We start from the raw sequence: 57,017 nt of genomic DNA on the forward strand, positions 1-57,017 counted from the left end.
GCGTGTCGACTTTTCCGGTTCGAGCGAGTGCGACCGCGCCCGCACCGAGTGCGCCCATCGCCATGCCGAGCGTAGTGTTCAACGCGACGCGACCGACGATCTCCCAGCCAGCCCCGAGGACGACCTCGCCGCCCTCGACGGCGAAGACGTTCACCGAGGTGCCGACGTTGAATCCGTACCAGCCGAAACACAGGATGAGCGTCCCGAGGACGGCGAAGGTCATCGAATGACCGGGGATGACGTTCACGGAGCCGTCGTCGTTGAAGCGTCCGATGCGAGATCCGAGCATGTAGGCGGCCGTCAGTCCGGCGATTCCGCCGACGCCATGGACGATCATGCCGCCCGCGAAGTCGTAGAAGCCGAGCGAGTCGACGAAGCCGCCGCCCCACGTCAGTCCCGCGACGACGGGGTAGATGACCGCGGCGACAAGGAACGTGTAGGTCACGTACGCGCGAAGTTTCGCGCGGCCGGCGACGGCCCCCGAGACGATCGTCGCCATCGTCATGGCGAAGACGGCACCGTAGAGCCAGTCGACCCAGCCGAAGTTACTGGCACCGAACTGACTCAGCGATCCGGAGGAACCACCGACGAGCCCGGAGACGCCGGCACCGATGAGAAAGAACACGACGACGCCGACCGACCACGTCAGCATGTTCTTCGTCAGCTGGTTGGCGACGTTCTTCGAGCGCACTTGCCCGGCCTCCAACATCGCGAAGCCTGCGTGCATGAAGAAGATGAGGAAGGTCACCACGAGGATCCACAGCCAGTTGACTCCCTCGGCGATCGCCTCGGCACCGGTCTGGACCGGAACCGCTTCGATCATCGGTTCACCTCCGAAGTTCGGTGAGGGATATTTCCATATACGTCCATGCTTTTCCAAATTTTCGCTACGTTTGTGCTCTGCATTACGTGATAGCCTCATGAAAGAGACCTATATAAATGTTGGAGTTTACATTACACTGTATTACACCATATATGTGGACACACGTCAGATATGGGTGATAATAATAGTAATATAAGGTCGTATCACGTCAGAAATTCGACGGAGATATGCGCCGATTTGTGGACGTTCGTCAACTCCAAAAGGCGTCGAATTGGCGTTTTTCACCCCGAATCTGCTCGCGCGCGCACCCGGGTCCGGGGGGCACCCTACAGCCGTTCTGCCAGATCCTCGGCGAAGTACGTAACTATCAGATCCGCGCCGGCCCGCTTGATCGACACCAGCGACTCGTGGGCGACCTCTTCGAGGGAAAGCCAGCCCCGGTCCGCCGCGGCGTGCAACATCGCGTACTCGCCCGAAACGTTGTACGCGGCGACGGGGTGATCGTACTCCCGGCGGAGCTCCGAGAGGATATCCAGATACGCTAGCGCGGGTTTGACCATCAGCACGTCCGCGCCCTCCTCGACGTCGAGAGCGACCTCGCGTCGCGCCTCGCGCGCGTTCGCGGGATCCATCTGGTAGTGGCGGCGATCGCCGAACGCCGGCGCGCCGTCGGCGGCGTCCCGGAACGGCCCGTAAAATGCGGATTCGTACTTCGCGGCGTAGGACATGATCGGCAGGTTCTCGAAGCCCTCCCGGTCGAGCGCCGCCCGGATCGCCCCGATCATCCCGTCTATCATCCCGGAGGGGGCGATCATGTCCGCACCCGCTTCGGCGTGTGAGACGGCAGCCCGATCGAGCAGTTCGAGGGTGGCGTCGTTGTCGACGGTTAAGTGGGGATCCGTTTCGGCCTCGGCCTCGAGAACGCCGCAGTGGCCGTGATCCGTGTACTCACAGAGACAGAGATCGGTGATGACGTAGGCGTCCGTCTCGGCTGCGATGTCGCGGACGGCGCGCTGGACGACGCCGTCTTTCGCCCACGCGCGCGTGCCCATCTCGTCTTTCGACTCCGGGATACCGAACACCATGACCGCCCCGACGCCCGTCTCCATGACCTCCAAGACCCGATCCACGCTCTCGTCGACCGGGACGCGCTCGTGACCGGGCATCGAATCGATACTGATCCGTTCGTCGGTCGTCGCGTCGACGAAGATCGGCGTGACGAGGTCCGTCGGTGAAAGGGTGGTCTCGCTGAGAAGCGGCCGGATGCCGTCGGTCCGGAGCCGCCGGGGGCGGTCGCGTGGTTCCATACCCGCGGTTACGTCCCGACTCTCATATGGGTTGTCGTCGCCGGGTGAATCGTCTCGGGGGCAAGCCCCGGCGGCATTCGCCCCGACTGCGTATAAACGGTCCTGTATCTTCAAAACACCCGCGCGCGAAGTGGGGGTATGAACGCACAGTGGGATGCAGGGATCTACGCGCGGCAGTCGCCGTATCTGGAACGGTACGTCCAGATCGGCGTCGCGAGCGGTCGAGTGCTCTCGGTGTCGTTCCCGGAGACGCCGGAGGAAGACGCCGAGGACGACCACCCGCTGTTGGATCGGATCGAAGCGTATCTCGAGGGCGAGACGGACGACTTCGACGACCTCGACGTCGCGATGACGATGGCGACCGACCACCGGAAGGTACTGGAGGCGGTCCGGACGATCCCCTACGCCGAGAGCGTGACCGTTCGCGCGCTCGCGGGGATGGTTCCCGACTTCGATCCCGACTCGGAGGACGACGGCATCCTCATCCGGACGGCGCTCGACGAAAATCCGACGCCGCTCGTCGTTCCCGACCATCGGGTCTCGGACGGGCCGAGCGCCGCGCCGCCGCCGGTCGAACAGCGACTCCGATCGCTCGAAGGACTCTGAACCGGACGTACAAACGGAGCCGACGGGGAGTTGAACCATCTCAAACTCGGGGCGAACCTCCGTGGGACGCTGGTGAATCGGCGGCGACGATCCGTCGGCCACGTATATATAAGCGGACCCGTGATATAATATATTTATACACATACGGCAGCGAGCGCGGCTGGGCCGCGAGGTAGTAGTTAACTGACGCCTGACGGGGGAGCCCGGAGCCGGTCGACGGGTTAGCCCTGCTGCCGTTCCAGCGGCCACTCGAGTGCCGTCTCCAGGTCGTGCGGGATGTGGCCGCCGTACTCCGCGGCGCGCTCGCGGTAGGCGTCGAGGTCCGGCCGGAACGAGGGATCCGCGACCTCGACGATCGCGTCGGCGCGCTCTCGTGCACCGAGTCCGCGGAGGTCGGCGACGCCGTGTTCGGTCACCACGATGTCGATGTCCTGTTCGGTGTGATCGACGTGTGGGGTCATCGGGACGATCCGGGAGATGTCGCCGCCCGCGGCGGTCGAGGGCAGCGCGACCACGGTCACGAGGCCGGCGCGGTTGAAGTCGCCGCTGCCGCCGACGCCGTTTATCACCCGCGTGCCATTGACGTGCGTCGAGTTCGCGTGGCCGTAGATGTCGACTTCGAGCGCGCTGTTGACCGCGACGACGCCGAACCGGCCGATCAGTTCCGGCGCGTTCGAGACACAGACCGGCCGGAGCACGACGCTGTCGGCGTACGAATCCATCGAGGAGAACAGCTGGTCCTGTCCGTCGCGGGTCAGCGCGAGCGTCGTCGCGGAGGCGGTTCGAAGCGTCCCCTCGTCGATCAGATCGAGGAGGCCGTCCTGGATCACCTCGCCGAAGTAGACCAACTCGCGGTCGACGTCGAGGTCGCCGAGCGCGCCCATCAGCGCGTTGCCCATCGCGCCGACGCCGAACTGCAGGCGAATCGACTCGGTCATCGTCGGATTGGTCTCGGCCTCGGCAGCGAGCCACGCGCCGAAGTTCTCGCCGATCGCGAGGTCGACGTCCGTCGGCGTCCGGAAGTCGTAGGTCGAATCGCGACGGTCGGTTTCGACGACGGCGACGAGGGCGTCGGGATCGAACCGGACCCTGGAATCGCCGATCCGTCCACCGGGCTCGGTCAGCGGGATCGGTTCGCGGTCCGGCGGCGCGCCGGGGAGGTAGATATCGTGGAGCGCTTCGAGATCGAGCGGCTGTTTCCAGTTCACCTCGACGATGAGTTTGTCCGCAGCCGCGACGTAGGAGACGGTCGCGCCGATCGACGGCGAGGGGATGAACCAGTCCTCGCCGACCGCGACGGCCTCGACGATCGCGACGTCGACACCGTCGACCGCGCCCCCAAAGCGCACCTCGTCACCGAGTTGGGAGACGTGGCGGTCGTGGTATGCGACCCGCCCGTCGTTGGCTGCCTCCCGAATCGTCGGCGTTCCGAGGTACGGAAACCGTCGGACGAGATCGCCGGATTCGACGAGGGCTGTGTCGATCTCCTCGCCGACGCTGCCGCCGGTCAGAACGGTCAAGTCGCGCTTTTCGCCCGCCTCGGCGATCGCCTCGGGGACGGCCTTCGGGTAACCGACGCTCCCGAAGCCGCTCGTGGCGACGACCGCGCCCTCGGGGACGAGTTCCGCCGCCTCCTTTGCGGTTCGGATCGGGACGCCGCCGTGGAAGCGCTCCTCGGTCGTCACGCGTGTGTTCCCCCGGTTCGTTCCTCGGTCGTCGGCCGTGTCCCCGCCGGTGATTCGGCATCCATGCGCGGATCGACGGGGGAGAAGGACAAAAATCCCTACGGCTGGCGTCGGTCCGCGGTGGCTTCGAGCAAGCGCTCGTAGACGGCCCACGAGGAGTCACCGTCGGGCCGCCCGGCGGGCCCGCCGTCGAGTTCGACGCCCTCGCCCGCTTCGACCGTTCCGACGGCGGAAACCGTCGTCCCTCGCTCGCGGAGGGCCGAGAGGACCGGCTCGGTGTCGACCGGATCGACCGCGATGACGAGCGTTCCGGAGGTCGTCGCCCGCCACGGGTCCATCCCGAGCGCCTCGCAGGCGGCGTCGATGCCCTCCAACCGCGGCACCGCCTCGGCGGCGATCGAGAGGCGAACCCCCGCCCCGTCGGCGATCTCGTGAAACGCGCCGAGCAGTCCGCCCTCCGTCGCGTCGTGCATCGCGGTCACGTTGCCGGCCGCGGCGGCGGTGAGCGCGTCCCGCACCGCGCCGACATCGTCGAGTCGGGATTGGGCCGTTTCGAGTGCGGCGGGTTGCAGGTCGATCGCCTCGGGAAACAGCGTCGTCAACAGCCCGACCGCCTCGACGGCAGGCCCCTTCGTCACGAGAACGTCGTCGCCGGGTCGGGCACCGTCCGGGCGCACGATCCCGTCGGGATCGCCGACGGCCATCCCGGTCGCCGCGCCGACCCACGGGAACGAGCAGCCGGCGTATCGGGCGGTGTGTCCCGTCACGACTGAGATTCCGAGGTCGCGACACTCCGCGTCGATTGCTCCCCAGACGCGGTCGAACTCGTCGTCGGTGGTCTCCGGCGGCAGCGAAAACGAGATCGTCAGATGCGTCGGCGGCAGTCCGGAGACGGCCACGTCGGAGAGGACGATTCCGATGGCGAACTCGCCGGCTCGTTCGAAGCCCAACTGGGGGAGGATCGAGACCGGATCGGTCGCCGTCACGAGCGCGTGCTCTCCGATCTCGACGATCCCGAAGTCGACACCGTGTTTCGGGGCGAGTGATACGTCGTCGCGCTCGGCGCCGAGTCGGGGCGCGATTCGGGCTTCGAAGAACTCCCGAGAGATCTTGCCGGTCGTCATTGGTCGACGGTTCGGGCGCGTCCCCGTCAATCTGCCGACGGCGGTGGAGGGACGACGTACCGAAAACGACCGGCACAGGGCAAAACACTAATCGGCATCGAACACCCCAGTTCGGGTATGAGCCACCCGAATGCGGCCCGGTCGGTCGAGCAAGCTAGCCTCGATTCCGAGGTGTCTCGCCCATGGTAGGGGAGTTCGAACGCCCGCCACAGGGCGAGTTCGAGCGCGAAATCCGGTCGTTTCCGGAGTTCTTCGATCGACTCGAGATACAGGGCGCGCTCGACATCTGGGACGCGGTCAACTCCGAGACGGAGATCGAGGGGCTCGTCTACCACCACCGCGGGCTCCAGATCCCGAGCTACGAGGGGCGGTTCGTCCACGAACCCTCCGGTGACGACCGCGAGACGCAAGCGTTCAGCGTCGAGTTCGGGACCGTCGGTTCCCGGAGCGTGTGGGCGGTGTTCGACGGGAGCCTCTCGTGGGACGTCTATCTCCTCCTCTTCGAGGAAGGGGCCGTCGTCGCGTGGATGAGCGACGCCGAGTTCGAGGCCGAGGAAGCCGGTCGGTTCCGCTCGAAGGCGGCCGCGGTCGAGGCCGGGCAGTTCTCCTTCGGGACGTTCTTCCGGTTCGGCCCGGACTGGGTCGAGCGCGAGGAGTGGGGGCTGCGCTCGAACGCGCCGGCGATGATACAGCTCGGTGACGGGCGACTCCTGACCCCGGAGACCGAATCGGAGTTCTACGAGAACGCCCACGCGATCCCCGACGAGTTCCGCCCCGCCGTCGAGACGGGTGCACCGCCGTTCTACGGGCTGCTCGACGCCGGGCTGTCGGTCGATCCGGAGTAGGGTCGGTCACTCCGCGCCGAACGGATCGTAGCCGAGTCCCTCCACGACGACGAACTCGATGGCGTTGACGGCGTAGTGTGCGACGACCGAGGCGAGCAGACTCCCCGTTACCACGAAGACCGCCGCGAGGAGGAATCCGAAGACGCCGGTCGCGGCGACCCCGACTCGTCCCTGTGCGCCGTGGCCGGCGGCGAAGGCGACCGATGAGACGACCGCCAGAAGCCACGGCGAGAGGTCGAACCCCGTCGAGAAGGCACCGATCAGAACCGCCCGGAACAGGAGTTCCTCGAAGCCGGCGATGATCGGGAGGACGACGGCGACGAGGACGAACCAGCCACCTGCCGAGTCGGGCGCGAGCAGTCCCCGGAGGGCCGCGCTCGGGTCGGCGTCGATCACCGCACCGAGTGCGAGGTTCATTCCAGCGAGCGCGAGACCGACCGTGAGACCGACGACGGCGGCCGTGAGCCCCGATATCTCGCCGTCGATCCCGAGCGATGAAACCGGCACGTCCGTCAGCCAGATTCCGGCGATCAGGACGGCCGCAAAGAGCGCGTGGGAGCCGGCGACGTTCGCGAGCAGTGCGGTAGAGGAGAAGTGTTCGCCGGACGGTGCCGAGGACTCGTCGGTGAGGTCTGCGACGACGCGCGTCGAAGCGCGGGCGGAAAACAGAACGACGGTCAGTACGACGACGGTGAGCGCCGCGAAGGCGACCCACCGTGTCACGCGTTATTGGGGACTCGGGCTGCCCGGACTGACGTCGGGCTTTTGCTTTTCGAGCGCGGAGCCGGTGATGCTCTTGAGACGGTCAATGAGCGAGTCCTTATCGGGTTCGCCCGCGAGCGCCACGTCGAGCACCTCGGAGATGTGCGAGACCGGGATGATCTCGATCTGCTCTTTGTACTCGTCCTCGATCATCACGTCCTGCTCGTTGGCCTTCGGAATGATGACGGTCTTGAGACCAGCCTTGGCGGCGGCCTCGATCTTGTGGGTGACGCCGCCGACGGGCAACACGTCACCGCGGACCGAAATCGAGCCGGTCATCGCGAGGTCCTGTCTGACCGGCACGTTCTCGAGTGCCGAGATGACGGCCGTCGCGACGGTGATCGACGCCGAGTCGCCGTCGACGCCGCCCTCGCCGACCTGGACGAACTGGATGTGAACGTCCTGCTGAGAGATGTCCTCGTCGGAGAACTTCTTGATGATCGCCGAGACGTTCTGGACGGCCTCCATCGCCATCTCCTTCAGCTGGCCGGTGGCGATAACCTCGCCGGGGCCCTGACTCGGGGTGACCTCGGCCATGACGGGGAGGACGATACCGGAGTCCTCGCCCATGACGGCGAGCCCGTTGACGCGGCCAACAACGTCGCCCTCGTTGACAGTGAGCTCGTAGTCCTTGCGGCGCTCGATGTAGTCGTCCGCGAGCTGCTGTTCGATCGAGCGCGAGCGCGCCTTCGCCCGCAACACGTCGTCGCGAGTGGTGAAATCGCGGTCCTCCGCGCGGGCGATATCACCCGAGACGCGGACGAGGCCACCGAGGTTGCGGAACTTCAACGTTAGATGTCCCTTCCGGCCCGCGCGGCGGCGGGCTTCGAGGATGATCTCCTCGATCGCCTCGTCGGTGAACGACGGCAGTCGGCCGTCGTTTTGGACTTCCTGAGCGACGAAGCGGGCGTACTTGCGGCGCATCTCGGGGGCGTCCTCGATGGTGTCGTCCATGTACACCTCGTAGCCGTACCCTTTGATCCGCGAGCGGAGCGCGGGGTGCATGTTCTCCATCGCGTCGAGGTTCCCCGCCGCGACCATGATGAAGTCGGTCGGGACCGGTTCGGTCTGGACCATCGCGCCCGAGGAGCGCTCGCTTTGGCCGGTGATGGCGAACTCGCCCTCTTGGATCGCGGTCATCAGCTTCTGCTGAGATCGGATGTCGAGCGTGTTGATCTCGTCGACGAACAACACGCCCTTGTTGGCCTTGTGGATCGCGCCGGCCTCAACGCGGTCGTGGGAGGGCGTCTCCATGCCGCCCGATTGGAAGGGGTCGTGTCGAACGTCGCCGAGGAGCGCTCCGGCGTGTGCGCCGGTCGCGTCCTCGAAGGGTGCGACCTGCTGGTCGGCGTTGTTGACGAGCAGGTTCGGCACCATCGCGTCCGAGCCGCGGCTCATGTACTTGAACGCGAGGTAGATGACGCCCGCGGCGATGATCCCGAGGAGCAGCGCCTGCACGATGAGGATCGCGTAGCCGAAGACGACGGCGATGATGATCCACATCAGGAAGCTCCGCATCTGGTTTCGCTTTCTGGCCTCTTCTTTGTGAGCCTCGACGATCTGTTCGCCCTTGCCCGCCGGTACCGTCCTGACCTTCGGCTCGTTGCCGTCGTCGGGGTTATGATAGACGAGCACGTCCTGCAGCTCCTCTTTGGGGAGGAGTTGACTCATCGCCTTCGCGAGCATCGACTTGCCCGTCCCGGGCGAGCCGATCATCATCACGTGACGGCGCTGTTTGGCCGCCTTCAGGATGATGTCGCGGGCGTGATCCTGCCCGATGACCTGATCGACGAGTCGGTCCGGGACCTGAATATCTGCGCTGGAGTCGATCTGAAGCCCGCCGAGGAGGCCGTCCTCCTCGTCCTCGTCGATCTCGATCTCGCTAGCGACGTGGACTTCGCTCCCGAGATCGGAGCCGTCAAGCAGCTCCTCGTCCTCGTCGAGGCGCTCGCTGGCGCCGCGCTGGCCGGATGGCTCCGGATCCTCCGGGGACGGATCGTCGGGGGCTTCGGGGTCGACGTGGGTCCCCTCGCCACTGTGATCGCGCCCGAGTTCGCCGTCTCTGTCGGGGGCGGATCCATCGGGTGTGTCCGCTGGCTCCTCCTGTGGCACCCGACGCTCGTCGGCCTCGGATACCTCATCTGCATCCTTTTCGTTGCTCATAGAAACGTTTCTGCTACCTATATGGAAGGGTTATCGACTGATATACTTTCTCCCCGCGTCAGGCTCTACCGTCCGAAGAAATCGCAACACGGGAGCGTCATGGTGGTGGTGGCGAGCGATTCAAACGGACCCGTCGGCTTTATCAGACACCCCCCCGCACCCCACACCATGACGCGGGGCTTTTACATCGGACGGTTCCAGCCGTACCACGAAGGCCACCACGCGATGGTCGATCGGATCCGCGAGGACGTGGACGAACTGGTCGTCGGCATCGGCAGCGCGGATCAATCGCACACGGTTCGGAACCCCTTCACTGCGGGCGAACGGATCATGATGATCACGAAGGCGCTCGCGGAGTTCGAGATGACGACCTACGCGGTCCCTATCGAGGACCTCAACCGGAACTCCGTGTGGGTCAGCCACGTCCAGTCGATGAGTCCCCGCTTCGAGGTCGCCTACTCGAACAACCCGCTCGTCGTCCGGCTGTTCGAGGAAGCAGACATCGAGGTCAGACAGTCGCCGATGTTCCACCGCGACGAGTTCGAGGGAAGGGAGGTCCGCGAACGGATGGCGAAGGGCGACGACTGGGAGTCGCTCGTCCCCCGGACGGTCGCCGAAGTAATAGACGAGATCGAGGGGAGCGAACGGATTCAGCGGATCACCGACACGGACGCGAACGCCGCCCGTGGGGACGGCGAAAGCCCGAGCGAATAATTCAATGATCACGCTCGCCTCCGACTTCGGGTCACCGTACCCCGCCGCGATGAAGGGAGCGATCCTCAAACGCTGCGACGCCCGACTGGTCGACGTCGGACACGAGTTCCCCCGTCAGAACGTCCGAGCGGCCGCCTTCTGGCTGTCGGAGATCCTCCCGGAGTTCCCGCCCGCCGTCCATCTCGTCGTCGTCGATCCCGGCGTCGGCACCGATCGCGCGGCGCTCGTCGTCCGCGCGGGCGATCACGTCCTCGTCGGCCCCGACAACGGCGTCTTGCTCCCGCCCGCTCGCGCGCTGGCCGGGGACGAGTACCGCGCCGACATCGAGGCCTACGAACTGGCCATCGACGCCCCGCGAAGCGCGACGTTTCACGGCAGGGACGTGTTCGCCCCCGGTGCTGCCGAGGTCCACGAGACGAGGATCGATCGCCTGCCCGAACTCGACGCCCTCTCGCCTGCCGAGGACGTGGTAGACATCGAACTGCCCGAACCGGAGCTCACGGACGACGGGGTCGCAGGCGAGGTCATCGCGGTCGACGACTTCGGGAACGTCATCACCAACGTGCCGGGCGAGGTGCTCGGGAACCGCACCGTGGTTCGCGTGAACGACGAACCGACGCCGATCGTCCGGTCGTACGCCCACGCCGACTCCGGACGAGCCATCGTGACGGTCGGCAGCCACGGGAACGTCGAACTGGCGGTCAACCGAGGACGGGGCGACGAGGCGTTCGGCCTCGGCGCGACGGATGCGGTTCGGCTCGAGTTTTCGTAGCTGGGGAATGTTTACCCCGGTCGGCGGAGTTGTCGACGTATGCGAGCCGACTACGAGTTTCTCAAGGAAGCCGAGGACGCATCGCTGGAGATCCCCCACGACGTGACCGAAGCCGTTCGCGACATCGTCGATACGGTTCGAGACGGGGGCGACGAGGGGGTCCGAGAGCTGACGCGGAGGTTCGACGGCGTCGAGCGGGAGGCGCTTCGCGTCTCCGAGGCGGAGATCGACGCGGCGGCCGACGCGCTCACCGAGGCCGAGCGCCGGACGATCGACAGCACGATCGAGAACGTCCGCGAGTTCCACGAGGAGCAGTTCGCACACCTCGACGGCTTCGAGAAGGAGTTCGAACCGGGGATCACGCTCGGCACCCGCCTGCTTCCGGTCGAGACGGCCGGCGTCTACGTCCCCGGCGGCCGCCATCCGCTCGTCGCCGCGCCCGCGATGACCATCGTCCCCGCGAAAGTCGTCGGCGTCGAGAACGTCGTCGCGTGCGCGCCGCCGCAGTCGGACGGGTCGGTACAGCCGGCGCAGCTCTACGCGATGGATCGGGCCGGGGCGGACGAGGTGCACGTCGCCGGCGGCGCACAGGCGATCGCGGCGATGGCGTACGGCACCGAGACGATCCCGAGCGTCGACAAGATCACCGGACCGGGCAACATCTTCGTCATCGAGGCAAAACGACAGGTGTACGGCCGGGTCGGCATCGACTTCCTCGCGGGGCCGACCGAGGTGCTCGTCATCGCCGACGAGACGGCCGACCCCGAGATGGTCGCGACCGACCTTCTCGCGCAGGCCGAACACGATCCCCGATCGCGGCCGATCCTCGTCGTGACCGACGAGGGGATCGCGGAGGCTATCGTCGAGGAGGTACAGACGCAGTTACCGGCGCTTCGGACCGAGGAAACCGCCCGCGAGTGCTGGGAGGACAACGGCGAGATCGTCCTCGCTGCCGGCCTTGCGGAGGCCGCCGACGTCGCAAACGACTACGCGATCGAACACCTACAGGTGATGATCGACGAGCCCCGCCGGCTGATCGACGACCTCCACGAGTACGGCTCGCTGTTCCTCGGTCACGACGCGCCCGTCGTTTTCGGCGACAAGGCGGTCGGGACGAACCACACGCTGCCGACGCTCGAAGTCGCGAAATACAGCGGCGGTGTCAACGTGACGACGTATCTCCGCGTGCTTACCCATCAAGAGCTCACGCCCGAGGGGGCCGACTCGATCGCGCCGTGGGCGGCGAGCATCTGCAAACTCGAAGGCACGCACGCCCACCAGGTCTCGGCCGAAAAGCGGATCATCAGCGACGGGTCCCGTGAACTCGCCGACGAGTTGGGTCTGGACGTGGAGTAACGTCGCGGAGGGTCGGAAAGCCGCTACTCGCAGTAGGCGTTCTCCGCGTCGACGAGGTTCTTCAGGCGGTCGCGGGCCGTCGGCTCGAACTGTCGTTGGGTGCGAGCCGACGGCGAATCGATCGGCGTTTCGCCGGGGGCGGCCCACGGGTCGGTGCCGCGGCGAGCGGCGATTTCCGTCGTTGGTTCGGGCGTCTGCGTGGTCTGGTGCGGTTCGGTCGTCGTCTGGGGGTTCGTGCTCATTTTGCGTCGGGTTCGGAGTGGTCGGTGTCGGTGCGGACGGACAGAAATTAGGCTACGTGTACCCCGAGAGCGAGCGACGATCCGCGGCGGCGAGTGGTGTCTCGCATGTACCCAGACGTATTTCATGATTGTTCATAAAAGTATCGACATCGATCGTGAGTGAGAAACGGTAGAGCGTAGCACGAACCGCGAATCAGGGTTTCCAGACGACGATCGTCGCGTCGAGACGGCCGTACGGGATGTCGTATCGGTCCGTCGGTTCGAGCGGGAGGAGTTCGGGCTTCGTAGTCAAGGCGACGAGGCGGCCCACGTCACCCTCGCGGAGTCGGTCGACGAACGCACCGTAGAGCTCCCGGAGATCGGTCCCCGTCCGGATGCCGAACGGGAGGTTCGAGACGACGCAGTCGGCGTCGATCGACGCCTCGCGCGCGTCCGCGCTCACGACGTCGAACCCGTTCTCGACACCGGCCGCCCCGCGGTTGACCCGCGCGCAGTTCCGCCACCGCTTTCGTTTTTCACGCGCCTCAATGTCGAGCGTCGGTGATCGTTCCGTGTGCTCCTCGCGACATCCCCGAAACCGGTCGCCGTCGTACCCCGGAAGCACCTCGAACGCCGGGTCGAGGTCCGGCCGCGGAATCGCCCTCCTCGCTGCCAGTGCGGCCTCGATCGGAATCGTCGCCGACCCGGCCATCGGATCGACGAGGCGATCGTCGGGCGTCCACTCGGCGATCCGAAGCATCGAACACGCGAGCGTCGCTCGAACCGGCGCGTCGTGCTCACAGATCCGGTGGGGCCGTTTGTGCAGCGAGTCGCCGGTCAGATCGACCGCGAGCGTGAACCGGTCGTCGTACAGGTACGCCTCCAGTCGGACGGTGGGATCGTCGAGGTCGACCGGCAGCCGCGTCCCGGTGGCATCCCGATACGCATCGATGGTGGCCTGTCCGACGCGCTCGGCCACGTCGACGCTCGTGAAGTCGTGAGAGCCGTGACGGGTGCCGACGACGCCGAAGTCGGTCTCCGGGAGTCGTTCGGCGATCGGCGACCGCGCCGTCAGTGCGTACACGTCTTCGAGTTCGGTGACGGTGCCCTCGGCCACCACCGCCATGAGCCGATGCAGGGTTCGGCTCCGGTAGTGGAGCGCGTACACGTCCTCGACGTCGGCGTCGAACTCGACGACGCCCCGGTGGTGGACCGAGGCTTCACATCCGACGAGGTCGCGCACCTCGGCGGCGGCGATCGCTTCCAGCCCGCCGTTCGTCGTCGCGAGAAGCTTCACGCACTCCGTAGCGAGCCTTCGGTCAAAAGCGCCGCGCTGCAGTTGCGGGGCGAAACGTTCGGTCGAGCGAAAAATTTATTTCGAACCGTGAGCAATCGATAATTGGATTCGAGGTGAACAGCAATGGCACTGCCCACGAGTCCAACGACCTCCTGGATGCAGAGCCTCGATTTTCCGAGCCAACTGTTCGGAACCGGACGCAACGATTACGAACTGTACGAGGAAGACGACGAGTTCGTGTTGAGCGTCGAGATGCCGGGATTCGATGCCGACGGCATAACCGTTTCGTGGGACGATGGCGTTCTCAACATCGCCGCCGAACACGACGACGAACGGCGCGGTCAGCGTAAGACGTACCATCGACGGTTCCGCTTCCCGAAGGACGTCGACGACGATGCGATTACGGCCGAGTACACCAACGGCGTCCTCGGGGTCCGGCTACCGGTGATGACGGGAGCTCCCGTCAGTGGCACCGAAATCGAAATCGAAACGTAGTTCAGCCCGATTCGCCGCGGTTGCGGGAGAGCAGCCGACCAACCGTTTTTCATACGACGAAGGTGAGAGCGATGGGACTCCCGGTCAAGCCGTTTAAAACACAGATTCAGGAAGCGGTAGGGCTGTCATCGATCGAAACGTTCTCCGAGAGCTCGGGGGCAAAAGCGGTGATTCCGCCGCTATCGAAGGCCGTGACGGTGGCCGCACCGTCGTCTCGGGCGGTACCGAGCGATACCCATCCTCATCCGCCTTTATCCGTCTTCGTCGGATCGATCGAACCGCGAGCGGCTTCCCGTAACCACGAACACGAGCGGGTTCACGCCCCTTCATCGGCGTTCGCCTTCTCGTCGTCGTCCACACTCGCCGCTTCGGGGTCGATGTCCTCTATTTCGGCCCGGAGTCGTTCGTCGACGGTTTCCTCGATCCGCTCCTCGATCCGTCCGTGAACGCGCTCTTCGAGTTCTTCGGGCACCTGTTGTTCGAGTTCTTCGGGCACCTGTCGTTCGAGTTCTTCGGCGACCTGTCGTTCGGCTTCATCGGGCACCCGTTCGTCGAGCTCCTCTGCGACGGCGTCCTCGGCTTCGGCGGCGACTTCTTCCTCGAGTATTCGCTCGTAGACGCTCATTTTCTCCCAGACGCGAAGGAAATATCCGAGGACCAATCCACCCTGAAACGCGGCTATCCGAGTATCCATCCCGACGAACAACAGATATCCGAACCCCACAGTAAACACGATTCCATACGCAACGTCGATGTAAAATCGCGTCTGTCGGCCTCTAAAGCGCATCGGTTACGGCACCGCTTCGATCCGGACACACAAAGCCTCATCTGTGTCGTGCGACCGGTCACAGCGGTCCGACCGAAGCGAACACGAGGTACGAGCCGACGGTGGCGAGGATGGGGACGACGTTTTGCATCACGATGATCCGAACGGTGGTTCCGGGATCGAAGAGATCGGATCGCGATGGATGGTTGGATCGATCGGGGCCGACGTCGTTCCCAGAGCCGTTCACGGCCGGTTCGCTGACCGTCGACGCGCCCTCGGCCGAGAGCGCCCCGACGGAAACCCGAGCGGAGGCGTTCCCGCGAACGGCGTCGGTGATGGCCATCCCTTGGGTCGATCGACCCCACCCCAACCCGACGATACACACCGTCGCGATGATGACGAAACTCGCCGGGATGCCGACAGCCGACAGCAGGATCGTGATCGTCGAACTCAATATCGCGACGATGATCGCCGCGGTCAGTGGGAGGTCGGTGATGTCGTTGCCGAGCGTCTCCATCGTCCGACGTGCGATCGTCACCGCGCCGACGGTCACGGCGATCGAGCCGACCACGATCCCGACGTTCATTCCGACCGCACCGCTCCCGACGAGGGGAGCGACCGCGTTCGCGATATTGCTCGTTCCGGAGCTGAACGCCATGACACAGCCGATCGCGATCACCGTCGCGGTTCCGAACACCTCCCGTCTGGTCGTGTTCGGTCCGCGTTCGGGTCGGGGAACGAGATCCGTTCGATCGATCGTCACCAGCGGTCCCTCGCTCCGTTCGAGCGCGACGATCCGATCCAGCCGTTCGTAGTAGTACCGGCCGATCATGACGGCGATCCAGAAGCCGATCACGGGCGAGAGAATCCACCAAGCGAGGATCTCGGCAACGACCGCCGAATCGAGTTCGCCGGCAGCCAGTCCCAGCCCGGCGATCGCGCCGACGGCCGTCATCGACGTCGACGACGGCGCACCGGAGACGTTCCCGACCAACAGCGCACCGCCGATGAAAAACAACACCACGATGCTGGCCGGAAGCGTGAACACCGCCGGGTCACGGACGAGGTCAGTGCCGATCGTCTCGACCACCCGACGGCCGATCGTGAACGCGCCGAGAAAGAAGAACACGGACATCAACGCGCCGGCGACCGTCTTACCAATCACACCCGCTCCGACCGCGGGACCGAACGCCGGGCCGGTGGTGGCCCCGCCGATGTTGTACGCGACGAAACAAGCGATGAGGACTCCGCCGACGAGAAGTGGGTCCAACACGGGTTCCGTCGACAGTAACGGATCTGACGTATAATGTATATCGAATCGAGACCGACCGGCAGCCGCGTCGCCGTCGTCTCGCGATACGCGTCTATCGCGTTCCCCGGCGCGCTCGGTAACGTCCACGGTCGTCGTGGATGTCGCGACGGCCCAAGTCGCGATCCGGTCGGCCCGGCATCGAGGATCGGCGTGTCCTCGACGGCCGCGATCAGCACGTCGTAGAACGGGTCGGAGTTGCGCACGCACTCGCCGTTCGGCGCGGCTCGACAAGCGTCGTTCGGGTGATCAGATTGCGAGCAGGACGATCAACGCGACCGCGATCCACGCCACCTTGAGCGCCGTGTTCACGATGACTACCTTCGTGCCGAATTCAGCGCCCCAGATGCCGTACTGGAAGGGGATGGACCGTTTGAACGTCGAGACGGTAAAGGAGACGATTCCGCCGATGAGCATCGTCGCGACCGCGGTTTGGGCGGTGAACGTGCCGTCCTCGAGGAAAGGTACGAGCGTCAGCGCACCGCTCGTCGTGTCGAACGCGTAGACGACGATGACGGGGACGGCGGCGCTCGGCAGGCCGGTGAGTGCCGCGAGCGGGTCCGCGGCTCCCCCGGTCAGCGCTTCCAGATCGTAGTACGTCGTCGCGAGAACGACGATCGTGTAGACGACTGCGAGTCGCGGGAGGATCTCCCACGTCTTTTCGAGCCCGCCGCGGCCGGCATCGAGCAGTTTTTCTCGGCTCGTCCGACCGTCGCCGCCGTCGGTTCGAGCCGCCGCGTCGGCCTCGCTCATCGCGTCGGGGTTCACGTTTCGATCGGAGAGCAAGAACGCCCCGGCGACGACGCCCGTGATCGTGATCGCGAGCGAGACGCCCGCGCGCGTGCCGACGTACAGCAGGCCGACCTTGAGCCCGAGGATCGGGATCAACACGGGCGCGTAAAAAGTGAAGATGTGCTGAACGAAGCCGAAGAACGTATTGATCGTGACGGCGACGAGCGTCGCCCGATCGTCGAGCAGCCCCGAGTCGCGATACTCGGCGAGCATCCCGTAACCCGCGGTGGTCGACGCGGCGGTCGTCAATATCGCGCCCCCGACCTCGTCGGGGAGGTTCGCGGGGCCGGTCAGTGGCTTCGACAGCGATGCGATGTACCGGATCGCGCCGAAGGCGACGAGGACGTTCGCGAAGGCGACGCCGCCGGCGATCGCGATCGCGATGGTCGCGACCCGCGGTAGCACCTCACCGACGAGCACGGAGCCGATCGACGGGTCCATTCGATCCGGTGTAGGGGAGAGCGGACCGAAACGGTTGCGCTTTCGACGCTACTGGTCGTCGGTTTTCAGCTCCGCCGACAGCCCCTGCGCGAGCTCGATGTCCGGCGAGTTGTTCAGCGTCCACGCCGTTCGTTCGGTGACGGCTTCGATGATCTCGCGAGCCGACGGGTAGCCGTTGCCGGATTTCTTCACGCCGCCGAAGGGCAACTGCACCTCCGCGCCGATACACGGCAGGTTGCCGTAGGCGAGCCCCAACTCGGCGTGGTCGCGGTAGTAGTTGAGCTGCCGATAGTCCTCGGAAATGATGGATCCGGCGAGTCCGTAGGGCGTCGAGTTCTGGAGTTCGACCGCGCGCTCGACGCCGCCCTCGTAGGGGATCAACGCGACGTGGGGACCGAACACCTCCTCGTGGATGCAGCGCAGGTCGGGATCGTATGCGGTCTCGTAGACGAACGGGCCGGTCCAGTGGCCGCCCTCGTGACCCTCGGGAATCTCGTCGTCGTCCAACTCGCCACGGTCGACGAGCACCTCGACGCCCTCCTCGCGCGCGAGGTCATTGTGTCCGAGCACCCGCTCGCGCTGATCGGCCTCGATGAGCGGGCCCATGAACGTGTCCCCGTCGAGGGGATCGCCGATCGCGACGATCGCGGCCGCCTCGACGAACCGGCGTTTGAACTCGTCGTACACGTCCGCGTGAACGATGACCCGTTCGGCCGAGACGCAGCGTTGGCCCGTCGTCTTGAACGCCGAGAGAACGGCCGCAGGCACGGCGAGATCGAGATCGGCATGTTCGGTGACCACGACGGCGTTCTTGCCGCCCATCTCGCAGGCGGCGAGTTTGCCAGGCGTGCCGCCGACCTTGCTCGCGATCCCCTGGCCGACCTCGGCGCTCCCGGTGAACAGGACGGTGTCGACGGTCTCGTGATCGACGAGAGCCGCCCCTGTGTCGCCGTATCCTTGGACCATGTTGAACACGCCGTCGGGGATTCCGGCGTCGATCATGAGTTCCGCGATGGCGTGAGCGCACTTCGGCGTCTGCTCTGCGGGCTTCCAGACGACGGTGTTGCCCTCGACCAACGCGACGGCCATGTGCCAAAACGGGATCGCGATCGGGAAGTTCCACGGCGTGATGCAACCGACGACGCCGCGAGGTTTTCGGCGCATGTACGAGTCCTTCGCGGCGATCTCGCTCGGTACCACGTCGCCGTGTGGATGGCGGGCGTTGCCGGCGGGCCACTCGACCATGTGGGCGGCCTCGACGATGTCGGCTCTGCCCTCGTTGATCTCCTTGCCACATTCTCTCGTGACGAGTTCGCCGAGTTCGTCCGTCCGGTTTTTAAGCTCCGTGTACACGTCCCAGAGGTGCTCGGCGCGATCGATGTAGGAGAGCTTTCGCCACCCCTCGAAGGCCGATCCGGCCGCCTCGACCGCCGCGGCCACGTCGGTTTCGGTGCCGCGAGGGAACGTCCCCAACGGCTCGCCCGTCGCGGGATTGTGGCTCTCGAACGTCTCCGCACCCTCGATCCACTCGCCGCCGATGTAGTGTCCGGTCGCGCTCATGCCCATGCGTGGTATTAGTTCTCAAACGTCAAAACGTCGTCCCCGGCTCCGACGACGCGAGAACTACCGCCCGAGAATCGCTCGCAGCGCGAACAGCGCGTTCGATTTTCGCTCCCGGACGCGTCGGTAGAAATACGAGAACCACTTATCACCGTAGGGGACGTACTGGTAGGTTCGGACGCCCTCGGCGGCGAGGTGCCGCTGAGACTCTTCACGGACCCCCATCAGCATCTGGATTTCGTAGTCGGTGCCGTACTCGGCGTGGAGGTCGGCGGCCAGCGAGACCATTTCGGGATCGTGGCTGCCGACGGCGACGCCGCCGTCGAACTCCCGGAAGGCGTATCCGAGCAGGTCCCGGTAGGCGTCGTCGACCGCGGCTTTCTCCCGGTAGGCGATCGATTCGGGTTCGTCGTACGCGCCCTTGACGAGTCGGACCTTTCCGGGGAGGATCGCGAGCCGTTCGAGGTCGTCGGCCGTCCGCTTCAGATTGGCCTGGACACAGACGCCGACGCCGCCGTCGGTCGCACGTGCGTATTTCTCGAAGGCGTCGAGCGTCACGTCGGTCGTCGTGTGATCCTCCATGTCGATCCAGACGAACCGGTCGTGTGTCCGAGCGGCCTCGACGATCGAATCGAGGTTCCCCTCGAAGGCGTCCGCTCCGACGTCGAGACCGATCTGGGAGGGTTTCACCGAGATACAGCCGTCGACGCCGGCGTCGTCCATCCGGCGGATCAACTCCCGATAGGCGCGTGTGTCCGCGTCGGCGGGTGCGCGGTGGTCGTAGTGCTCGCCGAGCAGATTGAGAATGCCGCCGACGCCGTCGGCGTTGCAAGATCGAATGTGCTCGATAGCTGCGTCGGCGTCCTCGCCCGCGACGAAGTCGCTCGCTATCGGCGGTAGCATCCGTTCTCTCCATCCCCTCGCGCCCCCACGGTCGGCCGATCCATGGTATATAAAAGGATGCGGCGAAATAAAAACGCAGCGCCGAGTTCGGTCCCGACCGGCGAACGCCGACGGTACGCGGACGGCGAAAACCGTAGTTGGTATAGCTTTCGATCCACTCGGTACGGCTAACATGACACGAGTGAGCGTAATCGGCTGCGGCAACATGGGCGGTGCCTTTTTAAAAGGCCTCGCTCGGAGCGGCGCGCATCACCTGACGGCGATCGATCTCGATCCCGAGGCGCTCGAGGCGGTCGCCGAGCACGCGACCGAAACGACCGACGACACGGCGGCGGCGAAAGAATCGGACGTCGTCGTCCTCGCGGTGAAGCCGAGCGTCGCGGGCGCGGTACTCGACGACCTCGACCTCTCGGCGGACCAGACGCTTATCACGCTGGCGGCCGGCGTCCCCCGCGACTTCGTCGCCGGGCAGACCGACGCAGCGGTCGTCCGGATCATGCCCAACCTCGCCGCCGAGACCGGGAACATGGCGGCAGCGGCGACGAACGAGGGGCTGACCGACGAGGTTCGGGCGCTGCTCGACGAGGTCGGCGAGTTCGTCGAAGTCGACGAGGAGTTGATGGACGTCTCGACCGCGGTCAACGGCAGCGGCCCGGCTTTTGCGTTCTACCTCATCGACGCGATGAAGCAGGGCGGCGTCGACGGTGGGTTGGACCCAGAGCAGGCCGAGACGCTCGCCGCCCAGACGTTCAAGGGGGCGGCCGAGACCGTCCTCCGCGACGACAGAAGCGTCGACGAACTCATCGACGCGGTCTGCTCGCCGAACGGAACGACGATCGAAGGCATGGAAGTGCTGTGGGACAGCGACGCCGACGAGGCGGTCGTCGAGGCCGTCTCGGCGGCCGAGCGACGATCGAAGGAGCTGGCAGAGGCGTTCGAAGATGAGTGAGACGGCAACCGTCGACGCGGTCGACGCCGAAACCGTCGCGCGAGCGCGAGAACTGGCGGCCGAGGCCCACCTCGTCGTCGTCAAGGCGGGCACCAACTCGCTGACGGACGAGGATTCGCGGCTGAATCGGGTGAAACTCGACAAGCTCGTCGCGGACATCATGGACCTCCGCAAGCGGGGCAAGAACGTCATCCTGATCTCCTCGGGCGCGGTCGGGGCGGGACTGGGGCGACTCGATCAAGAGACCGAGGTCATAGAGGAGAGCCAGGCGCTGTCGACCGTCGGGCAGAGCCACCTCATGCGCCACTACACGCAGAGTTTCGATCGGTACGACCAGAAAGTCGCCCAGATACTTCTGACGGGGAAGGATCTGGACACCCCCGAGCGATTTACCAACTTCGGAAACACCGTCGAGACGCTCCTGGAGTGGGGTGTCGTCCCCATAATCAACGAGAACGACGCGGTCGCCACCGAGGAGCTCCGGATCGGCGACAACGACATGCTGTCGGCGTCGGTCGCCATCGGCCTCGACGTCGACCTGTTGGTGACGCTGACCGACGTCGACGGGGTCTATACGGGCAACCCGAAGGAGAACGGCGACGCCGAACTGATCGACGCCGTGGGCGCGAACTACGATGCGGTACAGCGACTCGTCCAGGGGAGCACGACAGCCGAGTTCGGCGGCATCCGGACGAAAGTCGAGGGCGCGCGAGACGTCAGCGAGTACGGTATCCCGGCGATCATCGCGGGGTCGGCCGAGCCGGACGTGTTGGAGCGTATCGCCACCGAACGGTCGGTCGGAACGATATTCGTCCCGATAAACGGTGATGACGATGAGTGAGTGCGACACCGATCGACAGGTTACAGAGGCCCAACGCGCTGCGTTGAAACTCGCGAACGTCGACGAGAGCGACCGGAACGCGGCGCTGCGATCGATCGCCGACGCCGTCCGCGAACACGACGAGGAGATCCTCGCGGCCAACGCCGAGGACGTGACGGAGGCCGAAGCGATGCTCGAACGCGGCGAGTACACCCGGGCGCTCGTCGATCGGCTGAAGCTCGACGGTGCAAAGCTCGAGAGCATCGCCGAGATGGTCGACTCGGTCGCCGGGCAGGACGACCCCCTCGGGGAGACGCTCTCGGCGCGCGAACTCGACGAGGGGCTCGAACTCTATCGGGTCGCGGTCCCGATCGGCGTGATCGCGACGGTGTTCGAATCCCGGCCCGATGCGTTGGTTCAGATCGCCGCCCTCGCGATGAAATCCGGGAACGCGGTGATCCTCAAAGGCGGCAGCGAGGCCAAAGAATCGAACCGGACGCTGTATCGGATCATCCGGGAGGCGACCGACGAGCACTTCGAGACGCTCCCGGATGGCTGGGCGCAGTTGATCGAGGCCCACGAGGAGGTCGACCGCCTCTTGCAGTTGGACGAGAAGGTCGATCTCGTGATGCCGCGTGGCTCCTCTGAGTTCGTCTCCTACATCCAAGACAACACCCAGATCCCCGTATTAGGTCACACGGAAGGCGTCTGCCACGTCTACGTCGACGAGGAAGCGGACCTCTCGATGGCCGAGGACATCGCCTTCGACGCGAAGGTACAGTATCCGGCGGTCTGCAACGCCGTCGAGACGCTTTTGGTGAACGGGTCGGTCGCGAGCGACTTCCTCCCTGGGCTCGTCGAACGGTACGAGGACGCGGGCGTCGAACTCCGCGGGGACGCCGCGGCGCGCGAAATCGTCGGCGTCGGCGAGGCGACCGCGGACGACTGGCGGACCGAGTACGGCGATCTGGAGCTGTCGATCAAGGTCGTCGGAGACGTCTACGAGGCGGTCGAGCACATCAACGCGAACGGCTCGAAACACACCGAGTCGATCGTCACCGAAAACGCCGAGACAGCCGAGACGTTCATGACCGGAATCGACGCCGCGAGCGTCTTCCACAACGCCTCGACGCGCTTTGCGGACGGCTATCGGTACGGGCTCGGCGCGGAGGTCGGCATCTCGACCGGCAAGATCCACGCCCGCGGTCCGGTCGGACTGGAGGGGCTGACCACGTACAAGTACTATCTGGAGGGCGACGGCCACCTCGTCGCGACGTACGCCGGCGAGGACGCGCTGCCGTTCTCCCACCGCGACCTCGACGCCGCGTGGACGCCCGGGCGGCGCTCGACGGAGTGAGCGACGGGAACCCGTCGGGTCTGATTTATAAATCGATCGGGACTAGCTATTAAGCGCCTCGAAATGAAATAGCATACCATGCTTCACGCGAAAGGGCCACTGCTTACCGTCGACGTCGGAGAGCGGACATCGACGCGAACCGACATCGATCACATCCTCGAACGGTTCGTCGGCGGCAGGGCGGTCGCGACCGCACTCGCCCACGATCGTATCCCGTTCGACGCCGACCCGTTCGGCCCGGAGAACCGGGCGTACCTCTCGACGGGGCCGCTCCAACAGAGCCGGATGTCCTTCACCGGGCGGATGAACATGACCGGCCTTTCGCCGCTCACCGACGGGTTGGTCTCGACGAACGCCGGCGGCTACCTCTCGCGGGAGTTCACCGGGACCGGCATCTCGACGCTCGAACTCGTCGGCGAGAGCGACGAGCTGCTGCTCGTCCACGTCACCGACGGGGGAGTGGAGTTCGAGGAGGTACCCGAACTGTCGGGCGCGCTCGTCCCGGAGGTATCGGAGCACGTCGCTGAAACGCGCGATTTGGGTCGCGAACACTGCATCACGATCGGACCCGCCGGCGAGAACCTCGTCCGGTTCGCCTCGGTGATGACCTTCGATTCGCGAGCGTTCGGACGGGGCGGTCTGGGCGCGGTGCTCGGCGCGAAGAATCTCAAGGGCGTCACCTTCTCTGGGGACGCCGAGTTGCCGGTCGAGATACCGGACCCGCCGGCGATGGATATCCACCGCGAGGCGGCGACCAGCGACGACATCCGAAAGCGCCAGGGGACGACGGCGGGGACGGAACTAAAAAGCGAGATATTCTCCCTGCCGACCCGGTACTTCAGCGAGACCAGTTTCGAGGCGGTCGAATCGATCGGGGGCGAGGCCATCGAGGCGAAAAAATACAAAAACGGGGCGTGTTCCGCCTGCGCGTTCGCCTGCAAGCTCCCGCTCCGCGACGAGGAGACCGGGATCGAGACCGAGGGGCCGGAGTTCGAGACGCTCTACTCGTTCGGCTCCAATCAGGGCGTCGGCGATCTCGTCGAGATCATGAAAGCCAACGAGCTCTGTGACACCCTCGGAATGGACACGGTCTCGGCCGGCGTGACGGTCGCCGCCTACCTCGCGAGCGAAGACGAGTTCGGCAACGCCGACCTCGCCCAGGAGATCACCGAGAAGATCGCCTACCGAGAGGGAATCGGGGATACCCTCGCGGAGGGGGTCGACCGCTGTCACGACGAACTCGGCGTCGAGAACTGGACCGTCAAGGGGCTCGAGTTCCCGGCACACGACGGGCGCGTCCTCCACGGTCAGGGACTCTCCTATGCCGTCGCCAACCGCGGTGCCGATCACATGTACTCGGTGATTCTCCGATTGGAGTACAACGGGGATATCGATCGAGAGGGAACGCTCGGCAAGGCCGAAACGCTGGTCGAATGGGAGAACCACGCCGCCTTCCGGGATACGGGCGTCGTCTGTGCGTTCGGGGACGGCTACATCACCGACGATCACCTTGAGGAACTCTTCGATACCGACTACGAGGAGTTACTGTCTGTCGGTGCCGAGGCCGTCGTCCGTGAACGGCACTTCAACAACCAGCGAGCCTTCGACAGCGCGGACGACGGACTCCCCTACGAACTGCCCGACCTCGACGCCGCGATCGGGGAGTATTACGACGCTCGCGGCTGGAACGAGGACGGGACGGTCCCCGACGGAGCCGTCGAAGCGGTGGCAGCCGCGATCGAGTGATCGGCGGCGTCGCCCGGCAAAAGCGGGGGAGCGAGGCCGTTATCGAGCGGCGTCGAGACCCGTCGCACCGGCGGAAATCGCGTCTTCGGCCGCGTCGACGCGCCCGAGGAAGCTGACGAAGCCGTGAATCATCGACTCGTAGTGGCGATGCTCGACCGCGACATCGTCCGATTCGAGCGCTTCCGCGTAGGCGATTCCCTCGTCGCGCAGGGGATCGAAGCCGGCCGTCACGACCGTCGCGTCGGGGAGTCCGGAGAGATCGTCGACGAGCAGCGGCGCGAGGTACCCGTTTCTCGCGTGCGTCGGTGACTGGACGTACTGCTCGTCGAACCACGCGATCGTCGACCGCTCGAGGAAATAGCTCTCGGCGTTCTCCTCGCGGCTCGCGTAGGATTCGAAGGGCGAGCCACAGGCCGGATAGTACAGTAGTTGGTGGGCGATGTCGGGCGCGTCGTCGCCGATCGAAGCGGCGTCGCGAGCCAACAGCGTGGCGCCGGCCGAGAGGTTCGCCCCGGCGCTGTCGCCGCCGACCGCGACCGTGCCGTCGCCGTCGAACGACGCGGGGTCGGCGGTGATCGATTCGACCGCCGCGTAGGCGTCTTCGAGCGGCGTCGGGAACGGGTGCTCGGGGGCCAACCGGTAATCGACGGAGACTACGGTCCAGCCGCTTTCGACCGCCAGCCGTTGACAGACGTTGTCGTGCGTGTCGAGTCCGCCGACGACGAAGCCGCCGCCGTGGAAGTATATGAGAATCGGGCGGTTACCCTCTCCGGGACGGTACACCCGCGCGTCGAGATCGCCGTCCACACCGGCGACCGTCGTGTCGTACTGCTCGTGCACCTCGAACGCGGGCGAAAACGACGCCAGCGCCTCGAACGCCTCGCGTGCCTCCTCGACCCCGACCTCCTCGAAGTTCGGCGCGTCGGCGACTAACTCCAAAATCCGTGTCAGCTGTGGGTGCGGTTCGTCGGCCATGAATTGGTCTCGTCCCCTGGCCACTTCAGCGGTCGGGAACCCGCTAGTCGATCCGTTCTGCGAACCCGAACCGCGGCTTTACGTCCGTCACCTCGACCTCGACGGTGTCGCCGGGGTCGGTGTCGGCGACGAACAGCGTGTATCCCTCGATCTTTCCGACACCGTCGCCCTCGCTGCCGACGGCTTCGATATCGACCTCGACGCGATCGCCCTCGCGAACGGGCGCGGTCAGACGTCCCTTCGCGACCATGTACAGCTCCGAGGAGGAGTCCCGCGAGGCCTTTGGATGGATCGTTCGCACGTACTCGAACTCCCGGTCGATGTCGGCTCTGAGTTCGTTCGTGTCGGGGCCCTCGAACACCTTGGCGACGAAATCACCGCCGGGCGCGAGCAGATCGAGCGACGTCTCGAACGCCGTTCGGGCGAGGTACACCGATCGGGCGTGATCCAGCGAGTACTCGCCGGTCATGTTCGGCGCCATATCGGAGACGACCACGTCGACGCCGCCGTCGCCCTCGGCGGCCGTCTCGCCGCCGCCGACGCGGTCGAGGACCTTCTCGCGCGTCGCCTCCTCGGTCATGTCGCCGCGGATCGTCTCGACGCCGTCGATCGGCTCGATCCGCTGGAGGTCGACGCCTATGACGGTCCCGCCCTCGCCGGCGAGTTCCGTCGCGACCTGCAGCCAGCCGCCCGGCGCGGCCCCGAGGTCGACGACGGCGTCGCCGTCGCTGATCAGCCCGGCGTCCTCGTCGAGCTGTTTGAGTTTGTAGGCCGCCCGGGATCGGTAGCCCTGCTGTTTGGCCCGGTTGTAGTAGTCGTCCTTTCGCGTCATGGATACATCGCCACGCGTCGTACGTGCGGTGGGAGATCGACCGGCGAGTCCGCGTTCATACCCGTTCGAAAGCGGTCGATCCGGAAAGGCTCGTCGGATGTAGCGTCGAATCGCCCGGCCGGCCGAGGGGTTTTAGTGCAGAACGGCGAACGTACGATGATGACCCGAGAGCAACTAGATCAGGCGGCTGAATCGCTCGAAAGGGCGGGCGAGGCGGCACGGAACGACGAGGCGAGAGAGCGACTCGAAAAGCAGGCGGCTGCGTTCGAAACCCTGGCGACCGCCGACCGAGGGCCGGACCACGGGAAGATCGCGCGCCACGAACACATCCTCACGGAGATCGCCGCGGACGAGGAGGCTGCCGCCGAACACATCGAAGCGGCGCTCGAATCGATCCGCGCGTACCGATCGACCGTCGAGGGCGTTTAGAGGTTCCTCACGCCTCGTGGCGGATCCCGACGGAGTACCCGTCCCGATCGGTGAGTTCGATGTCCTCGTCGTCGGGGTCGAGTTCGGAGAGTCCGACGGCCTCGCGATAGGGCCTGTCGAATCCGTCAATGAGAACGGTTCACAGCGCGACCACGGACGATCGATTTTATCAGCGATCACGCTGAAATCCGACGCATGCCTTCTGAGACGGGCCGCGAACAGTGGTCGACGCGGGTCGGATTCATTCTCGCCGCGGTCGGAAGCGCCGTCGGGCTCGGGAACATCTGGCGATTTCCGTTCGTGACCGGCGAAGCCGGTGGCGCCGGGTTTTTGTTCATCTATCTGCTGTTCGTCGCCGCGATCGGACTGCCCGCGATCTTGATCGAATTCGTCGTCGGCCGTCGAACGAGACGGAATCCGGTCGGAGCCATGCACGAGATCGGACGGGGAATCTGGCGGCATCTCGGCTGGATATTCGTCGTGACGACGTTCGTCATCATGTCGTACTACAGCGTGGTGGCGGGATGGACGATCCGATACACTCTCCTCGGATTGCAGAACGGCTACTCTGATACCCCGGCGGCGGCCAGCGAGCAGTTCGCCACCCTGGCGCAGGGCGTCGACGCCGCGGCCTTCCACGCGCTGTTTTTGCTCGTGATCGTCGTCATCGTCGGTTTCGGGGTCCGCCGGGGGATCGAGTTGGCGGTGAAGATCATGGTGCCCGCGATCATCGCCATCGTCATCGGACTCGCAGCGTGGGCGACCACGCTCGACGGTGCGAGCGCGGCGTACAGCTACTATCTCTCGCCTGATCTCGGTACGATCGCGGCCGAGTGGACCACGATTTTGCCGGCGGCAGCCGGACAGGCGTTCTTCACGCTCTCGTTGGGCTTCGGGATCATGATCACCTACGCGTCCTACCTCGGCGAGGATCGGAATTTGGCGGTCGACGGTGCGATTATCATCGCATTCGACACGCTCATCGCGGTGGTCGTCGGGCTGATCGTCTTTCCGATCCTCTTTACCGCGGGAATCGATCCGGGCGATCCGGGCGTCGGGGCGATATTCATCACGCTCACCGCCGCATTCGGCGAAATCGCGGCGGGCGGGATCATCGGGGCGCTCTTTTTCGGCACCGTCGTGATCGCGGCGCTCTCGAGCGCGATCAGCCTGACGGAGGTCGTCGTCGCCTACGCGATCGACGAACGCGGGGTGGAACGGTTCCGCGCGACGATACTCGTCTGTGCGGCGCTTTTCGTCCTCGGGCTCGCGCCTGCCTACGACATCGTGTTGCTCGAGTTGTACGACGAGTTGGCCGACGGCGTCCTCCTCGTCTTGGGCGGCCTGCTGCTCACCGCGTACGTGGCGTGGCAGTGGTCCGACGAGGCGATCGAAGAATTGAGTCGCGGGATCGGTCGGGTCGGGTCGCTCGGCACTTACTGGATCTGGCTGGCCCGAGGGCCGGTCGCCGTCGTGTTGCTCGTCTCGCTCGGGCTCGGGATCGTCGAGTTCGTCGGGTTCATCGATGAGTCGTTCCTGCCCTGGCTACGTGGCTCATAGCCCTTCGAGCGCGTGATACACGCCACCGAGGATCGCGCCGTATACCGCGTGGCCGACGGCGCTCATCGGGTTGATATCCGGAACGGGTGGATTCATCGGACCCAGCGCGCCGACCCACGCCGGCATCACGAACGTCGCGAGGACGATCCACAGCACGATCCCGTAGGCGATTCCGGCACCGACTTGTCTCTGTCCCGATGCGCCGGCCAGGCCGGCGAACCCGACGACAGCGGCGAAGACGACGCCGAGGATCGCCGCATGCGCCATGTGTATGCTCCAACCGACGGCACCGGCCGGCCCCTCGATACCGTACATCACGGGGATCGCCGTCTCTATGATGTTCGGCATCAACATCGTCATCATCGCGCCGAAGAGGAGACCGCCGGCGAGGCCGCCGACGACGCCAGCCTTCCAGTTTCCGGGGATCGTTTCCGTCGCGGTCGCGGTCGCGGTTTCAGTTTGCGTCGACATGCCAGGGAGTAACGACAGAGCGATCCAAGAGGGTATCGCGGTCGTGTTAACGGACCGCACGAATTCGTCACATTTTTATATTATACAAGAAAAAATTGCCGGTTAATGGATCGGCAGGGAGTTCCGGATCGGCGGCGCCCGGACCGGATGACGAGGCGAGAAGCCTCGAATCGGCATCGACGGGACCCTCAGACCGACGCCGACTCCGAGCGTCGGACCGCGCCCGTGATGAGATAGACGAACGGCGTATCGAGGATCGCGATGAACAGTTTGAGGAGGTACTGTCCGACCATGAGCGAGACGACGACCGCGCCCGGAAGTTGCGGACCGATCCCGAAGACCGTCGGAACGACCCAGAAGGCGACGCCGACGAAGATGACGGTATCGAGCAGTTGGCTCGTCCCCGTCGAGACGATGTTGCGGAGCCACAAGTGTTCGCCGTCTGTCCACGTTCTGATCGCGTCGAAGACGACGACGTCGTAGTTTTGGCTGACGACGTACGCGAGCAGGCTTCCAGCGACGATGTTCGTCGAGGCCCCGAGCACCGTCTCGAACGCAGCGGGATCGATGCTCGACGGCGCGGCGGGCGCGAGGATCGTACTCCAGACCAACGCGAGCACGAGGAAGTTCATCACGAAGGCGGCGTTGACCAGCACCTGCGCGGCCCGTCTGCCGTAGAGTTCGGTGTAGCAGTCCGAGGCGAGAAACGTCAACGCGTACGCGAGCGCCGCGCCCGGCAGGGCCAACTCGGCCCCGGCAAGCGGGACCGCAAAGGGGAGTTCGAACGCGAGAACCTTCGCCGCGGTCAACTGGGCGGTGGCGAGCGAGGCGACGAAGATTGCCGTCAGCACGATCGCGCCGGCCGGCGGAGACGGCTGGGCTCGGGTGGCAGACAGGTTACTCATCGTCCTCTGTGAGCCGGTCGTGCCGGGCGTCTATCTCGTCGAGCAAATCGAGCGTTTTTCGGATCGACGCGCGGATCGCGTCGCTTCTGTTGACGAACTTTCCGTCGTCGCCGACGTGTGCGTCCAGATCGTCGAGCAGTTCCTTCGGGATCTCTACGCTTATTTTGGGCATGGTTCACTCATCTTCGACGGACTCTGTCAGTACTTGCTCGACGGTGTTACACCGCGTTCGTCCGAGTACTCTCATAGTGCTCTTGTGAGATTATCGAGGAGGGCCGATTAAAACGCACCGTTCTCGATAGAACGTCGATGCGTAGTCAAATGAGCCGTCTTACAGCGCACCTGCGAACGTCTCCGTCACCGAGGGATCGATTCCCCAGTGGGGGAACTCAGACGGTAGTCGGGCGATGGTGTCAGCCGCCCGTTGGTATCGAAATCGCCGGCATCTACGTACGCGAGGACGCTTCGCGACAGTATTGCTGAGGATCGAGACCGCGGATCGGGGGGGTCGAGGCGGGACGTGACCCGAGATCAGCCCGCCCGCGGCTCGACCTGTCGGCCGATCAGGAGTAGACTGCCCACCAGCACGAACGCCGCGATCGGCAACAGGAACTGAAAGGCCGTCAGGAGAACGCCGGACGCCTGGATTCCCAGTACGATCAACACGACCGGGCCACAGCAGGCGGCCCCCGACAGAAGCCCCGGCAAGCTCGCGAGAACACCGCTCGAGGACTCTCGGAGACCGCAGGCTTTCGGCTGCGTCCAAGCCAGATACGTCAGTGCCAAGTTCAACCCGACCAGTATCGCGAGACCGAGTCCCAACAGCGTGTTCAACGAGAATAGATAGGTCACGGGACCGAGCGAAACGCGGGCAACCGGTGTGAACGAGAACGGTCCGAGTGCGGGACGCAGGAGCTTCGCGAGTGGGTCGGCGACGACGGTCACCTCGTAGCCACCCAACCCAGTGGCGAGATGACCGATCGCCCAGAGGTACGTCAGGAGATAGCCGACCGTAACGCTCACCAATACGATCCGAGGCTCACGTCGGCGAAGCGTCAGCGCCGTCGCGTTCCGAGTCCGTGAAACGACCCTCCCGAACCGGGCGGCGTAGGACTGGTTACTCATAAACGGCCGTGTCCGGATAGTAGCCGCTCCAGGCGAACCACATGGCGTCGAACGTGTGAATCCGCGACAGCGATACTCCGTCGGGCGGGCGGTTCGTGCCGTCGGCAGCGACGACCGAACCGCCATCGAACTCGAACGTTTTCTCCTCTGGGTTCCGGTAGACGTACGCCGTGTCGAACCGGTCGTCGTAGATGGCTAACACCGGCGTATCGGCGATCGTTCCCGACATGAGATCGGCCTCCCGAAGGGCGTCTTTCAGGAACGCGACCGCACCCTCGGGCGTTCGCGCTCCCATGAAGACGGTTTTTTTATCGTATCGATCGTCCGCGTGAAGGATCGGAAACAGGGTGTTGCCGTCCGCGTAGTAGCCCCCTCGGGGGTTGTACGAACCGTAGGGGTCCCTGTTGTAGTTTTTCGCGTGACCGGTATCCGTCGAGAGAACCCGAGTGTCTGGGTTCTGTTCGCGCCATTGCCCCCAGGTCGTCCAGATAAGCCGGAACTCCCGGAGGGATCCGGCCTCCGGCGTTTCGTTCCATGGACCCGGGATCGAAGTGGCGAGGATCTGGGGCCACCACGTTTCTGTCGCGCGGTCGTACATGACGAGGTTGTTGTTGATGAGCCGACCCGAGACGCCGAACGTCGTGTTCCCGCGCTCGAAGCCCTGGGCGGTCCCGGTGAGCGGACAGTAGGTGACACTCACTGGCGTTCCCGCGAGGTCGTCGTTGACTATCTCGTGCCAGACGAGGATTTTCTGCGGGTAAGCCTTGGCCACCCCATCGCGGGTGACGCCGAAGACCGGATCACCCGGGTCGAGATAGTCGACGGCGTCAGCGGCGACGAATTTGGGCTCGTCGATCGAGGGGATTCCGTCTTTGGGTGGACCACCGGATCGGGCCTCGTTTCGAAGCTGGTCGGGCGCCATCGGCAACGGTAACCGTCGATCCGCCATCGGTACCGCCGCTGTGGGGGTCGGCGTCTCCGTGGCCTCGGTCGGCGTCGACGTCGGTGTCGGCGTCGCCTGCTCTGCGGTGTCACTCCCGCTGGTACAGCCGGCGAGCGCCGTGAGGGCAGCGGCAGCGAGGAATCGACGGCGGGAGAGCGCTTTCATACCCCCACGGAGGCTGTCCGACGCATTAACCGTTACAGGGATGTGTGATGTTCACACACACCAGATACAACGATATTACTCTCCGCCGGTGGCGCGCTGTTGTATAGACCTAACCGATAGCGACCGAAGCGGTCGTCACTCGAGCCGAGGAAAGCGTGTCGAATGAAAACACGTGACGACCGTGGACCGGGCTCGCCGGTTCGCTACGCTTTTGCCCGACGGCGACGACGTGCGGCTGTGCCATTGGAGGAGCCGGCGCGCATCGCCCGCGAGCTCGCAAGCTACGGCTACACCGCCGACAGGGAAGCGATCACGCTGTTGGCCGGCGCCGAGGACGTCGCCGGGGCGCTCGCGCTCGCTGTCGAGGCGACGCCGGAGGACGCGTTGAAGCTCACCGCCGAGGACGTTCGGGGAGCGCTCGAGAGCCGTCCGCGGGGGCGACGGGAGCCCATCAGCGGGAGCGGTTCGAGCACGGCACCCGCCGAACCCACCGCGAGCGCTGGCGATTCGCGCGATCGAGACCCCTCCGTTTCGGGTGGAACCGAGGACGGGGGAATGCGGGATGGTAGCGCTTCGTCTCCAGTCGAAACGGAGGGGTCTGCGGTGGACGGAGAGGATATCAGCGACGGTGGCTCGACCGCTGCTCGAAGCGTCGACCGCTCGCTTCGATCGCTCGAGATCGGCAACGACATAACCGGCTACTCGACGGGAACCGGCGAGTACGACGACTTCGTGGCGACGTTTCGGGATCGATACGAGCGACTCGCCGGGAAGTTGAAAGGTCGGGTGAATCACCGCAACGCGACGGCGCTGCAGGCCAGCCCAGGCGGGGGGGACGCGGGGATCGTCGGGATGGTCTCGGACATCCGCTCGACGGCGTCGGGCCACTGGCTGATCGAGTTGGAGGACACGACCGGCGTCTTCCCGTGTCTAGTCATGAAAGACAAAGCGATCGCCGGGTTGGTCGAGGAACTGCTGTTCGACGAGGTGATCGCCGTCGACGGAACGCTATCGGACGACGGCGGAATCCTGTTCGTCGACGATCTGTACTTCCCGGATATTCCACGGACGTACAAGCCCTCGACGGCGGACAGACACGTCAAGGCAGCCTTGATAAGCGACGTCCACGTCGGTAGCCAGGAGTTCATGGCCGACGCGTGGAGCCGGTTCACCTCGTGGCTTCACACCGAAGAGGCTGAACGGATAGAGTATCTGCTCATCGCGGGCGACATGGTCGAGGGCGTCGGCGTCTATCCGAACCAAGACGAGGAACTCGATATCGTGGACATCTTCGATCAGTACCGGCGGTTCTCGGAGTATCTCAAGGAAGTGCCGGGTGATCTGGAGATCGTGATGATCCCGGGCAACCACGACGCGGTTCGGCTGGCCGAACCACAGCCGGGATTCGACGACGAGTTACGGTCAATCATGACCGCCCACGACGCCCGCATCGTCTCGAACCCGGCGGTCGTGGCGATCGAGGGCGTCTCGGTGTTGATGTACCACGGGGTCTCGCTCGACGAGGTCATCGCCGAACTGCCGGAGGAGAAGGCCAACTACGACGAACCGCACAAGGCGATGTATCAGCTCTTGAAAAAGCGCCACGTCGCCCCGCAGTTCGGCGGCCACACGCGGCTCTCTCCGGAGGAGAAGGATTATCTGGTTATGGACGACGTACCGGACATCTTCCACACCGGCCACGTCCACAAACTCGGCTGGGGGAAATACCGCAACGTCGTCGCTGTCAACTCCGGCTGTTGGCAGGCCCAGACGGACTTCCAAAAGAGCGTCAACATCGACCCCGATGCCGGGTTCGCGCCGGTCGTGGATCTGGACACGCTCGACATGACAGTTCGCAAGTTCTCTTGAACCCGCAGTCGGCCGAATCCGGCGACGGCGACCGGAGTTCACTGCGTTTCGTCACTCGAATTGAGCGGCGTATTCATTAAATAAGAGGCCGGTCGGTGCCGATCACGAGCGTTCCGGTGGGTATGACACCGACTCACATCGCCACCGTTATATACTCACTGTCAACTACTACCATATATGTCGCAAAACCACGCGGCTCCGGTGACGGTCTCCGACTGTGAGGTTATGGCCTCGGTCGACGAGAGCCATGCGGGCGAGCGGCTCGTAATCGCCGAGATTTGCCGGGACGAGGCCTATCTCGCGATGCCGACGGAGACGACCGTCGAAGTCGACGACTGGCGATAGCTTCGGAGTCGCGAGGCGGACAGCTTTTTGCTCCCCCGGGTTATTGACCCCGATATGGATTATCAGCGCGTCGAAGACGGCCGCGAGTACGTCGCTCGACTCGAACACGGGGAAGACTGGCGCGGCCAGATCGAGTCGTTCGCCGAGACGGAGGGGATCGACGCCGCGTTCTTCTACGGACTCGGGGCAGTTTCGGACGCGACCGTTCTCTTTTACGATCAAGACGACAAGGAGTACTATGCGGAGCGGTTCGACGAACCCCTCGAGGTGACGACGGCGCTCGGCAACATCTCCCACCTCGGCGATGGCCGGTTCGCTCACACCCACGCGACGCTCTCGCGGCCGGACGGGTCGATGGTCGGCGGCCACCTCGACTCGGCGACGGTCTTCGCTGGCGAGATGTACGTACGGGAGTTCGGCGCTCACCTCGAACGCGAACGCGACGAGGTCACCGACCTGGATCTGTGGAACTTATAAATGCATCCCGACGACGAGCGGTACTTCGATCGACTCGAAACCGGCCTCGAGGATGCGCTGTCGGTCGCCCGTGAGGCTCGGCGGCGCGGCGGCGATCCGACCGACGACGTCGAGATACCGATCGCGAAGGACATGGCCGACCGCGTCGAGAACATACTCGGCATCGACGGGGTCGCGAAACGGGTTCGGGAGATGGAGGACGATCCGAACCTCTCGCGGGAGGAGGCCGCGCTCGAACTCGCGACGGATTTCGCGGAGGGCTCCGTCGGCGATTACGACACACGCGCCGGAAAGATCGAAGGCGCGGTCCGGACCGCCGTGGCGTTGCTCACGGAGGGTGTCGTCGCCGCGCCGATCGAGGGGATCGACCGCGTCGAACTGCTCGAAAACGACGACGGGACGGAGTTCGTCAACATCTACTACGCGGGGCCGATCCGATCGGCCGGGGGGACCGCCCAGGCGCTGTCGGTCCTCGTCGCCGACTACACTCGGACACTCCTCGGGGTGGAGAAATACAGCGCCAGAGCGGACGAGATCGAACGCTACGCCGAGGAGCTGTCGCTGTACGACAACGAGACGGGGCTTCAGTACGCCCCGAAGGACAAGGAGACGAAGTTCATCGCCACGCACCTCCCGGTCATGCTCGACGGCGAGGCGACGGGTGACGAGGAGGTCTCGGGGTTTCGCGACTTAGAGCGCGTCGACACGAACAACGCCCGCGGCGGGATGTGTCTCGTCTTGGGGGAGGGGATCGCGCAGAAAGCGCCGAAGATCCAGCGTTACACCTCCCAACTCGATGAAGTCGATTGGCCGTGGCTGCAGGATCTCATCGACGGGACGTACGGCGAGGAGGAAGCCGCCGAGAGCGGCGGCAAAGCGGTCGAGGAAGCCGACAACGAGACCGACGGTGACGAGGCGACGCCCGAAGACAAAGCCGATGCGGACGAAGATGGGGACAACGAATCGGGCGGCCCGCCCCGACCGGAACCGGCGACGAAGTTCCTCAGAGACCTCATCGCCGGACGGCCGGTGTTCGGCCACCCCTCGGAGGCGGGGGGATTCCGGCTTCGATACGGCCGATCGCGCAATCACGGCTTCGCGACCGCCGGCGTTCATCCGGCGACGATGCACCTCGTCGACGACTTCCTCGCGACGGGGACACAGATCAAAACCGAGCGCCCCGGAAAGGCCGCCGGCGTCATCCCGGTCGACGCGATAGACGGACCGACGGTTCGGCTCGCGAACGGCGACGTGCGGCGGATCGACGATCCGGCCGAAGCGCTCGAGATCAGAAACGGCGTCGAAGCCATCCTCGATCTGGGCGAGTATCTCGTCAACTTCGGTGAGTTCGTCGAGAACAACCACCCACTGTCGCCGGCGGGATACACGCCCGAGTGGTGGAAACGGGACATGGAGGCGGCGGGAGCGGACGTACAGGCGTTGGAGGACGCCCCGCGCGTGAACCTCGAACATCCGAACGCGGCACAGACGTTTCGGTGGGTCCGAGAGTACGACGCGCCGCTCCATCCCGAGTACACCTATCTGTGGCACGATCTCGATATCGATCGGTTCGAAGCGCTGGTCGACGCGGCGAGCGACGGCAACTGGGCGGAAGCGGACGGCGCGGCGCTGGACGCGCCGCGATCCGACACGGATCGGACGCTCGTCGTACCGAACGCCGATCCCGTTCGGGAGGCGCTCGAAGTCCTCCTGGTCGAACACCGACAGGGAGCGGAAACGCTGACGATCCCCGACGCGGTCCCGTTCGTCAGATCGCTCGGCCTGACGGACGATCTCGAACGAACGTGGACGGAGCTGTCGGCGTCTGCTCGCGAATGGGACGGCGGGCGAAACGCGATCAAGGCCGTCAACGAAGTCGCCCCGTTCGAGATCAGAGAGCGCGCCCCGACGCGGATCGGCTGTCGGATGGGCCGTCCCGAAAAGTCCGAGAAGCGCGACCTCTCGCCGGCCGTTCACACCCTGTTCCCGATCGGCGAGACGGGTGGCCCACAGCGAAACGTCGCCGACGCCGCGAAGCACGCCGACACGATGCAGGACACCCCCGGCGAGTTCGAAGCGCAGGTCGGCCGGCGGCGGTGTCCGAACTGTTCGAGTTCGACGTTCCGCGCGCGGTGTCCGGAGTGTAACGCCGTCACCGAGCCACACTACGTCTGTCACAACTGCGATATCGACGTCGAATCCGACGAGGCCGGGCGCGCGATCTGTCCGAACTGCGAGGGCGAGGCCGACGCGATCCAGCGGACGACGATCGACGTAAACGAGGAGTACCGCTCCGCGCTCGAAACAGTCGGCGAGCGCGAGAACGCCTTCGACGTGCTGAAAGGCGTTCAGGGGCTCTCCTCGAAGCACAAGGTTCCCGAACCGATCGAAAAGGGAATTCTTCGGGCGAAAAACGGCGTTTCATCGTTCAAAGACGGGACCGTCCGCTACGATATGACCGATCTACCGGTCACCGCGCTGCGGGCCGCCGAACTGGACGTGTCGGTCGGCCAACTGAAAGCGCTGGGCTACGAGGAGGACATCCACGGCCAGCCGCTGACCCACGAGGAGCAGTTGGTCGAGTTACGGGTCCAAGACGTGGTACTCTCCGATGGGGCCGCAGAGCATATGCTCCGCACGGCGGACTTCGTCGACGACCTCCTCGAACAGTACTACGGTTTGGCTCGATACTACGAGTTCGACACTCGCGACGACCTGGTCGGCGAGTTAGTGTTTGGGATGGCACCGCACACCTCCGCCGCAGTTGTCGGAAGGGTGATCGGTTTTACGTCGGCCGCGGTCGGATACGCTCACCCGTACTTCCACGCCGCGAAACGCCGCAACTGTGACGGTGACGAAGATTGCGTTATGCTGCTCATGGACGGGATACTCAATTTTTCCAAGACATTTTTGCCCGATCAGCGCGGCGGGAAGATGGACGCCCCGCTCGTCATGTCCTCACGCATCGATCCGGCCGAGATCGACGACGAGGCTCACAACATGGACATCGTCTCGGAGTACCCCCGCGAGTTCTACGAGGCGACCCATCGGATGGCCGACCCGGGGGAGGTCGAGGGGTTGATCGAGCTCGGTGAGGACACCCTCGGCACGGACGATCAGTACCGCGGGTTCGAACACACCCACGACACCACGAACATCGCCGCGGGACCGGACCTATCGGCGTACAAGACGCTGGGTGATATGATGGAAAAAATGAACGCCCAGCTGGAGCTATCCAGAAAGCTGCGCTCGGTGGACGAGACGGACGTGGCCGAACGGGTGATCGAGTACCACTTCCTGCCGGATATCATCGGCAACTTGCGGGCGTTTTCGCGCCAAGAGACGCGGTGTCTCGACTGCGGCGAGAAGTTCCGCCGGGTACCGCTGACCGGTGACTGTCGCGAGTGCGGTGGCCGGGTGAATCTCACCGTACACGAGGGATCGGTGAAAAAGTACATCGACACCGCGATTCAGGTCGCAGAGGAGTACGGCTGTCGTGAGTACACGAAACAGCGGCTCCAGATTCTCGATCGTGCCGTCGAATCGGTGTTCGAGGACGACACCAACAAACAGAGCGGTATCGCGGATTTCATGTAACCACACGACTCTCGATCGCTCGGGCGGCGGTCCGTTTGTTTTGTAAGAAGAGTACTCGGCTCGTCGCGGCGGAGAGTGCGCATCTCGAAACCGATGAACCGATTTTTCTTTCGTATTTTGAAAAGAGAAAAATGGTTGCAGATAGATACCGTTCGATCGATACAATCTCTGAAATAAGGTAAATGTTTATTCGAAGTAAATCAGGATAAGCGACTAAGCAACATGGAATTTTCGGGGAGATCAGTGGCGCAAGGGATCCAAGCGATCGAACACTACGTCCCGGAAACCGGCCCCTTCGTGGCTACGATTCTCGGTTTCGTTGCCGTCGCCGTCTCGCTGTGGCTGTTCGTCAAGTGGTTTACCCGTCCGATGGGCGAGCGGCTAAAACCTGTTTTCGAAGCGCGCGAGAAGATCGCCATTCTCATGCATCCGAACCCCGATCCGGACGCGATGGCGTCGGCGATGGGTCTGGCTCATCTCGCCTCGACGGTCGATACGGACTGCACCATCCAGTACCCTGGCCAGATTCGCCATCAGGAAAACCGTGTCTTTCTCAACGTTCTCGATCCCGAATTCGAACGGATAACCCGCGTCGACGAAATCGCCGCTGACGACGTCGTTCTCGTCGACCACGATACGCCCCGCGGTTTCGAGGGATCGGAGAAGATCATGCCCATCGCCGTCATCGACCACCATCCCGGAAACGGCACCGGTCTCGATTTTACCGACAAGCGAACCGAATATGGGTCCTGCGCCAGCATCGTCGCCGAGTATCTCCGGGATGTCGGCGCAACGCCGATCCGCTCCGAGGACGCAGGCGAAGATCCCCAAAGCGTCGCTGACGGCGGTTCGGACGCCACCGTCGTTCCACCGGAGATCTCGACGGGCCTCATGTACGGGATCCACTCCGATACGGATCGTTTCACCTTGGGAGCCACCGATGCAGATTTCGACTCCGCCTCGTACCTCTGCCGCGGCGTCGACGAGGCACTCCTCGGTCGCATCGCGAACCCGGAAGTTGACACTGAAGTCCTCGAGATCAAATCGCGCGCCATCGCCGACCGTGACGTCCGCGGATCGTTCATCGTTAGCGACGTCGGCGAGATCAAAAACACCGACGCCATCCCCCAAGCGGCGAACGAACTCATTCTTCTTGAAGGCGCGACCGCCGCCGTCGTCTACGGCTCTCGGAACGACATGATCCACGTTTCGGGGCGTTCGCGCGACGATCGCGTGCACATGGGCGACGCACTGGCAGCCCTAGCAGCCGACGTACCCGAAGCCAACGGCGGCGGCCACTCCCGCATGGGCGGGGGGAAGTTCCCCGCGCCCGAGCTCGCGGCCGACGGTGGAGACGGCGACCCGTCGCAGGGACCGCTGTCGGGATTCGGTGACGACGTTTTCGCCGTACTCGAAGGTGATATGTAATGCTGGTCAAACGACTCGGTACGACGCCACGACAACCCGCAGATCACAGCGCCCAGCCGCTCCGAGGTGACGATAGATGAGCTTCACACTGCTTCGCGGCCGACCGGAAGAACGGTTCAAACTCTCGATCGGCCTCCTCGCCGGAGCCGTTATCGCGCTCCCCGCAAACGTTCTCAAGCTCGCCGATTGGCTGTATTCACCGGGACTGGGATACGCTCTCTTCGTCATCGCTCTCGTCGGTGTGGTGTTCCGCAAGCGGGCGTTTATCACCGGGGTCAGCGTCTCCATTCTCCTCATCAGCCTGCCCCAAGCGATCGCCGCCGTCCTTCCGACGCCGCTAACGAACTGGCACGTGTCTGCGGGCATTCTATGGTCGATCGCGCTGGCCATTCTCGGCTGTTTGTACCTCATGCGAGAAGCCGAGACACGGACCGATGCCGACATCGACCCATTCTGGCTGTTTCGCCCGCAGGAGTGAACGTAGCGTGTCACGTGGGAGATAAGACAGAGTGATGGATCAGATCGAGGGGGTGACCGTCGGAGTTGGCGGTTGACGGCCGGTGTAAAGACGATTTGAGGGCGGGGGGTGTATGAATAGCTTGCCCCCTCGATGGAGTATGCGACAGCTCCTCCGAGCGAGCGATGGGATTTTGCCGCCGGACGACGCAGGGGGCGATAGATGGAGTTCGAGGAGCTGGAGTCGATCCCGGGCGTCGGGTCGAAGACGGCCGAGCGGCTGGCTGAACTCGACGATCCGGCGGGCGCGTTGGCCGACGGTGACGTGGCGGCGATCTCGCGGGCGCCGGGGATCAGCGAAGGCCGAGCGGCGCGGATCGCGCGGGCTGCGATCCGTCACCGCCACGGCGACAGCGGGGGATTTCTCGCGACCGATCGCGCCGAGGAGCTGTACGGCTCCGTGCTCGGCTTACTCAAGGAGCGGGCGGCGACTGAGTACGGCCGAAAGCGGCTCGAGACGCTGTATCCGAGCGCCTCAGCCGCGCGGATCGAGGAGGTTCGAACGTTTGCGAAGAACGCGGTTGAACGGGAACCGACACCGGAGCTCCTGGCGGCGCTGGCAGGGGTCGAGCCGCTCGACGCGCCACCGGACGTGCAGGTCAGGGATCGGTGTCTGGCGACGAGTGACGCCGAGACGTACTCGGAAGCGCGGACAGCGGTGCCGGAGCTGAGCGTCGAACTGGTCGAGGATGCGCGGGACATTTCGGATCTGGCGCGAGGCTACTCGACGGTCGTCGTGTTGGACGGAGCGTTCACCGGCCTCGATCTCGACGGCGACGCGGACGTTCGCGTAGATCCGAAGGCGATGGACGATCCCGCGACGGTCGTCCCCGAACGGACGCTCGCGTTTTTCGCTCACAATCGAGAGCGGCTTCGGGCGGCCACGTCAGTCTACGAGGTGGCCCCGGGGTTCGAACCTCAATTCGGTATCGATTCGTCCGTGGACGTCGGGACGCTCGAGGAGGGTTTAGAGCGTCTCGATGACGCCGGCGATGTCGTCGATGACGATCGACTTCGAGCACTCGACGCGGCGATCGACGACCTCGACACCGCGGTCTCGATGGCAGAAAACGTCGCCAACGACCGGCTTCGAGCAGCGATCGAAGAGCGAGACGTGACGATCGAGGGGGCGGACCTGCTGTCGCTCGTCGAACGTGGCGCGGGCGTCGATTCCCTGCTACAGCGAGAACTCGCCGGCGAGTTCGCCGAGGCGGTCGAGGCGGCCCGCGACCGCCTCGTCGAGACGCTGGGAGTCGACGACTACGAGTCGTTGGCTCGACAGGCGTTCGGAGAGGACCCGACGTTTCCAGTCGAACACGACGGCCGGGTTATCGATCGGTTGCGCGAGGAGCTGACGGTGGACCGAGATCGGCGTGCAGCACGTTTGAAACGCGAATTAGCGGCGGAGTTGCGCGAGTTGCGCGAGCCGTCCGAAACGCTCGTCGAGGCCGCGCTCGAACTCGATGTCGAACTCGCAGTCGCACAGTTCGCGCGCGATTTCGAATGCTCGTTTCCGACGTTCGGGGGAAACGGCGTCGCGATCGAGGGGGGGCGTTCACCCCTTCTCGATGTCGAGTTCGACGAGGTAGAGCCGGTCGATTACGAAGTAACGGGCGTCTCGCTGTTGTCGGGGGTCAACAGCGGGGGCAAGACGTCGACGCTCGATCTGATCGGCACGGTCGTTATCGTCGCGCAGATGGGGCTACCGGTGCCCGCCGAGTCGGTTCGAGTACAGCGGTTCGAGGCGTTACATTATCAAGCGAAGACGCAAGGGACGCTCGACGCCGGGGCGTTCGAATCGACCCTCCTCGAGTTCGGGTCACTCGTCGGGGGACGGCGGACACGCTTGGTGTTAGTCGACGAGCTGGAGTCGATCACCGAACCCGGGGCGAGCGCCGTCATCATCGCGGGAATTCTCGAAGCGATGGCCGAAAACGATTCGACTGCGGTGTTCGTCTCCCACCTCGCCGGCGAGATACTCGAAGCCACCGAGACGGACGTGAGCGTCGACGGGATCGAAGCCGTCGGACTGGTCGATGGTGAGTTGCAGGTGAATCGGTCGCCGGTAAAAAATCATCTCGCGCGGTCGACGCCGGAACTGATCGTCGAAAAGTTAGCCGAAGAGCAAGCCGACGGGACGGGAAGCGCGTTCTATGCGAATCTGTTGGAAAAGTTCGACGCCGACTCGGGGTAGTGTGGGTCCTCACCGGCTTTCGGATCGACCTCGCCCGAAGGCTTAACATGGCGGCCAGCGTGGTGAAAGTGAAATGGCGGACGATGATATGCTCTCGTGGGACGAGTCCGTCTTCCGCGACGAGCACGTCCTCGAACTCGATTACCTGCCGGATACGTTTCTTCACCGCGACGAGCAAATGGAGACGCTGAAGTACGCGCTTCGGCCGGCGGTTCGGGGGTCACGGCCGCTTAACGTAATGGCCCGGGGGCCACCGGGGACAGGAAAGACGACGGCCGTCCAGAAGCTCTTCGACAAACTGACGAGCGTGAGCGATGTCGATGTGGTCCGGGTGAACTGCCAAGTGGACTCCACGCGGTACGCCGTCTTCTCCCGGTTGTTCGAGGGACTGTTCGAGTACGAACCCCCGGCGTCCGGGATCTCCTTCAAGAAGCTCTTCGGACAGATTACCGACCGGTTGGTTGAGGAGGACGAGGTGTTGATCGTCGCACTCGACGACGTGAACTATCTCTTTTATGAAAGCGAGGCGTCGGATACGCTGTACTCGCTCTTGCGTGCCCACGAGGCTCACTCGGGGGCGAAGATAGGCGTCATCGTCGTCTCCTCGGATCTCAGCCTCGATGTGATCGAGGAGCTCGACACCCGAGTTCAGTCGGTGTTCCGACCCGAAGAGGTCTACTTTTCCGCCTACGGCGAACGGGAAATCGTCGACATCCTCACCGAGCGCGTCGAGCGCGGGTTCCGCGACGGGGTTGTCAGTCCGCAGGTGCTCGATCGCGTCGCGGGATACACGGCCGACAGCGGCGGTGATCTGCGCGTCGGTATCGATCTTCTCCGACGGGCGGGGTTGAGCGCCGAAATGCGCGGCTCGACGGACGTCGGCGTCGACGACGTGGATTCGGCGTACGAAAAGGCGAAGTATATCCACCTCTCCCGGCATCTCCGGGAGCTATCGGACTCCGAGGCGGCATTGATTCGTGTCCTCGCGGACCACGACGGTGAGCAGGCGGGAGAGGTCTACGAGGCGTTCAGCGCGGCCACCGATCTCGGGTACACGAGATATTCGGAAATCGTGAACAAACTCGAACAGTTGGGACTCATCGAGACGGAGTACACGAGCGTCGGCGGTCGAGGGCGCTCGCGCGCGCTGTCGCTGTCGTACGATGCGGACGCGGTCGTTGATCGCCTCGACGAGGGATCCGAGTAGCTATCGACGAGCGATATCAAGGATCCGTGGATATCGAAAACATCGCCGAGGACGACTACGGTCGTCAGAAACGGTAGCTATCCGGGACTCATCGATCGTCCGGGTCGTTGCCGATCCACTGTTCTGGAACCTGGATGACGTATCGGCCGTTCTCTTGGAGGGCGATGATGTACTCCTCGCGATCGTACAGCTCCATGAGATTGAGTTCGTACTGACCGGGTTCGAGGATCTTGATCGATTCGAACTGGTCGTTCAACTGTTCGCGAAGGTCTGTGAGATCCTGTTGCTCGCCGGTCGGTTCGCTGACGACGTTTCCTTCGGACGGAGCTGTCGACGTTTCGGTGATGCCGGCTCCGGGCATCCCGTCCGCCGTCGACGCAGTGGATGAGTCCGTTCCCTCGTCGGGTGATTCGACGGCGCGTTCGTCGAGTTCTTCGGGGGAGACGATATCCGACCGCGCGTTCGCCTGGGCGAGATCTTCGTTCGTCACGGGGTCGTCGGACGGGTGGTGGGCATCGGCGTCGATGATATCGCCATCGGAGGGTTCGGCCGTGGAGTCGATCTCGTCACCTCGTTTCGCGGTGTCGCGCTCGTCGTCCGTGTCGTCTGCGGTGTGGCGATTGGATCCGCGTGAATGGGCTTTTCCGGGGTCGTTATCCCAGTCGTCGGGCCATTCGGCAGCCGGATCGGGAGCGGCCGAACCGGCTGACTCGGCCGAACGGGTCGTGTCTGCAGGCGGTGCTTCGGGACCAGACGAAACGAAATCCCGAACGCGCGTCGTCGCCCGGCCGACGGTTTCTGCGACGGAGGATCCGTCGGTATCCGGCGGCGTCGCTCCGTCGTCGGAGGAGGTATCGGCCGGCGTGTCGTCCGATGGTATCTCGGAGGACTCACCCGCGGGTCGGAACTGAAATTTGTTGCCACCACAGTCGGGACAGCCCGATAACATCTCCTTGGAACCGTCCTCGAACGTGTGGCCGCAGCCGGTACACTGGTGTGGCATGATAGTGGGAGTGAACTCCTCAGGTTCGGGTTATCAGCGTGCTGATGAGCGATTCGTCCTTGTGGAGCGTCTCGATTCGGTTCGCCGGACCGATGACGGTCAGTTTGTTCGGATTGTCGCGTCCGATGAGACGTCCGAGAAAGCCGTTGTCACCGCCTCCCTCACCGGGATAACTCTCGATCTCGATGCCGGTAAACCCGTCGGGGTTGATCTCGGACATCGTCACCTCGATGAGCTTCGACTCCTCCTCGGGTTTCAGCCCCTGTTCGAGGATGACGATGTTTCCGTCGTGGACGCCGTCGAGGATGAGCCTGATCTTCTCCATCGTCCGCATCCCGTCCATCCGCTCGGCGCTTATCATATCGATCTGGATGCCGTCGTCGCGACCGTCGTCACCGGTCCCGGAGTCGTTTCCGTCGTCGTCAGTAGTTATTTCAGCCATGGTATCACCCGAAGTACTCCGCGATCTTGTCGTACACTTCGTCCATGTTTTCGCCTTCGAGCGCGGACAACGGCACGGTTTCGTGCTGTGGGAACGCGTTCGCGATCCGCTGAACGTTCGAGTCCTCGAGGTCGATCTTGTTCGCGAAGATGAGCACCGGCAGGTTCTGACTCTCGATGATGCCGATGAGCATCGTGTTTACCTGCGTGAACGGATCTTCGGCGGAGTCGAGAACGTAGATCACGCCGTCGACGTCCTCTCTGAGCCAGTGCATGGCTTCGGCGACGCCTTCGGTCGCCTCGCGGGACCTCCGAACGGCGTCCTCTTTTTCGATATCGTGTTCGAGAAATTCGTTGTAATCGACTTTGGTCGTAACACCGGGCGTATCGACGACGTCGATCGTCACCGACTTGCCGTTGCGCTTGATTTCGACGTTCTCCTTGCGGCGAGCCCGTCGCGTTTCGTGTGGAACGTGACTCTCCGGACCGACTGCATCGCCAGTCCAATCACGAGCGATACGATTGGCTAACGTCGTTTTCCCGGCGTTTGGTGGCCCGTAAATGCCGATGCGCTTGGGCTCACTTCCCGTAAAGAGACTCGACGTAGCGCGGGAAATACTCGACTTGAGGCTTGTTAACAGTCCCATATCATCCTCCCACGGCCCCGATTTCGACTCGAAATCGGAGTCGCTCTGCACGTAGTACCATACCGCATTCACTTAACTGTGTGTCAGACGGGTGTCGCACGATATCACGGTAGTGGAACGAGTAGCTGACGCTGACATCCTCCCACGAGTTCGGTCGTGCTGAGTCGTCCCCAGTCGTGGGGTTTGACAGCCACAGACCGTGCCCGCGACGGAGAGGTTCCCAACTCATCGAACCGCACGGGGAGAGTGTGGGCCGTGCCAGTACGGCCTCCGACCGAGAGCGGGCTTCGAGTCCCCTCGCGCTGAAGTGTGTACTCTTCTCTCGCACTCGCTCTCGGGCCTAACGACGCCAATCGCCCCAATCGTCGGCTCCTGTCGGATTCATTCCACCGTTTCCCGGCTGAACTCGTGGATTTTCTCCGCGAACCACCGGTAAGGAATCACGATCACGGAGAGGAATCCGGAGAGGAGAAGCTGAATGGGCGGGATATGAAAAGTCGGGGAATCAAATCGGAGGGATATAGAGTGTCTTCCACCGACGGAAGACGACGACTGAAACAGGAGGGCGGGAGGCGTGATCGGAAGGATACGTTCGGATACACAGCCCCCCCACCCCTTCGTTTCAGGTGGAAGGGGTCGAAAGGGTGGGGCGGGGATGTGCTCGGAGCGATCAGCAGTTCGGAGTTAATACGTTGAAGCTAGAATGAAATAGATTCTAGTTAGAGTTACTAGTTCTAATCGTTTTTCTAGTTTTACTTCTATTTACTAGATATATTTTCGATCCGCTTTTTTCCTAATACGGGTCCTGTTATAGGGTCTCTATTATAAATCTTTCTCAGTAAATAACCGACGGTCGCTCCAACCCCCACCCCCTCTTCCCGTCACTCCACACGAAATGAAGGGGTGTGGGGGTACTCCCCTCCGTTTCGTGTGGATCAACTGGAGCCCCCCTTCGTGTCGCTCTTCGTGTCGCTCTTCGTGTCGGTCCTCGCGTTGTCAAAGCGTTCTCGACTGCCGGGGCCCAATCTCGCTCTCTACTCTCTCGACATCCCGGCTCCGTTTTTTGCCGCTTATTTGACTTCTCAGTGACTTCTCAGTGACTCCTCACCGGTCCCTCCTACAGCTCTCGCGAACATTCCCGAGACGGTCCCAGCTCGATTTCGCGCGATCTCACGAACATTCACCACGAACAAATGTGTAACGAGCCCGTACGACCCGATTCGAAGCACCCCACGACTGCTCGAACTATGGAAAAGTTTAATGTAGTGTTCGACTATCGATTCGACTGCATCAAGTGGACTGGATGGATCCGTCTATGTATGTCTAATCGGGATTGAGACGCCGTAATCCATCGGTTTGGACGTCGCGTGGGGTTTGGCTCCACCTGAAACGAAGGGGTGTGCGTACGAATAATGGAGGACCATATGGGCAAAGGAACGTCGGAGGATGGCACACGTGGGGACAGTTCGGACGGCGAGTCGAAGCGCAGTTCGGATGACGATCGCGACATTCACGTACAAGCCGGGGAGCCGACCGACGTAGACACCACTGAGCGAGACGACGTCGATTCGGTCGCCGATTCCACCGCCACCGGTTCCGGAGCAACTGACTCCGAAGCGGCTGATACTGACACTACTCCCACGCCCGATTCAGCGGCTGAACGTTCCAAATCGGCTCCGCAGTCTGGTGGTTCTCCACCTGAAACGAAGGGGTCCGAGGATCGATCACCAGCCACCGACGAACTCGGAGAGGTCGACGGTTTCTCCGGGGACGTCGATCTCGAGGATCTCGACCTCGACCCCGACGCGGACGATTCCGTCGAGGCGGACGGGGCGTCTAGGGGGCTCTTCGATGACCTCCTCGAGGGTGAACCGATCTTCGAGAACAAGGAAGTCCTCCGGCCGTCGTACACGCCGCACAAACTCCCCCACCGCGAGGAGCAAATCAACAACATGGCGACGATCCTCGTCACCGCCCTGCGCGGGGAGACCCCGTCGAACATCCTCATCTACGGGAAGACCGGAACCGGAAAGACGGCCAGCGCGAAGTTCGTCAGCGAGGAGCTTGAGACGACCTCACAGAAGTACGAGGTTCCCTGTGAGGTTCAGTATATAAATTGCGAGGTGACGGACACGCAGTATCGCGTCCTCGCACAGCTCGCGAACAAATTCATCGACAAGAACGAGCGGTACATTGAGGATCGACTGGAAGAACTCGGCGACCTCAGGGACCGAGCCGCGGAGGACCCAGCGGACCTCGGTGACACCGACTTCGACAGCGTCGCCGCGGTCGAAAACGAGATCATGACTCTCGAATCCGACCTGGAGGCGTTCGATCCCGTCCCGATGACCGGGTGGCCGACCGACCGGGTCTACTCGACATTCTTCGACGCCGTCGACTACCACGAGCGCGTGGTTGTGATCATGCTCGACGAGATAGACAAACTCGTCGAGAAGTCGGGCGACGACACGCTGTATAACCTCTCGCGGATGAACTCCGAACTCGACAACTCCCGGGTGTCGATCATGGGTATCTCGAACGATCTCAAGTTCACCGACTTCCTCGACCCGCGGGTCAAATCGAGTCTCGGCGAGGAGGAGATCGTCTTTCCGCCCTACGACGCTACGCAGCTTCGCGACATCCTGCAACACCGCGCCGAGATCGCGTTCAAATCAGCCACGCTCTCGGACGACGTCATCCCGCTGTGTGCCGCGTTCGCAGCCCAAGAACACGGCGACGCCCGCCGCGCGCTCGATCTCCTCAGGACGGCGGGTGAACTCGCCGAGCGCGATCGCACGGAGACGGTCGAGGAAGCCCACGTCCGGAAGGCCCAAGAGAAGATCGAACTCGACCGCGTCGTCGAGGTGGTCCGGACGCTGCCGACCCAGTCTAAACTCGTCCTCTACGCGACGATCCTCCTCGAGAAGAACGGCGTCCACAACATCAACACGGGCGAGGTGTTCAACATTTACAAGCGGCTCTGTCAGGAGATCGAAGCCGACGTACTTACCCAGCGCCGCGTCACGGATCTGATAAGCGAGCTGGATATGCTCGGCATTGTCAACGCGATCGTCGTCTCGAAGGGACGCTACGGCCGGACGAAGGAGATCAACCTCTCGGTCCCGCTCGACGAAACCGAGGCCGTCCTCCTCTCGGATTCGCGCGTCGGGGAGGTCGAGGACGCACAGCCGTTCGTCCAGGCTCGCTTCGACAACTGACGTTCGTTGGACCCCTCCGTTTCACGTGGAAATCCGTTCGGTCTTCTGTTCCCACCGACACGAATTGAGGCACGACCTGCGACCTGACCTGCGAGTCGGAGTACGGACTGAACAGAGGACAAACTGCGAACTGAAGAGTTTAAATTACTCGCCGCGGAAGCCCGGAGTATGAGTCAGGCCACCAAAGTCGTTCTCGGAACCATCGGCGCCGCGGTCGCCGTCGGACTTCTATTGCTCGCCGGCATCGCCCTCGTCTGATGTTCGACGAGCGGACACTCTCGGGGGAGCTCGACGAGCTGCGGCGCTCGCACGCGCCGTCGACGCTCGTGTTCGACGCGCAGGGCGACTTCGAAACGCTGCCCCCCTCGATCGCCGAGAATCTCCTCGCGGTCACCGACGGACTCGAGCCGCTCTCGTACGACGTATCGTGGCTCCCACCCGACGCCCCCGAGACGCTACACCGCATCGCCGGCAGCGAGTTCACGATCGGTGCGCCCGGCGACGGCGGCATCGCGTGGACCCGACAGACAATACCTCCCGTCGTCCTCGTCAAGCCGCGCCTCGAAGGCTCTCCGGAGGGATTCACCGAGTTTCTGATCGCCGAAGCCCTCGTCGAAATCGGGCTCGGCGATCCCGAGCACTTCCTCGGGTTCTTCGAGGGCGGCTACCGCGAACTCGCTGAGGCGGTGCCGCTCTCGCCCGCCGATACGTATCAACTCGCGGTTGCCCTCTTGACCGCTTTCGTCGGCCGTTCGACTCGTCCGGTCTTCGCCGACTGGGAAGGGGAGTTCCCCGCCCTGCACGCCGAGTGGGTCGACGCCGGCGAACGACTCCGCCCCCGCCTGGGAGAGCTGTCGCGGGACGTCGCTATCGGTCGAACGGGCTTTTCTGACGCGGCCGAACTCGCCTGCAGCGCCGTCAAACACGATCTCGACCTCCCGACGCCCTTCGCCGCGCTCGACAGTTCCGCCTACGAACAGTACGGCCCCTCTTTCGGGGTTCGGTGGGCGCAAAAGACGTTCGAGGCGCTCGACAACGGATAGCCGTTCGTCGCGTTACTGGTACGCCTGCAGGCCGGTGAGATCCTCGCCGAGGATGAGCGTATGGATGTCGTGGGTCCCCTCGTACGTGTAGACGGTTTCGAGATTCGCCATGTGGCGCATCGGCGAGTAGTCGGCGGTGATGCCGTTTCCGCCGAGCATCTCGCGCGCGATCCGGGACTGATCGCGCGCCATACGGACGTTATTGCGTTTCGCCATCGAGACGTGCTGCGGTCGCATCTCGCCACGCTCTTTGAGTTCGGCCAGCCGGTCCGCCAGCAGCTGCGCCAGCGTGATCTGAGTGGCCATCTCCGCGAGTTTGTCCTGTTGGAGTTGGAACCGACCGATGGGTCCGCCGAACTGCTCGCGGTCGATCGCGTACTGCCGGGCGGTCTCGAAGCAATCGCGCGCCGCGCCGACGACGCCCCACGCGATCCCGTATCGCGCCTGCGTGAGACACGACAGCGGCCCTTTCATCCCTTTGACTTCGGGAAGCACGTCGGCTTCGTTGACGCGGACGCCGTTGAGGCCGATCTCGCCGGTGATCGACGCCCGTAGTGAGAGCTTTTCGTCGATCTTGTTCGTGCTCACGCCGTCTTTGTCCGTGTCGACGAGGAAACCACGAACCGCGTCGTCATCGGAGCGGTCCTTCGCCCAGACGACGGCGATGTCGGCGATCGGCGAGTTGGTGATCCAAGTTTTCGCCCCGTTGAGGACGTACTCGTCGCCGTCGCGCTCGGCGTGGGTCTCCATCGCCGAGGGGTTCGATCCGTGTTCGGGTTCGGTCAGCCCGAAACAGCCGACCTTCTCGCCGGTGCCGAGATCCCACAGGTATTCCTCCTTTTGTTCCTCGGAACCGAAGGCGTGGATCGGGTACATGACGAGCGCGCCCTGGACGGAGGCCATCGATCGAAGCCCCGAGTCGCCGGCCTCCAACTCCTGCATCAACAGACCGTACGCGCGTTGTGAGAGGTCTGGGAGGCCATAGCCGTCGAGGTTCGGGGCGTAAAATCCCAACTCGCCCATCTCGGTGATGAGCGCTTTCGGGAAGGTCCCCTCGATCCAGTGCTCGCCGACGTCCGGTTTGACCTTCTCCTCGACGAACCGCCGGGCGGTATCGCGGACCATGCGCTCCTCTTCGGTCAGATCCGACCCCAGATCGAAATAATCCAACATACCTGGTCATTGGAGCGGGTTATCAAAAACGTGCTGTCTCGTGTGCGATCGTCTCTCAAATCCCTCGAGAGTGAATCGGAGGTGTCCTCAGTCGGTAGCGATCCGCCGCTCCGCATCGATCTCCCGACGGAAGTTCTCGAAGACGGTCTTTGCCGGTGTTGCAGCCTCGTAGTTTGCTGCCGTGATCTCCTCGCAGCCTGCTTCGATCCGCTCGTCGGCGAGGTGGTCTTTGCCGCGGACGACAGATTCGGGGGTTTCGGGATCATACTCCGGATGTGACTGCAGTCCGTACACCTGCCCGCACCTGAATCCGTGAATCCCGTAGTCGTTTTTCGCGATCAGTTCCGCTCCGTCGGGTAACTCCGTCACGGCATCCGAGTGGGTCGTGAATACGGTGAACTCCTCCGGAACGCCCTCGAAGATCGAGGAGCCGCCGTGTACGACGGTCCAGTAGCCGAGTTCGTACTCGCCCATCGGTTCTACGGTGCCGCCGAGCACGTCGGCGAGCAGCTGGTGGCCCCAACAGATCCCGAGTGTCGGCAGGTCACGTTCGAGCGCGCCGACGACCCAGCGGCGCGTCTCCTCGATCCACGGTTCGTCCCAGTAGACCGACGCCCGCGAGCCGGTCACGACGACGGCGTCGAACTCGTACGTCTCGGGGAACTCCCGATCGACGACCGAGAACCGCCGAAGCCTCCCGTCGAGTTCCCGACGGAAGTTCCGCGGCGTGTCCGGATTGCCGTGTGAGGCGTCCAACAGCGCGATTCGGGGCTTCACCGCTGAGGCGTACCGTCTCGACGGACAAAAACGCCTCGGCGCCGGGGAGATTCGCGCCGATCTGTGACACCGCCGATTCGGTCGAACGGGCCGTCACTCGTCGGAAGCGTCCACGTCGCGGAGGAATCCGTCGATCGCGTCCGTTACAGCCGACGCGTGTTCGACGTAACAGCACCGTCGCCCCTCGACGGCCTCGAACCGCCCGCGCGGCAGTTCGTCGGCCACTTCCTCCCCCGCCGCTATCGGCACGATCGGATCGTCCACGCCGTGACAGACGAGCGCTGGAACCGCGAGTTCGTAGAGCGCCCCCGCCTCGAACTCGAGCGCCGCGGACCGATGCCCGGACGCCGCCTCGCCCGTCGCGTCCTCGGCTCGCCGCCACGCCGCGATCCGCGCTGCGAGTCCGGATTCGACCAGAAATCGCTCGGTGAACGCCCCGGACATCGACGCCTCGAAGCTCGCGGGGTCGTCAGGATGCAGTGCCGCCAGCGCGCCGCGATCGATCCGCTCCCCGGAGGCCGCCACGCCGAACAGCGACAGCGAGCGCGCACGGCCGTACTCGCGAGCGTATCGGAGCGCGACCATGCCACCTAATCCCGCACCGACGAGGTGTACACGACGAATCCCGGCGTCGGAGAGGACGGCATCCAGATCCGCCGCGAACCGATCGACGGTGTACGGTCCCGACCGATCCGAACCGTCCGTTCCCCGGGTGGCGTACACGACGGTTCGATACCGCCCCGTCAGCGCCGGCGCCTGCCAGCCCCACATCCAAGGCCCGAAGCCGGCGTCGGGGACGAAGACGATCGCGGGTCGGCTCCCCTCGTCTGACACGGTGTATCGGAGCGTCGTTCCGCCGGTCGCGACCGTTTCGACACGCCCGCCGGTCTCGCCGGTCGTCGTCCCCCCGTCAGCCGCACCCGCTCTCATACGCTCATCAACGATCGGAGACGCATAGGATTTTCCCGTCGACGGTCGAACGCCGGATATGGATCCCGCCGAACTCCGCGCCGCAATCCCGGCCTGTGAGTCGTGTGCGTACCTGAACACTGGGGCCAGCGGTCCCAGTCCCCGGTCGGTCGTCGATACCGTCGTCGAGGCCCAGCGTCGACATGAGTTCGACGCCTGCGAGACCGACCACTACACCGCCGCCGCCGGCATTCGGGACGACGCGCGCGAGGCCGTCGCCGAACACGTCGGTGCGCGTCCCGGAGACGTTGCCCTCGTAGCATCGACGGGCGATGGGATCAGTCGGCTGGCGAACGCCGTCGACTGGGAGCCGGGCGATCGGATCGTCCACACCGACCTCGAACACCCCTCGGGCGTGCTGCCGTGGCGACGGCTCGAGGAGACGGGCGTCGAGGTGACGGAACTGGCGTGTCCGGGCGGTCGCCTGCCGATGGAGGCGTATCGAGAGGCGGTCGAGGACGCTCGCCTCGTCTGTCTGAGCTCCGAGAGCTGGGTCCACGGGACCCGACTCTCCGTCGCCGAAGCCGTCGATGTCGCTCACGACGCCGGCGCGCTTGTCATCGTCGACGCGGTTCAGACGGTCGGTCAACATCCGATGGACGTCGGCGAGTGGGGCGCGGACGCCGTCTGTGCGTCCGGACACAAGTGGCTGCTCGGTCCGTGGGGGGCGGGGTTTCTGTACGTCGACCCGGACTCGCTCGGGGCGTTCCGCCCCCGCCATATCGGCTATCGGAGTACGACCCATCCCACCGGTGATGGGCTCGAGTACCATCCCGACGCGAGGCGCTTCGAAGTGTCGACGGACGCAGTCGCGCCGTACGCCGGGCTGATGGCGGCAATCGAGACGATCGAGTCGATCGGATTGGATGCCGTCGAATCCAGAATCGAGCGACTCACCGACCGACTCAAAGCCCCCCTCGGCGATCGACTCGTCTCCCCCCGCGACTACGAATCGGGCCTCGTCGTCTTCGAGGTCGACGACCCGGCCGGCTTCGTCTCTCGCGCAGACGCGGCCGGCGTCGTCGTTCGTGACATTCCCACGGGTGCGGTCCGGGCGTCGGTTCACGCGTTCAATACGGCCGAGGATATCGACGCGCTCGGTGAGTTGCTGTGATTCGGTAACCGTTTTCCCCACCGGACGGTACGCAACTCCTCGCTCGCTACTGCGTGCCACACTATTATTATGTATGTCGCGCCCAAGCGTATCTGTATGCCGGAATGTCAAAACTGCGGTGCGTTCGTAACGGCAGCGTACGCACGGGTTTTCACGCCGAACGGCGTCGAGAATCCGCGCGTTTGCCCACAGTGTGAAGACAAGATTCGAGATGGCTCCGACGTTCGCGAAGCCCGCTCGACCCGCAGAACGTAACTCCCGTTTTCGTTCGGACCCGTCGGAAAACTACTCGCCGGTTTCCGCACTCACTTCCCGACGATCGCTTCCTCGACCAGTGTCTTCGCAGCCGACAACAGTTCATCCGCCCGCGACTCCGCGCGCGCTTCGGCCGTCACTCTGACGAGCGGCTGGGTGCCGCTCGCGCGGATCAAAAACCACCCCTCTCCGGCGTCGACCCGGACGCCGTCGAGCGTCTCGACCGACTCGTAGGCGTCGAGGACGCGCGATTCGACGCCCGCCACGATCTCCGATTTTCGCTCGACCTGGATGCTCGCTCGGCGAATCGGATACGAGGGGATCGCCGACAGCCGATCTTCGAGCGGTTCGTCGACGGCCATCGTCGCGATCCGGATCGCGGCCAGCGGACCGTCCGGACACAGCGTCTCATCGGGCCAGATCCACGCGCCCGAGGGCTCCCCGCCGAAGGCGACGTCCGGGGCCGTGGCGGCCGCCGCGACGTGGACGTCCCCGACCGGTGTTCGCGTCACGTCGACGCCGCGATCGGCCAGGAAGTCCTCGACGGCGAGGCTGGTGTCAACCGGTACCGCGACCCGTTCGCCCGACTCCGCGGCGTCGGCCGCGAACAGCGCCAACAGCGCGTCGCCCGAGAGGAACGTGCCGTCACCGGCGACGGCCCGCATCCGGTCCGCGTCGCCGTCGTGGGCGATCCCGAGGTCGTACTCGCCCTCGGCAACGAGCGTCGCGAGCGCGGTGCAGTTTTCGGCGGTCGGCTCGGAGGGCCGGCCCGGAAACCGGCCGTCGGGCTGGGCGTTGAGCGTTTCGACGCGGCTGCCGGCTTCGATGAGCGCCTCGACACTCACCCCGCCGGCCCCGTTCCCGAGGTCAACGGCGATATCCAGAGCGATCGAACCGGCGCCGCCGGCCGCGTCGACGAGAGCCTCGACGTGGCGCTCGCTTCCGTCAGCCGACGTTCGATCGCCCAGACCGTCCCACGCTCGGAGTTCGTACTCGCCCGCCTCGACTCGATCCGTGATCCGATCCTGCCCGGCGGCGTCGTAGGCTTGCCCCGACGGTTGCCACAGCTTTAGTCCGTTGTCCTCGGGGGGGTTGTGGCTCGCGGTCACCGATACGCCCGCGTCGGCGCCCAGCCAGCCGACGTTTCGGGCGATCGTCGGCGTGGCAGCGACACCAATGTCGACGACGTCGGTGCCGAGTTCCCGGAGACCGGCCGCCAGCGCGTCCGCGAGTACCGTGCCGCTCGCTCGCGGGTCCCGCCCGACGACGACGCGGTCCGTCTCGACGCCGAGCGCCCGCCCGACGTACAGCGCCGTCTCCGCGGTTACCTCCTCGCCGACCGGACCCCTGATCCCGCTGGTTCCGAACATACCGGCACCTACGGCGGCACGATCAAAGTTCTACCCGTCGGGCGACCACGCACAGGCGTCACCGTCCGTCAATCCCTCCGTCTCGATGTGGGCCGACAGACACGCATAGTTGCAGAAACCGCCGGCGGAAACGCGCTCGCCACCGCCCGTTTCCTCGACGTAGACCGGCTCGTACGCCGAGAGGTCGCTCCCACAGTAAGTACACTCCATGCCCCATGGACCGAGGTCGCACCACAAGTGCTTTTTCCGCTTCGGTGTGAGTCGTGCACATGAAACGGCCGGGCGGGACCGAGGAGCAAAAACGCCGCGCCGGCGAAAGCGCCGCGAGAGCGGTTTCCGACGGAGACGTTGTCGGCCTCGGGACCGGGTCGACGGCCGCCGTCGCCATCCGTGCGCTCGGCCGTCGGGTCGACTCGGGGCTCGACGTTCGTGGGGTCCCCACGTCGTATCAGTCCCGGGCGCTCGCCCGCGACGCCGGAATTCCGCTGACGACGCTCGACGACGCGCTCCCCGACGTAGCCATCGACGGCGCCGACCAGATCGCCGGTCTCGAACGCGACGGTCCCGCGGACGTGATAAAAGGCGGCGGGGCGGCTCACGCCCGCGAGAAGATCGTCGACGCCGCGGCCGACCGGTTCGTCGTCGTCGCCGATCCGACGAAACTCGCCGACGATCTCGACGCCCCGGTCCCGATCGAGGTGCTCTCGGACGCCGTTTCGGTCGTCGAGTCGGCACTGGTCGCACTCGGCGGTGAACCGACGCTCCGGGCCGCCGAACGCAAGGACGGCCCGGTCGTAACCGAAAACGGCAACCTCGTCGTCGATTGTGGGTTCGGTGCGATCGGCGATCCGGCCTCGCTCGCGGACGGCATCGCGGCGCTTCCGGGCGTCGTCGAACACGGGCTGTTCGTCGGGATGGTCGACGAGGTACACGTCGGCGTCGCCGACGGTGTCGAGGTATATCCCCGAGAGTCTTGACCCCCACTCTCCACGCTGTGGATGCGGCCGCCGCTATTCGGCGTGACGTCGAAAGAATATGAACGTTTTCGACCTTACAGGTCGCGCGGCTGAACCGTCTTTCGGTCGTTCTCTTCGGCTCGGCGTGCGGCGTCCTCGAGGAGTTCCTCGACTTCCGCATCGAGTGCGTCGTAGAAGTC

The 57,017-nt window shown here is 64.4% G+C and carries 54 protein-coding genes (2 of these 54 only partly in view); 25 read left to right on the top strand and 29 right to left on the bottom strand.

All coding sequences use genetic code 11. From position 1 onward, the window contains the following. On the bottom strand, positions 1-823 hold the start of the coding sequence (locus R6U53_RS06315) for an ammonium transporter (RefSeq protein WP_410321511.1). Its footprint begins 893 nt before the window's first position; 823 of the gene's 1,716 nt are visible here — the first part of the coding sequence; the start codon lies at positions 821-823; the stop codon falls past the left edge of the window. Between the two features lie 326 nt (positions 824-1,149). Then, positions 1,150-2,130, bottom strand: coding sequence for a porphobilinogen synthase (gene hemB / locus R6U53_RS06320; protein WP_410321512.1), 981 nt, complete (start codon positions 2,128-2,130; stop codon positions 1,150-1,152). 138 nt (positions 2,131-2,268) lie between these two features. Between hemB and R6U53_RS06325 the strand changes: the two genes are divergently transcribed. Next, entirely contained in the window at positions 2,269-2,736 is a 468-nt protein-coding gene (locus tag R6U53_RS06325) for a methylated-DNA--[protein]-cysteine S-methyltransferase (protein ID WP_410321513.1), read from the top strand. Positions 2,737-2,957: 221 nt separating this feature from the next. Here R6U53_RS06325 and R6U53_RS06330 read toward each other — a convergent pair whose 3' ends face one another. Beyond that, positions 2,958-4,421 carry an acetyl-CoA hydrolase/transferase C-terminal domain-containing protein gene (locus R6U53_RS06330; RefSeq protein WP_410321514.1) on the bottom strand — a complete coding sequence of 488 codons (1,464 nt, stop codon included), beginning with the start codon at positions 4,419-4,421 and terminating at the stop codon, positions 2,958-2,960. Positions 4,422-4,519: 98 nt separating this feature from the next. Next, entirely contained in the window at positions 4,520-5,545 is a 1,026-nt protein-coding gene (locus tag R6U53_RS06335; RefSeq protein WP_410321515.1) for an AIR synthase family protein, read from the bottom strand. A gap of 182 nt (positions 5,546-5,727) precedes the next feature. On the opposite strand from R6U53_RS06335, the gene R6U53_RS06340 reads away from it, so the two are divergent. Further along, positions 5,728-6,390 (top strand): hypothetical protein, encoded by a 663-nt coding sequence (locus R6U53_RS06340; protein ID WP_410321516.1) that lies wholly within the window; start codon positions 5,728-5,730, stop codon positions 6,388-6,390. Between the two features lie 6 nt (positions 6,391-6,396). Here R6U53_RS06340 and R6U53_RS06345 read toward each other — a convergent pair whose 3' ends face one another. After that, on the bottom strand, positions 6,397-7,113 hold the full coding sequence (locus R6U53_RS06345; protein ID WP_410321517.1) for a CPBP family intramembrane glutamic endopeptidase: 717 nt from the start codon (positions 7,111-7,113) through the stop codon (positions 6,397-6,399). 3 nt (positions 7,114-7,116) lie between these two features. Beyond that, entirely contained in the window at positions 7,117-9,315 is a 2,199-nt protein-coding gene (gene lonB / locus R6U53_RS06350) for an ATP-dependent protease LonB (protein ID WP_410321518.1), read from the bottom strand. Between the two features lie 168 nt (positions 9,316-9,483). Between lonB and R6U53_RS06355 the strand changes: the two genes are divergently transcribed. The 3 genes from R6U53_RS06355 to hisD are packed head-to-tail and all read left to right on the top strand — an operon-like array spanning position 9,484 to position 12,157. After that, positions 9,484-10,029 carry a nicotinamide-nucleotide adenylyltransferase gene (locus R6U53_RS06355; RefSeq protein ID WP_410321519.1) on the top strand — a complete coding sequence of 182 codons (546 nt, stop codon included), beginning with the start codon at positions 9,484-9,486 and terminating at the stop codon, positions 10,027-10,029. Between the two features lie 4 nt (positions 10,030-10,033). Further along, complete coding sequence (locus R6U53_RS06360; protein WP_410321520.1) at positions 10,034-10,801, top strand: S-adenosyl-l-methionine hydroxide adenosyltransferase family protein; 768 nt, start codon at positions 10,034-10,036, stop codon at positions 10,799-10,801. A 39-nt stretch (positions 10,802-10,840) separates the two neighbouring features. Continuing rightward, positions 10,841-12,157 carry a histidinol dehydrogenase gene (gene hisD, locus R6U53_RS06365; RefSeq protein WP_410321521.1) on the top strand — a complete coding sequence of 439 codons (1,317 nt, stop codon included), beginning with the start codon at positions 10,841-10,843 and terminating at the stop codon, positions 12,155-12,157. Between the two features lie 23 nt (positions 12,158-12,180). Here hisD and R6U53_RS06370 read toward each other — a convergent pair whose 3' ends face one another. Both R6U53_RS06370 and R6U53_RS06375 read right to left on the bottom strand, forming a co-directional pair. Further along, the gene (locus tag R6U53_RS06370) at positions 12,181-12,399 is read right to left on the bottom strand and encodes a hypothetical protein (RefSeq protein ID WP_410321522.1); all 219 of its coding nucleotides are present in this window, start codon (positions 12,397-12,399) and stop codon (positions 12,181-12,183) included. A gap of 193 nt (positions 12,400-12,592) precedes the next feature. Then, positions 12,593-13,675 carry a class I SAM-dependent RNA methyltransferase gene (locus R6U53_RS06375; protein WP_410321523.1) on the bottom strand — a complete coding sequence of 361 codons (1,083 nt, stop codon included), beginning with the start codon at positions 13,673-13,675 and terminating at the stop codon, positions 12,593-12,595. Positions 13,676-13,798: 123 nt separating this feature from the next. Here R6U53_RS06375 and R6U53_RS06380 point away from each other — a divergent pair, with 123 nt between their 5' ends. Beyond that, positions 13,799-14,170 carry an Hsp20/alpha crystallin family protein gene (locus R6U53_RS06380; RefSeq protein ID WP_410321524.1) on the top strand — a complete coding sequence of 124 codons (372 nt, stop codon included), beginning with the start codon at positions 13,799-13,801 and terminating at the stop codon, positions 14,168-14,170. Positions 14,171-14,486: 316 nt separating this feature from the next. Here the strand turns inward: R6U53_RS06380 and R6U53_RS06385 are convergent, their stop codons facing one another. Both R6U53_RS06385 and R6U53_RS06390 read right to left on the bottom strand, forming a co-directional pair. Further along, a complete protein-coding gene (locus R6U53_RS06385; protein WP_410321525.1) occupies positions 14,487-14,957 on the bottom strand; it encodes a hypothetical protein in 471 nt (156 codons plus the stop codon). A gap of 58 nt (positions 14,958-15,015) precedes the next feature. Next, complete coding sequence (locus R6U53_RS06390) at positions 15,016-16,209, bottom strand: inorganic phosphate transporter (protein ID WP_410321526.1); 1,194 nt, start codon at positions 16,207-16,209, stop codon at positions 15,016-15,018. Between the two features lie 33 nt (positions 16,210-16,242). On the opposite strand from R6U53_RS06390, the gene R6U53_RS06395 reads away from it, so the two are divergent. Then, positions 16,243-16,431, top strand: coding sequence for a hypothetical protein (locus R6U53_RS06395; protein ID WP_410321527.1), 189 nt, complete (start codon positions 16,243-16,245; stop codon positions 16,429-16,431). A 63-nt stretch (positions 16,432-16,494) separates the two neighbouring features. Here R6U53_RS06395 and R6U53_RS06400 read toward each other — a convergent pair whose 3' ends face one another. From R6U53_RS06400 to R6U53_RS06410, 3 genes are read right to left on the bottom strand one after another with little or no spacing between them, the layout of a single operon-like run. Then, positions 16,495-17,478: a nucleoside recognition protein gene (locus R6U53_RS06400; protein WP_410321528.1), complete on the bottom strand. Its 984-nt coding sequence runs from the start codon at positions 17,476-17,478 to the stop codon at positions 16,495-16,497. Between the two features lie 48 nt (positions 17,479-17,526). Next, entirely contained in the window at positions 17,527-19,044 is a 1,518-nt protein-coding gene (locus tag R6U53_RS06405; RefSeq protein ID WP_410321529.1) for an aldehyde dehydrogenase family protein, read from the bottom strand. A 57-nt stretch (positions 19,045-19,101) separates the two neighbouring features. Next, complete coding sequence (locus R6U53_RS06410; RefSeq protein ID WP_410321530.1) at positions 19,102-19,941, bottom strand: proline dehydrogenase family protein; 840 nt, start codon at positions 19,939-19,941, stop codon at positions 19,102-19,104. 172 nt (positions 19,942-20,113) lie between these two features. Between R6U53_RS06410 and proC the strand changes: the two genes are divergently transcribed. From proC to R6U53_RS06430, 4 genes are all read left to right on the top strand, one after another. Beyond that, positions 20,114-20,890 carry a pyrroline-5-carboxylate reductase gene (proC, locus tag R6U53_RS06415; protein ID WP_410321531.1) on the top strand — a complete coding sequence of 259 codons (777 nt, stop codon included), beginning with the start codon at positions 20,114-20,116 and terminating at the stop codon, positions 20,888-20,890. Then, positions 20,883-21,731, top strand: a complete 849-nt coding sequence (gene proB / locus R6U53_RS06420) for a glutamate 5-kinase (protein ID WP_410321532.1) — start codon at positions 20,883-20,885, stop codon at positions 21,729-21,731. Before proC ends, proB begins: the two co-directional genes overlap by 8 nt. Beyond that, on the top strand, positions 21,724-23,067 hold the full coding sequence (locus R6U53_RS06425; RefSeq protein ID WP_410321533.1) for a glutamate-5-semialdehyde dehydrogenase: 1,344 nt from the start codon (positions 21,724-21,726) through the stop codon (positions 23,065-23,067). Before proB ends, R6U53_RS06425 begins: the two co-directional genes overlap by 8 nt. Before the next feature lie 78 nt (positions 23,068-23,145). Continuing rightward, positions 23,146-24,813, top strand: coding sequence for an aldehyde ferredoxin oxidoreductase C-terminal domain-containing protein (locus tag R6U53_RS06430; protein ID WP_410321534.1), 1,668 nt, complete (start codon positions 23,146-23,148; stop codon positions 24,811-24,813). Between the two features lie 39 nt (positions 24,814-24,852). Here the strand turns inward: R6U53_RS06430 and R6U53_RS06435 are convergent, their stop codons facing one another. Both R6U53_RS06435 and R6U53_RS06440 read right to left on the bottom strand, forming a co-directional pair. Next, entirely contained in the window at positions 24,853-25,788 is a 936-nt protein-coding gene (locus R6U53_RS06435) for an alpha/beta hydrolase (RefSeq protein WP_410321535.1), read from the bottom strand. Between the two features lie 43 nt (positions 25,789-25,831). Further along, positions 25,832-26,620: a 23S rRNA (uridine(2552)-2'-O)-methyltransferase gene (locus R6U53_RS06440; RefSeq protein WP_410321536.1), complete on the bottom strand. Its 789-nt coding sequence runs from the start codon at positions 26,618-26,620 to the stop codon at positions 25,832-25,834. 159 nt (positions 26,621-26,779) lie between these two features. Between R6U53_RS06440 and R6U53_RS06445 the strand changes: the two genes are divergently transcribed. Together R6U53_RS06445 and R6U53_RS06450 are read left to right on the top strand one after the other, a co-directional pair. Continuing rightward, complete coding sequence (locus R6U53_RS06445) at positions 26,780-27,049, top strand: hypothetical protein (protein ID WP_410321537.1); 270 nt, start codon at positions 26,780-26,782, stop codon at positions 27,047-27,049. A 195-nt stretch (positions 27,050-27,244) separates the two neighbouring features. Continuing rightward, complete coding sequence (locus tag R6U53_RS06450) at positions 27,245-28,609, top strand: sodium-dependent transporter (protein ID WP_410321538.1); 1,365 nt, start codon at positions 27,245-27,247, stop codon at positions 28,607-28,609. Here the strand turns inward: R6U53_RS06450 and R6U53_RS06455 are convergent. The 5 genes from R6U53_RS06455 to R6U53_RS06475 form a co-directional block, all read right to left on the bottom strand. Beyond that, positions 28,604-29,080: a histidine kinase gene (locus R6U53_RS06455; RefSeq protein ID WP_410321539.1), complete on the bottom strand. Its 477-nt coding sequence runs from the start codon at positions 29,078-29,080 to the stop codon at positions 28,604-28,606. The two genes, R6U53_RS06450 and R6U53_RS06455, sit on opposite strands and share 6 nt — an antisense overlap. A 188-nt stretch (positions 29,081-29,268) precedes the next feature. Then, entirely contained in the window at positions 29,269-29,976 is a 708-nt protein-coding gene (locus tag R6U53_RS06460) for a queuosine precursor transporter (protein ID WP_410321591.1), read from the bottom strand. 1 nt (position 29,977) lies between these two features. Beyond that, on the bottom strand, positions 29,978-30,157 hold the full coding sequence (locus tag R6U53_RS06465; RefSeq protein ID WP_410321540.1) for a ribbon-helix-helix domain-containing protein: 180 nt from the start codon (positions 30,155-30,157) through the stop codon (positions 29,978-29,980). A gap of 359 nt (positions 30,158-30,516) precedes the next feature. After that, positions 30,517-31,110 (bottom strand): hypothetical protein, encoded by a 594-nt coding sequence (locus R6U53_RS06470; protein ID WP_410321541.1) that lies wholly within the window; start codon positions 31,108-31,110, stop codon positions 30,517-30,519. Continuing rightward, positions 31,103-32,218, bottom strand: coding sequence for a DUF3179 domain-containing protein (locus R6U53_RS06475; RefSeq protein ID WP_410321542.1), 1,116 nt, complete (start codon positions 32,216-32,218; stop codon positions 31,103-31,105). Before R6U53_RS06475 ends, R6U53_RS06470 begins: the two co-directional genes overlap by 8 nt. Positions 32,219-32,455: 237 nt before the next feature. Between R6U53_RS06475 and R6U53_RS06480 the strand changes: the two genes are divergently transcribed. From R6U53_RS06480 to R6U53_RS06515, 8 genes are all read left to right on the top strand, one after another. Next, positions 32,456-34,087, top strand: coding sequence for a DNA-directed DNA polymerase II small subunit (locus R6U53_RS06480; protein ID WP_410321543.1), 1,632 nt, complete (start codon positions 32,456-32,458; stop codon positions 34,085-34,087). Between the two features lie 177 nt (positions 34,088-34,264). Continuing rightward, entirely contained in the window at positions 34,265-34,432 is a 168-nt protein-coding gene (locus R6U53_RS06485; RefSeq protein ID WP_410321544.1) for a hypothetical protein, read from the top strand. A 54-nt stretch (positions 34,433-34,486) separates the two neighbouring features. After that, positions 34,487-34,909 carry a PPC domain-containing DNA-binding protein gene (locus tag R6U53_RS06490; RefSeq protein WP_410321545.1) on the top strand — a complete coding sequence of 141 codons (423 nt, stop codon included), beginning with the start codon at positions 34,487-34,489 and terminating at the stop codon, positions 34,907-34,909. Continuing rightward, on the top strand, positions 34,910-38,506 hold the full coding sequence (locus R6U53_RS06495) for a DNA polymerase II large subunit (RefSeq protein ID WP_410321546.1): 3,597 nt from the start codon (positions 34,910-34,912) through the stop codon (positions 38,504-38,506). Between the two features lie 222 nt (positions 38,507-38,728). Further along, the gene (locus R6U53_RS06500) at positions 38,729-39,934 is read left to right on the top strand and encodes a DHH family phosphoesterase (protein WP_410321547.1); all 1,206 of its coding nucleotides are present in this window, start codon (positions 38,729-38,731) and stop codon (positions 39,932-39,934) included. 76 nt (positions 39,935-40,010) lie between these two features. Continuing rightward, the gene (locus R6U53_RS06505; protein ID WP_410321548.1) at positions 40,011-40,412 is read left to right on the top strand and encodes a hypothetical protein; all 402 of its coding nucleotides are present in this window, start codon (positions 40,011-40,013) and stop codon (positions 40,410-40,412) included. A gap of 201 nt (positions 40,413-40,613) precedes the next feature. Continuing rightward, positions 40,614-42,644, top strand: a complete 2,031-nt coding sequence (locus tag R6U53_RS06510) for a helix-hairpin-helix domain-containing protein (RefSeq protein WP_410321549.1) — start codon at positions 40,614-40,616, stop codon at positions 42,642-42,644. 73 nt (positions 42,645-42,717) lie between these two features. Then, complete coding sequence (locus tag R6U53_RS06515) at positions 42,718-43,851, top strand: ORC1-type DNA replication protein (RefSeq protein ID WP_410321550.1); 1,134 nt, start codon at positions 42,718-42,720, stop codon at positions 43,849-43,851. 88 nt (positions 43,852-43,939) lie between these two features. Here the strand turns inward: R6U53_RS06515 and R6U53_RS06520 are convergent, their stop codons facing one another. Genes R6U53_RS06520 through R6U53_RS06530 form a run of 3 tightly spaced genes read right to left on the bottom strand, consistent with a single transcriptional unit; the run spans position 43,940 to position 45,942 of the window. Further along, positions 43,940-44,854, bottom strand: coding sequence for a Zn-ribbon containing protein (locus R6U53_RS06520; RefSeq protein ID WP_410321551.1), 915 nt, complete (start codon positions 44,852-44,854; stop codon positions 43,940-43,942). Between the two features lie 19 nt (positions 44,855-44,873). After that, a complete protein-coding gene (locus tag R6U53_RS06525) occupies positions 44,874-45,296 on the bottom strand; it encodes a DUF2073 domain-containing protein (RefSeq protein WP_410321552.1) in 423 nt (140 codons plus the stop codon). Between the two features lie 4 nt (positions 45,297-45,300). Next, entirely contained in the window at positions 45,301-45,942 is a 642-nt protein-coding gene (locus R6U53_RS06530) for an Era-like GTP-binding protein (RefSeq protein WP_410321553.1), read from the bottom strand. Positions 45,943-47,366: 1,424 nt separating this feature from the next. Between R6U53_RS06530 and R6U53_RS06535 the strand changes: the two genes are divergently transcribed. Both R6U53_RS06535 and R6U53_RS06540 read left to right on the top strand, forming a co-directional pair. Next, on the top strand, positions 47,367-49,160 hold the full coding sequence (locus tag R6U53_RS06535; protein WP_410321554.1) for an AAA family ATPase: 1,794 nt from the start codon (positions 47,367-47,369) through the stop codon (positions 49,158-49,160). Between the two features lie 257 nt (positions 49,161-49,417). After that, a complete protein-coding gene (locus R6U53_RS06540; RefSeq protein ID WP_410321555.1) occupies positions 49,418-50,203 on the top strand; it encodes a hypothetical protein in 786 nt (261 codons plus the stop codon). Between the two features lie 12 nt (positions 50,204-50,215). Here R6U53_RS06540 and R6U53_RS06545 read toward each other — a convergent pair whose 3' ends face one another. The 3 genes from R6U53_RS06545 to R6U53_RS06555 all read right to left on the bottom strand — a co-directional run bounded on the left by R6U53_RS06545 (position 50,216) and on the right by R6U53_RS06555 (position 53,083). Further along, positions 50,216-51,376, bottom strand: a complete 1,161-nt coding sequence (locus R6U53_RS06545) for an acyl-CoA dehydrogenase family protein (RefSeq protein WP_410321556.1) — start codon at positions 51,374-51,376, stop codon at positions 50,216-50,218. Positions 51,377-51,463: 87 nt separating this feature from the next. After that, positions 51,464-52,153, bottom strand: coding sequence for a type 1 glutamine amidotransferase (locus R6U53_RS06550; RefSeq protein ID WP_410321557.1), 690 nt, complete (start codon positions 52,151-52,153; stop codon positions 51,464-51,466). Between the two features lie 93 nt (positions 52,154-52,246). Then, positions 52,247-53,083: an alpha/beta fold hydrolase gene (locus R6U53_RS06555; RefSeq protein ID WP_410321558.1), complete on the bottom strand. Its 837-nt coding sequence runs from the start codon at positions 53,081-53,083 to the stop codon at positions 52,247-52,249. A gap of 58 nt (positions 53,084-53,141) precedes the next feature. Here R6U53_RS06555 and R6U53_RS06560 point away from each other — a divergent pair, with 58 nt between their 5' ends. Beyond that, positions 53,142-54,236, top strand: coding sequence for an aminotransferase class V-fold PLP-dependent enzyme (locus R6U53_RS06560; protein WP_410321559.1), 1,095 nt, complete (start codon positions 53,142-53,144; stop codon positions 54,234-54,236). Positions 54,237-54,541: 305 nt separating this feature from the next. On the opposite strand, the gene glmM is transcribed toward R6U53_RS06560, so the two are convergent. Continuing rightward, positions 54,542-55,861 carry a phosphoglucosamine mutase gene (gene glmM / locus R6U53_RS06565; RefSeq protein WP_410321560.1) on the bottom strand — a complete coding sequence of 440 codons (1,320 nt, stop codon included), beginning with the start codon at positions 55,859-55,861 and terminating at the stop codon, positions 54,542-54,544. Between the two features lie 30 nt (positions 55,862-55,891). After that, on the bottom strand, positions 55,892-56,071 hold the full coding sequence (locus R6U53_RS06570; RefSeq protein ID WP_410321561.1) for a hypothetical protein: 180 nt from the start codon (positions 56,069-56,071) through the stop codon (positions 55,892-55,894). 59 nt (positions 56,072-56,130) lie between these two features. On the opposite strand from R6U53_RS06570, the gene rpiA reads away from it, so the two are divergent. Next, positions 56,131-56,838 carry a ribose-5-phosphate isomerase RpiA gene (gene rpiA, locus R6U53_RS06575; RefSeq protein WP_410321562.1) on the top strand — a complete coding sequence of 236 codons (708 nt, stop codon included), beginning with the start codon at positions 56,131-56,133 and terminating at the stop codon, positions 56,836-56,838. 74 nt (positions 56,839-56,912) lie between these two features. Here rpiA and R6U53_RS06580 read toward each other — a convergent pair whose 3' ends face one another. Beyond that, positions 56,913-57,017 carry the 3' portion of a DUF1931 domain-containing protein gene (locus R6U53_RS06580; RefSeq protein WP_137276644.1) on the bottom strand. Its footprint extends 63 nt past the window's final position, so only the last 105 of its 168 coding nucleotides appear in the window; its start codon lies off the right edge, out of view; its stop codon occupies positions 56,913-56,915.

The sequence above is a fragment of the Natronomonas sp. genome (assembly GCF_046483325.1).
GTDB lineage: Archaea > Halobacteriota > Halobacteria > Halobacteriales > Haloarculaceae > Natronomonas.

Bases quoted from the DNA above. Each gene is read 5' to 3' on its own strand.
- hemB (WP_410321512.1), bottom strand. From the start codon at position 2,130: ATGGAACCACGCGACCGCCCCCGGCGGCTCCGGACCGACGGCATCCGG.
- R6U53_RS06325 (WP_410321513.1), top strand. From the start codon at position 2,269: ATGAACGCACAGTGGGATGCAGGGATCTACGCGCGGCAGTCGCCGTAT.
- R6U53_RS06335 (WP_410321515.1), bottom strand. From the start codon at position 5,545: ATGACGACCGGCAAGATCTCTCGGGAGTTCTTCGAAGCCCGAATCGCG.
- R6U53_RS06340 (WP_410321516.1), top strand. From the start codon at position 5,728: ATGGTAGGGGAGTTCGAACGCCCGCCACAGGGCGAGTTCGAGCGCGAA.
- lonB (WP_410321518.1), bottom strand. From the start codon at position 9,315: ATGAGCAACGAAAAGGATGCAGATGAGGTATCCGAGGCCGACGAGCGT.
- R6U53_RS06355 (WP_410321519.1), top strand. From the start codon at position 9,484: ATGACGCGGGGCTTTTACATCGGACGGTTCCAGCCGTACCACGAAGGC.
- R6U53_RS06360 (WP_410321520.1), top strand. From the start codon at position 10,034: ATGATCACGCTCGCCTCCGACTTCGGGTCACCGTACCCCGCCGCGATG.
- hisD (WP_410321521.1), top strand. From the start codon at position 10,841: ATGCGAGCCGACTACGAGTTTCTCAAGGAAGCCGAGGACGCATCGCTG.
- R6U53_RS06370 (WP_410321522.1), bottom strand. From the start codon at position 12,399: ATGAGCACGAACCCCCAGACGACGACCGAACCGCACCAGACCACGCAG.
- R6U53_RS06380 (WP_410321524.1), top strand. From the start codon at position 13,799: ATGGCACTGCCCACGAGTCCAACGACCTCCTGGATGCAGAGCCTCGAT.
- R6U53_RS06385 (WP_410321525.1), bottom strand. From the start codon at position 14,957: ATGCGCTTTAGAGGCCGACAGACGCGATTTTACATCGACGTTGCGTAT.
- R6U53_RS06395 (WP_410321527.1), top strand. From the start codon at position 16,243: ATGTATATCGAATCGAGACCGACCGGCAGCCGCGTCGCCGTCGTCTCG.
- R6U53_RS06400 (WP_410321528.1), bottom strand. From the start codon at position 17,478: ATGGACCCGTCGATCGGCTCCGTGCTCGTCGGTGAGGTGCTACCGCGG.
- R6U53_RS06405 (WP_410321529.1), bottom strand. From the start codon at position 19,044: ATGGGCATGAGCGCGACCGGACACTACATCGGCGGCGAGTGGATCGAG.
- R6U53_RS06410 (WP_410321530.1), bottom strand. From the start codon at position 19,941: ATGCTACCGCCGATAGCGAGCGACTTCGTCGCGGGCGAGGACGCCGAC.
- proC (WP_410321531.1), top strand. From the start codon at position 20,114: ATGACACGAGTGAGCGTAATCGGCTGCGGCAACATGGGCGGTGCCTTT.
- proB (WP_410321532.1), top strand. From the start codon at position 20,883: ATGAGTGAGACGGCAACCGTCGACGCGGTCGACGCCGAAACCGTCGCG.
- R6U53_RS06425 (WP_410321533.1), top strand. From the start codon at position 21,724: ATGAGTGAGTGCGACACCGATCGACAGGTTACAGAGGCCCAACGCGCT.
- R6U53_RS06430 (WP_410321534.1), top strand. From the start codon at position 23,146: ATGCTTCACGCGAAAGGGCCACTGCTTACCGTCGACGTCGGAGAGCGG.
- R6U53_RS06435 (WP_410321535.1), bottom strand. From the start codon at position 25,788: ATGGCCGACGAACCGCACCCACAGCTGACACGGATTTTGGAGTTAGTC.
- R6U53_RS06440 (WP_410321536.1), bottom strand. From the start codon at position 26,620: ATGACGCGAAAGGACGACTACTACAACCGGGCCAAACAGCAGGGCTAC.
- R6U53_RS06445 (WP_410321537.1), top strand. From the start codon at position 26,780: ATGACCCGAGAGCAACTAGATCAGGCGGCTGAATCGCTCGAAAGGGCG.
- R6U53_RS06450 (WP_410321538.1), top strand. From the start codon at position 27,245: ATGCCTTCTGAGACGGGCCGCGAACAGTGGTCGACGCGGGTCGGATTC.
- R6U53_RS06455 (WP_410321539.1), bottom strand. From the start codon at position 29,080: ATGTCGACGCAAACTGAAACCGCGACCGCGACCGCGACGGAAACGATC.
- R6U53_RS06465 (WP_410321540.1), bottom strand. From the start codon at position 30,157: ATGCCCAAAATAAGCGTAGAGATCCCGAAGGAACTGCTCGACGATCTG.
- R6U53_RS06470 (WP_410321541.1), bottom strand. From the start codon at position 31,110: ATGAGTAACCAGTCCTACGCCGCCCGGTTCGGGAGGGTCGTTTCACGG.
- R6U53_RS06475 (WP_410321542.1), bottom strand. From the start codon at position 32,218: ATGAAAGCGCTCTCCCGCCGTCGATTCCTCGCTGCCGCTGCCCTCACG.
- R6U53_RS06485 (WP_410321544.1), top strand. From the start codon at position 34,265: ATGTCGCAAAACCACGCGGCTCCGGTGACGGTCTCCGACTGTGAGGTT.
- R6U53_RS06490 (WP_410321545.1), top strand. From the start codon at position 34,487: ATGGATTATCAGCGCGTCGAAGACGGCCGCGAGTACGTCGCTCGACTC.
- R6U53_RS06495 (WP_410321546.1), top strand. From the start codon at position 34,910: ATGCATCCCGACGACGAGCGGTACTTCGATCGACTCGAAACCGGCCTC.
- R6U53_RS06500 (WP_410321547.1), top strand. From the start codon at position 38,729: ATGGAATTTTCGGGGAGATCAGTGGCGCAAGGGATCCAAGCGATCGAA.
- R6U53_RS06505 (WP_410321548.1), top strand. From the start codon at position 40,011: ATGAGCTTCACACTGCTTCGCGGCCGACCGGAAGAACGGTTCAAACTC.
- R6U53_RS06510 (WP_410321549.1), top strand. From the start codon at position 40,614: ATGGAGTTCGAGGAGCTGGAGTCGATCCCGGGCGTCGGGTCGAAGACG.
- R6U53_RS06515 (WP_410321550.1), top strand. From the start codon at position 42,718: ATGGCGGACGATGATATGCTCTCGTGGGACGAGTCCGTCTTCCGCGAC.
- R6U53_RS06520 (WP_410321551.1), bottom strand. From the start codon at position 44,854: ATGCCACACCAGTGTACCGGCTGCGGCCACACGTTCGAGGACGGTTCC.
- R6U53_RS06525 (WP_410321552.1), bottom strand. From the start codon at position 45,296: ATGGCTGAAATAACTACTGACGACGACGGAAACGACTCCGGGACCGGT.
- R6U53_RS06530 (WP_410321553.1), bottom strand. From the start codon at position 45,942: ATGGGACTGTTAACAAGCCTCAAGTCGAGTATTTCCCGCGCTACGTCG.
- R6U53_RS06535 (WP_410321554.1), top strand. From the start codon at position 47,367: ATGGGCAAAGGAACGTCGGAGGATGGCACACGTGGGGACAGTTCGGAC.
- R6U53_RS06540 (WP_410321555.1), top strand. From the start codon at position 49,418: ATGTTCGACGAGCGGACACTCTCGGGGGAGCTCGACGAGCTGCGGCGC.
- R6U53_RS06545 (WP_410321556.1), bottom strand. From the start codon at position 51,376: ATGTTGGATTATTTCGATCTGGGGTCGGATCTGACCGAAGAGGAGCGC.
- R6U53_RS06555 (WP_410321558.1), bottom strand. From the start codon at position 53,083: ATGAGAGCGGGTGCGGCTGACGGGGGGACGACGACCGGCGAGACCGGC.
- R6U53_RS06560 (WP_410321559.1), top strand. From the start codon at position 53,142: ATGGATCCCGCCGAACTCCGCGCCGCAATCCCGGCCTGTGAGTCGTGT.
- glmM (WP_410321560.1), bottom strand. From the start codon at position 55,861: ATGTTCGGAACCAGCGGGATCAGGGGTCCGGTCGGCGAGGAGGTAACC.
- R6U53_RS06570 (WP_410321561.1), bottom strand. From the start codon at position 56,071: ATGGAGTGTACTTACTGTGGGAGCGACCTCTCGGCGTACGAGCCGGTC.
- rpiA (WP_410321562.1), top strand. From the start codon at position 56,131: ATGAAACGGCCGGGCGGGACCGAGGAGCAAAAACGCCGCGCCGGCGAA.